Origin of the sequence: Proteus hauseri (assembly GCF_004116975.1) — a bacterium.
Classification (GTDB): Bacteria; Pseudomonadota; Gammaproteobacteria; order Enterobacterales; family Enterobacteriaceae; genus Proteus; species Proteus hauseri.
The window spans coordinates 3,287,272-3,344,942 of sequence record NZ_CP026364.1 but is presented as its reverse complement, the minus strand read 5'-3'; the positions used below and the strand labels follow the sequence as shown (position 1 = coordinate 3,344,942).

The 57,671-nt window shown below is 34.9% G+C and carries 52 protein-coding genes and 2 pseudogenes (2 of these 54 only partly in view); 27 read left to right on the top strand and 27 right to left on the bottom strand.

From position 1 onward, the window contains the following. Positions 1-1,402 carry the 5' portion of an MFS transporter gene (locus PH4a_RS15310; protein WP_129040946.1) on the bottom strand. Its footprint begins 101 nt before the window's first position, so the window shows 1,402 of its 1,503 coding nt (coding positions 1-1,402); the start codon lies at positions 1,400-1,402; the stop codon falls past the left edge of the window. A 151-nt stretch (positions 1,403-1,553) separates the two neighbouring features. On the opposite strand from PH4a_RS15310, the gene PH4a_RS15305 reads away from it, so the two are divergent. After that, positions 1,554-2,150: a TetR/AcrR family transcriptional regulator gene (locus PH4a_RS15305; protein ID WP_129040944.1), complete on the top strand. Its 597-nt coding sequence runs from the start codon at positions 1,554-1,556 to the stop codon at positions 2,148-2,150. Between the two features lie 455 nt (positions 2,151-2,605). On the opposite strand, the gene PH4a_RS15300 is transcribed toward PH4a_RS15305, so the two are convergent. Beyond that, positions 2,606-3,187 carry a TetR/AcrR family transcriptional regulator gene (locus PH4a_RS15300; protein ID WP_129040942.1) on the bottom strand — a complete coding sequence of 194 codons (582 nt, stop codon included), beginning with the start codon at positions 3,185-3,187 and terminating at the stop codon, positions 2,606-2,608. 139 nt (positions 3,188-3,326) lie between these two features. Between PH4a_RS15300 and PH4a_RS15295 the strand changes: the two genes are divergently transcribed. Further along, positions 3,327-4,532, top strand: a complete 1,206-nt coding sequence (locus PH4a_RS15295; protein WP_129040940.1) for an MFS transporter — start codon at positions 3,327-3,329, stop codon at positions 4,530-4,532. Between the two features lie 71 nt (positions 4,533-4,603). Here the strand turns inward: PH4a_RS15295 and PH4a_RS15290 are convergent, their stop codons facing one another. The 10 genes from PH4a_RS15290 to PH4a_RS15245 all read right to left on the bottom strand — a co-directional run bounded on the left by PH4a_RS15290 (position 4,604) and on the right by PH4a_RS15245 (position 17,700). After that, a complete protein-coding gene (locus PH4a_RS15290) occupies positions 4,604-5,719 on the bottom strand; it encodes a hypothetical protein (RefSeq protein WP_129040938.1) in 1,116 nt (371 codons plus the stop codon). Between the two features lie 2 nt (positions 5,720-5,721). Continuing rightward, positions 5,722-6,888, bottom strand: coding sequence for an ABC transporter substrate-binding protein (locus PH4a_RS15285; protein WP_164971550.1), 1,167 nt, complete (start codon positions 6,886-6,888; stop codon positions 5,722-5,724). Positions 6,889-6,897: 9 nt separating this feature from the next. Then, positions 6,898-9,081 (bottom strand): TonB-dependent siderophore receptor, encoded by a 2,184-nt coding sequence (locus PH4a_RS15280; RefSeq protein ID WP_129040934.1) that lies wholly within the window; start codon positions 9,079-9,081, stop codon positions 6,898-6,900. Positions 9,082-9,470: 389 nt separating this feature from the next. Further along, on the bottom strand, positions 9,471-11,069 hold the full coding sequence (locus PH4a_RS15275) for an ABC-F family ATPase (RefSeq protein WP_064719914.1): 1,599 nt from the start codon (positions 11,067-11,069) through the stop codon (positions 9,471-9,473). Positions 11,070-11,297: 228 nt separating this feature from the next. Continuing rightward, the gene (locus PH4a_RS15270; protein WP_129040933.1) at positions 11,298-11,927 is read right to left on the bottom strand and encodes an NAD(P)H-binding protein; all 630 of its coding nucleotides are present in this window, start codon (positions 11,925-11,927) and stop codon (positions 11,298-11,300) included. A gap of 6 nt (positions 11,928-11,933) precedes the next feature. Next, on the bottom strand, positions 11,934-12,422 hold the full coding sequence (gene hutX, locus PH4a_RS15265) for a heme utilization cystosolic carrier protein HutX (protein WP_129040931.1): 489 nt from the start codon (positions 12,420-12,422) through the stop codon (positions 11,934-11,936). 60 nt (positions 12,423-12,482) lie between these two features. Next, on the bottom strand, positions 12,483-13,829 hold the full coding sequence (gene hutW, locus PH4a_RS15260) for a heme anaerobic degradation radical SAM methyltransferase ChuW/HutW (RefSeq protein ID WP_129040929.1): 1,347 nt from the start codon (positions 13,827-13,829) through the stop codon (positions 12,483-12,485). A gap of 15 nt (positions 13,830-13,844) precedes the next feature. Continuing rightward, on the bottom strand, positions 13,845-14,717 hold the full coding sequence (locus PH4a_RS15255) for a heme/hemin ABC transporter substrate-binding protein (protein WP_279634846.1): 873 nt from the start codon (positions 14,715-14,717) through the stop codon (positions 13,845-13,847). Between the two features lie 17 nt (positions 14,718-14,734). Next, a complete protein-coding gene (locus PH4a_RS15250; RefSeq protein ID WP_129040925.1) occupies positions 14,735-16,891 on the bottom strand; it encodes a TonB-dependent receptor plug domain-containing protein in 2,157 nt (718 codons plus the stop codon). Positions 16,892-17,217: 326 nt separating this feature from the next. Continuing rightward, positions 17,218-17,700, bottom strand: a complete 483-nt coding sequence (locus PH4a_RS15245; RefSeq protein ID WP_129040923.1) for a MarR family winged helix-turn-helix transcriptional regulator — start codon at positions 17,698-17,700, stop codon at positions 17,218-17,220. Between the two features lie 98 nt (positions 17,701-17,798). Here PH4a_RS15245 and PH4a_RS15240 point away from each other — a divergent pair, with 98 nt between their 5' ends. Further along, on the top strand, positions 17,799-18,665 hold the full coding sequence (locus PH4a_RS15240; protein ID WP_129040921.1) for an EamA family transporter: 867 nt from the start codon (positions 17,799-17,801) through the stop codon (positions 18,663-18,665). An 86-nt stretch (positions 18,666-18,751) separates the two neighbouring features. Next, positions 18,752-19,210: a YaiI/YqxD family protein gene (locus PH4a_RS15235; RefSeq protein ID WP_129040919.1), complete on the top strand. Its 459-nt coding sequence runs from the start codon at positions 18,752-18,754 to the stop codon at positions 19,208-19,210. 96 nt (positions 19,211-19,306) lie between these two features. On the opposite strand, the gene PH4a_RS15230 is transcribed toward PH4a_RS15235, so the two are convergent. Next, a complete protein-coding gene (locus PH4a_RS15230; RefSeq protein ID WP_129040917.1) occupies positions 19,307-20,545 on the bottom strand; it encodes a TerD family protein in 1,239 nt (412 codons plus the stop codon). A 172-nt stretch (positions 20,546-20,717) separates the two neighbouring features. On the opposite strand from PH4a_RS15230, the gene PH4a_RS15225 reads away from it, so the two are divergent. Both PH4a_RS15225 and PH4a_RS15220 read left to right on the top strand, forming a co-directional pair. Next, complete coding sequence (locus PH4a_RS15225; RefSeq protein WP_129040915.1) at positions 20,718-22,118, top strand: amidohydrolase; 1,401 nt, start codon at positions 20,718-20,720, stop codon at positions 22,116-22,118. A gap of 398 nt (positions 22,119-22,516) precedes the next feature. Further along, positions 22,517-24,139: a DUF4139 domain-containing protein gene (locus PH4a_RS15220; protein WP_129040913.1), complete on the top strand. Its 1,623-nt coding sequence runs from the start codon at positions 22,517-22,519 to the stop codon at positions 24,137-24,139. A 107-nt stretch (positions 24,140-24,246) separates the two neighbouring features. On the opposite strand, the gene yidZ is transcribed toward PH4a_RS15220, so the two are convergent. Next, entirely contained in the window at positions 24,247-25,218 is a 972-nt protein-coding gene (yidZ, locus tag PH4a_RS15215) for an HTH-type transcriptional regulator YidZ (RefSeq protein ID WP_129040911.1), read from the bottom strand. Continuing rightward, complete coding sequence (locus tag PH4a_RS15210) at positions 25,211-26,401, bottom strand: MFS transporter (protein WP_129040909.1); 1,191 nt, start codon at positions 26,399-26,401, stop codon at positions 25,211-25,213. Before PH4a_RS15210 ends, yidZ begins: the two co-directional genes overlap by 8 nt. Positions 26,402-26,726: 325 nt before the next feature. On the opposite strand from PH4a_RS15210, the gene PH4a_RS15205 reads away from it, so the two are divergent. Further along, on the top strand, positions 26,727-27,473 hold the full coding sequence (locus tag PH4a_RS15205; RefSeq protein WP_129040907.1) for a DUF4184 family protein: 747 nt from the start codon (positions 26,727-26,729) through the stop codon (positions 27,471-27,473). Positions 27,474-27,581: 108 nt separating this feature from the next. Here the strand turns inward: PH4a_RS15205 and mnmH are convergent, their stop codons facing one another. Further along, positions 27,582-28,670: a tRNA 2-selenouridine(34) synthase MnmH gene (mnmH, locus tag PH4a_RS15200; RefSeq protein ID WP_129040904.1), complete on the bottom strand. Its 1,089-nt coding sequence runs from the start codon at positions 28,668-28,670 to the stop codon at positions 27,582-27,584. A gap of 324 nt (positions 28,671-28,994) precedes the next feature. Here mnmH and PH4a_RS15195 point away from each other — a divergent pair, with 324 nt between their 5' ends. From PH4a_RS15195 to PH4a_RS15180, 4 genes are read left to right on the top strand one after another with little or no spacing between them, the layout of a single operon-like run. Next, complete coding sequence (locus PH4a_RS15195) at positions 28,995-29,276, top strand: YtcA family lipoprotein (protein ID WP_064719900.1); 282 nt, start codon at positions 28,995-28,997, stop codon at positions 29,274-29,276. Positions 29,277-29,279: 3 nt separating this feature from the next. Next, positions 29,280-30,320, top strand: coding sequence for a multidrug transporter subunit MdtN (gene mdtN, locus PH4a_RS15190; RefSeq protein ID WP_129040902.1), 1,041 nt, complete (start codon positions 29,280-29,282; stop codon positions 30,318-30,320). Next, entirely contained in the window at positions 30,307-32,178 is a 1,872-nt protein-coding gene (locus tag PH4a_RS15185) for an FUSC family protein (protein WP_129040900.1), read from the top strand. The genes mdtN and PH4a_RS15185 overlap by 14 nt, the downstream gene beginning before the upstream one ends. Beyond that, the gene (locus PH4a_RS15180) at positions 32,178-33,644 is read left to right on the top strand and encodes a TolC family protein (protein WP_129040898.1); all 1,467 of its coding nucleotides are present in this window, start codon (positions 32,178-32,180) and stop codon (positions 33,642-33,644) included. Before PH4a_RS15185 ends, PH4a_RS15180 begins: the two co-directional genes overlap by 1 nt. Positions 33,645-33,741: 97 nt before the next feature. Here PH4a_RS15180 and PH4a_RS15175 read toward each other — a convergent pair whose 3' ends face one another. After that, positions 33,742-34,830, bottom strand: coding sequence for a linear amide C-N hydrolase (locus tag PH4a_RS15175; protein WP_244212976.1), 1,089 nt, complete (start codon positions 34,828-34,830; stop codon positions 33,742-33,744). 104 nt (positions 34,831-34,934) lie between these two features. Between PH4a_RS15175 and PH4a_RS15170 the strand changes: the two genes are divergently transcribed. From PH4a_RS15170 to PH4a_RS15155, 4 genes are all read left to right on the top strand, one after another. Continuing rightward, on the top strand, positions 34,935-35,339 hold the full coding sequence (locus PH4a_RS15170) for a DUF6122 family protein (protein WP_129040894.1): 405 nt from the start codon (positions 34,935-34,937) through the stop codon (positions 35,337-35,339). A 315-nt stretch (positions 35,340-35,654) separates the two neighbouring features. Further along, positions 35,655-37,007, top strand: coding sequence for a molecular chaperone (gene yegD / locus PH4a_RS15165; RefSeq protein WP_129040892.1), 1,353 nt, complete (start codon positions 35,655-35,657; stop codon positions 37,005-37,007). A 151-nt stretch (positions 37,008-37,158) separates the two neighbouring features. Beyond that, positions 37,159-38,184, top strand: a complete 1,026-nt coding sequence (locus tag PH4a_RS15160; protein ID WP_129040890.1) for a threonine aldolase family protein — start codon at positions 37,159-37,161, stop codon at positions 38,182-38,184. A gap of 192 nt (positions 38,185-38,376) precedes the next feature. Beyond that, the gene (locus PH4a_RS15155; RefSeq protein ID WP_064719893.1) at positions 38,377-38,640 is read left to right on the top strand and encodes a YjbD family protein; all 264 of its coding nucleotides are present in this window, start codon (positions 38,377-38,379) and stop codon (positions 38,638-38,640) included. 101 nt (positions 38,641-38,741) lie between these two features. On the opposite strand, the pseudogene PH4a_RS15150 reads toward PH4a_RS15155, so the two are convergent. Continuing rightward, a pseudogene (locus tag PH4a_RS15150) lies at positions 38,742-39,061 on the bottom strand (FGGY-family carbohydrate kinase); the annotation flags it as partial. A 7-nt stretch (positions 39,062-39,068) separates the two neighbouring features. Between PH4a_RS15150 and PH4a_RS15145 the strand changes: the two are divergent. The 4 genes and pseudogenes from PH4a_RS15145 to arsC all read left to right on the top strand — a co-directional run. Further along, positions 39,069-39,820 (top strand): annotated as a pseudogene (locus PH4a_RS15145) (AraC family transcriptional regulator); the annotation flags it as partial. 211 nt (positions 39,821-40,031) lie between these two features. Next, entirely contained in the window at positions 40,032-40,367 is a 336-nt protein-coding gene (locus PH4a_RS15140; protein WP_129040888.1) for a metalloregulator ArsR/SmtB family transcription factor, read from the top strand. Between the two features lie 81 nt (positions 40,368-40,448). After that, positions 40,449-41,732 carry an arsenic transporter gene (locus PH4a_RS15135; protein ID WP_129040885.1) on the top strand — a complete coding sequence of 428 codons (1,284 nt, stop codon included), beginning with the start codon at positions 40,449-40,451 and terminating at the stop codon, positions 41,730-41,732. A gap of 18 nt (positions 41,733-41,750) precedes the next feature. After that, positions 41,751-42,176 carry a glutaredoxin-dependent arsenate reductase gene (gene arsC / locus PH4a_RS15130; RefSeq protein WP_129040883.1) on the top strand — a complete coding sequence of 142 codons (426 nt, stop codon included), beginning with the start codon at positions 41,751-41,753 and terminating at the stop codon, positions 42,174-42,176. 98 nt (positions 42,177-42,274) lie between these two features. Here the strand turns inward: arsC and PH4a_RS15125 are convergent, their stop codons facing one another. The 6 genes from PH4a_RS15125 to PH4a_RS15100 form a co-directional block, all read right to left on the bottom strand. Further along, positions 42,275-42,655, bottom strand: coding sequence for a VOC family protein (locus PH4a_RS15125; RefSeq protein WP_129040881.1), 381 nt, complete (start codon positions 42,653-42,655; stop codon positions 42,275-42,277). Between the two features lie 78 nt (positions 42,656-42,733). Continuing rightward, entirely contained in the window at positions 42,734-43,024 is a 291-nt protein-coding gene (locus PH4a_RS15120; protein ID WP_129040879.1) for a VF530 family protein, read from the bottom strand. Between the two features lie 138 nt (positions 43,025-43,162). Then, entirely contained in the window at positions 43,163-44,764 is a 1,602-nt protein-coding gene (locus PH4a_RS15115; RefSeq protein ID WP_129040877.1) for an MFS transporter, read from the bottom strand. Between the two features lie 70 nt (positions 44,765-44,834). After that, positions 44,835-46,703: an amidohydrolase gene (locus PH4a_RS15110; RefSeq protein ID WP_129040875.1), complete on the bottom strand. Its 1,869-nt coding sequence runs from the start codon at positions 46,701-46,703 to the stop codon at positions 44,835-44,837. Positions 46,704-47,091: 388 nt separating this feature from the next. Further along, a complete protein-coding gene (locus PH4a_RS15105; RefSeq protein ID WP_129040873.1) occupies positions 47,092-47,532 on the bottom strand; it encodes a hypothetical protein in 441 nt (146 codons plus the stop codon). Between the two features lie 83 nt (positions 47,533-47,615). Next, a complete protein-coding gene (locus PH4a_RS15100) occupies positions 47,616-48,518 on the bottom strand; it encodes a LysR family transcriptional regulator (protein WP_129040871.1) in 903 nt (300 codons plus the stop codon). 79 nt (positions 48,519-48,597) lie between these two features. Between PH4a_RS15100 and PH4a_RS15095 the strand changes: the two genes are divergently transcribed. From PH4a_RS15095 to PH4a_RS15085, 3 genes are all read left to right on the top strand, one after another. After that, a complete protein-coding gene (locus PH4a_RS15095; RefSeq protein ID WP_129040869.1) occupies positions 48,598-49,464 on the top strand; it encodes an HARLDQ motif MBL-fold protein in 867 nt (288 codons plus the stop codon). 100 nt (positions 49,465-49,564) lie between these two features. Then, positions 49,565-50,353 (top strand): MipA/OmpV family protein, encoded by a 789-nt coding sequence (locus PH4a_RS15090; RefSeq protein WP_064719877.1) that lies wholly within the window; start codon positions 49,565-49,567, stop codon positions 50,351-50,353. A gap of 14 nt (positions 50,354-50,367) precedes the next feature. Continuing rightward, positions 50,368-50,604: a hypothetical protein gene (locus tag PH4a_RS15085; RefSeq protein WP_129040867.1), complete on the top strand. Its 237-nt coding sequence runs from the start codon at positions 50,368-50,370 to the stop codon at positions 50,602-50,604. A gap of 100 nt (positions 50,605-50,704) precedes the next feature. On the opposite strand, the gene PH4a_RS15080 is transcribed toward PH4a_RS15085, so the two are convergent. Beyond that, positions 50,705-51,376, bottom strand: coding sequence for a Crp/Fnr family transcriptional regulator (locus tag PH4a_RS15080; RefSeq protein ID WP_129040865.1), 672 nt, complete (start codon positions 51,374-51,376; stop codon positions 50,705-50,707). A gap of 133 nt (positions 51,377-51,509) precedes the next feature. On the opposite strand from PH4a_RS15080, the gene add reads away from it, so the two are divergent. After that, a complete protein-coding gene (gene add, locus PH4a_RS15075) occupies positions 51,510-52,523 on the top strand; it encodes an adenosine deaminase (protein WP_129040863.1) in 1,014 nt (337 codons plus the stop codon). 71 nt (positions 52,524-52,594) lie between these two features. Here add and PH4a_RS15070 read toward each other — a convergent pair whose 3' ends face one another. Next, a complete protein-coding gene (locus PH4a_RS15070) occupies positions 52,595-53,509 on the bottom strand; it encodes a LysR family transcriptional regulator (protein ID WP_129040860.1) in 915 nt (304 codons plus the stop codon). Positions 53,510-53,612: 103 nt separating this feature from the next. Here PH4a_RS15070 and PH4a_RS15065 point away from each other — a divergent pair, with 103 nt between their 5' ends. From PH4a_RS15065 to PH4a_RS15050, 4 genes are all read left to right on the top strand, one after another. Further along, positions 53,613-54,083 (top strand): DMT family transporter, encoded by a 471-nt coding sequence (locus tag PH4a_RS15065; protein WP_064719872.1) that lies wholly within the window; start codon positions 53,613-53,615, stop codon positions 54,081-54,083. 817 nt (positions 54,084-54,900) lie between these two features. Further along, the gene (locus PH4a_RS15060) at positions 54,901-55,599 is read left to right on the top strand and encodes an ArsR/SmtB family transcription factor (RefSeq protein WP_129040858.1); all 699 of its coding nucleotides are present in this window, start codon (positions 54,901-54,903) and stop codon (positions 55,597-55,599) included. A gap of 383 nt (positions 55,600-55,982) precedes the next feature. Further along, positions 55,983-56,453 carry a hypothetical protein gene (locus PH4a_RS15055; protein WP_129040856.1) on the top strand — a complete coding sequence of 157 codons (471 nt, stop codon included), beginning with the start codon at positions 55,983-55,985 and terminating at the stop codon, positions 56,451-56,453. Between the two features lie 465 nt (positions 56,454-56,918). Beyond that, the gene (locus tag PH4a_RS15050) at positions 56,919-57,212 is read left to right on the top strand and encodes a hypothetical protein (protein WP_129040854.1); all 294 of its coding nucleotides are present in this window, start codon (positions 56,919-56,921) and stop codon (positions 57,210-57,212) included. A gap of 322 nt (positions 57,213-57,534) precedes the next feature. Here PH4a_RS15050 and tehA read toward each other — a convergent pair whose 3' ends face one another. Beyond that, positions 57,535-57,671, bottom strand: the end of a protein-coding gene (tehA, locus tag PH4a_RS15045; protein ID WP_129040852.1) for a dicarboxylate transporter/tellurite-resistance protein TehA. Its footprint extends 862 nt past the window's final position; only the last 137 of its 999 coding nucleotides appear in the window; its start codon lies off the right edge, out of view — the gene reads right to left on this strand; it ends in the stop codon at positions 57,535-57,537.

The window sequence follows — 57,671 nt, the reverse complement described above, 5'->3', positions numbered from 1 at the left end:
CATAAGCAAAGCCAGAATTAAAGGCTTCAGGTAATAGCGTTAATAAAGAAGCATCTAAACCATCACCAATATTTTCAGTGATCAAACCAACAATTTCAATATAACTTACTGATATTCCTAATAGCTGACTTTGAGTAACCATATAATTGATAGCTTGTTGCACCATTAATGTACCTAATAGCGCAATTCCCATTGTCATACCGGTTTGTCTTAATGCATTCATTGTTGCTGATGCCATTCCCGAGCGAGAAGGTTCAACACTCTTCATAACTAAAGCACCAATAGCAGGGGTAGATAGTCCCATTCCAGCGCCAAGAATAAATAAATAACTTCCTGTTATTCCATAATGACTATCTGTATGCAATGTGGCTAATAAACAGGATGAAACAGCAATAAATAAGAAGCCACAAACCATCAATTTTCTAACAGAAAAATAAGCAGAAAAACGGCCAAAAGACATAGAGAACAGTGCCATTGCAATAAACTCAGGCGCCATTCTCCAGCCAGTTTCTAATGCGCTCCATCCTTGTGCTTTTTGCAAAAAGAAAGCAATAAAAAACACATTACTATAAGTGGCAAACCCTAATGTAAAAGAAGAAAAATTATATTGAAAGAAAGCGCGATCTTTAAATAAACCTAATGGCAATAGTGGCCTAGCAACACATTTTTCTATTACCACAAAAAGAACAAGAAAAATAACACCAGAAAACAATGTTGATAACGTTTTTATATGTATCCAACCCACAGAACCCGCTTCAATTAGGCCGTAAGTTAGTAAACCTAATCCTAACATACTGGTTATTTGTCCAAATGGGTCAAGAGCAACATTATCCGGATCTGCACTTTCTTTTAATCCATACCACCCAAGCAATACAGTAATAATACCAATGGGAATATTAATAAGAAATATGCTCGGCCAACCACTAGTATGAACTAAAACACCACCTAAAATGGGGCCAATAATTAATGATAACGCACTAACTGACGACCAAATGCCAATAATACGAATACGCTCAATATCAATAGGAAAAGCATGAGTAATTAATGATAGGGCGCCCGGAATAAGCGCAGCGGCAGCCACGCCTTGAATAATACGTCCTAAAATTAATACAGTATGCTGTTGTGCAAAGGCGCAAATAAGCGAACCTAATGTAAAAATAATAACGCCCCATAGCCATATTCTCTTTCGACCAAATCGGTCGCTTAATGGGCCAGAAGAGAGAATACAAGCAGATAAACAAAGAGCATAAGCATCTACAATCCATTGTAAGGTTGACATATCAGCATGAATATCATTTTGAATTGTAGGTAATGCAACATTCACAATACTGATATCCAGCGTTGCCATAAAAGTCCCTAAACAAATAGCGCTAATTAGCGACAATCGCTTTAAATAATTCATAAATTTACTGCCTAGGTTGCTAAATAATATCTTTATCATAATACTCGACCGACCGTCGGTCAATAGTTATTGATAATGAGTTTCATTTATCACCATTGAGACTAAACTCAATATAGAGTAACCTTTGCAGGCGACTTGAAGGGGATAAGCAATGTCATTAAAAGAGCAACTAACAGATAAACCAAGAACTAAGCCAGCGGAAATTCGCTTAGAAGAATTAATGAATGCAGCAGAAGCTCTTTTTCTTGAAAAAGGATTTGATGCAACAACGGTTAGCGATATCGTAAAAAAAGCAGGTGTTGCTAAAGGGACTTATTATCACTATTTTGCCGCTAAAACCGATGTTCTAGAGGCGTTAAGAGCCCGTTATATGGATTGGTATCTTGATAAAGTCGCTGATGCAATAGCAAAATGTGAACCTCATGATTATCATTCTAAATTAAAACAGTGGTGTGAAAATAGCGTTATTGCTTATGTAGAAAAGCGTGAACTACACGATATGTTATTTCACCAAGCGTTTCATCAAAGCGGCAATATTCATGAAAATAGGGCGATGCAACAATTGCAGGCTATTTTAGTTGATGGAACAAAAAATAAAATATGGCAAGTACTGCAACTCGAATTAACCAGTACACTGATTTATCATGGCATGCACGCGGCGGTTGATAATTTAGAAGCAAGCACTGAATATACACCCGACACATTAGGTGAAATGCTTTATCAGCAATTTACTCAGTTATTAAATTAATTAGTGCATGCCTAAATTATCAGGGTAATTACAATAAGTTTTTATTTAAAATTACCCTGATATAATTAGTGTCTTTGTTGCTGTTTAAAATAAGAAAAACCAATGCCTATCAATGCAAACAGAATACATAGTATTGCGCCAATAAGTGTAATAAATAGGCTATAACCATCAACAAAATAACCACCTAAATAGGCACCTACTGCTATTGCTAGATTAAAAATAGCAATATAAGCAGAAATGGATCACACCGTTAATTTACCATCAATTTGTGCAGTTTATCCTTCAAAGCGTCATTTATCGCCTAAAGTACGATACTTCCTTGATTTTATTGAGGAGCAATGGCAGAGGGACGTGATATGGCGCATTACTCAGTATTAGGGAAATATAAAACAAATAATAACAAGGAGCTGTAAAACACCTTGTTATTTAGCATTGAGGTTTATTTAATATTAAAGTTAAGCACGTAAACTATTTAGCAGTATATCGAGTGTTAATTGTGCTTTTCTTAATTGCTCATCACCGTCATGACTATTTGCTATCCACAGTGCCGCTGCTTCTAAACTACCATAAATAAATAACGCTAAGGTTTCAGGATCAACATCTTTTAGAGTTTTATTATCTATAAGTTGTTTGATCATTGCACTCATCGAGATAATACAACTTTGAGATGGCTCTGATACTTTATCACTTAAAATTGCCCGAGCATCTCGCATAATAATACGCTGAATTTCGGGTTCAAGTGCCATTGCTAAATAAGTATGACAACGCTGTGAAAACGCAAGCCAAAGATCAGTCGTATTATCTGATATTGCTTGTAAACGCGCATCCATCTCAGCATCAATTTGTGCAACAACAGCGGATAATAAACCTTTTTTATCACCAAAGTGATGATATAACGCTCCACGGGTTAAACCCGCTTGAGCAGTTAAATCATCCATAGATGCATCAGTATAACCTTGATAACAAAAAACTTTTCTTGCTGTCTCTAACAATAACAATCTCGTTTCTTCCATTTCAGCGCGAGTACGTCTTGCCATTTTTCCTCCAATAATATCTTACATACGAACTGCTTGTATATTTACATTCATTTCGTATGTATATATGATTTATACATACGCAGTGTATGTATTATCTTAATCTGTTGTCTAAATGGCAAGGATAAAAATGAGGAAGTGTATGATAAAGACTTATAAAAAGCTGTTTAGTCATCAGGGAACAGTTTTATTTACCCTAGCGGGATTAGTTGCACGTTTGCCATTACCAATGATGGGTATTGGTATCATTATGATGATTTCACAAACTCAAGAAAGTTATGCTTTAGCAGGGGCGATTTCTGCCTGTTTTGTTTTCACTTACGCCATATTATCACCACAAATTTCTCGATTAGTGGATAGTTATGGGCAGGGTAATGTTTTACCTATTTTCTCATTAATCAGTGTGTTAGGTACGGGGCTAATGCTATTTATCTCTTGGTTACAGTGGCATATAAGCCTATTTTTTGTTGCTGCAGTATTAATGGGTTTTATGCCCTGTATTTCAGCGATGATAAGAGCAAGATGGACAGCAATTTATAAAAAGAATATTCAATTACAAACCGCTTATTCATTAGAAACAGTATTAGATGAAGTTACCTTTATTATAGGGCCGCCTATCGCGGTCGCCCTAAGTGTGGCATTTTTTCCTCAAGCAGGAATATTGATTGCAACAATTCTGCTTTCTATTGGTGTGTTTTTGTTGTCGATACAAAGAAAGAGCGAGCCCACAGTTGAAAAGAACATGGATATCATATCATCAGAGAAAAACAAATCAGTTATCCATTATCCTTTAGTAAAAATCCTAGCATTAATTATGGTATTTATGGGCATTATTGTCGGCACTATCGATATATTTAGTGTTGCTTTTGCTGATTTACAAGGGAACCCCGCAACAGCAAGTATAGTACTCTCAGCTTATGCTGTAAGCTCTTGTATTTCAGGGCTTGTTTTTGGTGCAGTAAAATTATCAAGCTCTTTACCTCGTTTATTATTCGTCGGCGGTATCGCCACTTTTATTACTACATTACCTTTAGCCATTATTGCTTCTGTATATAGCTTAAGTGGAGTGGTATTTATTTCTGGAATATTCTTTGCACCTATGATAATTGTGACAATGTCACTTATTGAAAAAGCGGTACCTGAAAAACAGTTAACAGAAGGGATGACATGGTTATTAGCGGGGTTAAATATTGGTGTTGCTATAGGTGCAGCATTAACTGGACAAGTTGTTGATTATTTTGGAACTAACTCTGGTTCATGGGTTGCAATCAGTGCCAGTATGCTAGTAATGTTGACCGCATTTATAGGTTATAGAAGAGCCAATTCAGTTAAAAATATATCTACTTGATACGCTGATATATTTACAAATTAGCCCCATTAATGCGAATAATTAATTTATTGGGGCTATTTATTAATAACCTAAAGCTCAATCCAAGCGATACGCCCCCCCACAGATGTACTACGATGATTTGCTGCATGGCTAAGGCAAAGTGTACGCATTCCAGCACATTGCTGTGAATACCAAGCACCGCCTCGCATTAATGCTCTTTTTCCATAATTACGAAGATAAACTTGATCGTTATCTTGCTGACTAATTGCTGGATATAATCCTAATATTTTAAAAATATCAGCAACAATACAATTACTTTGTAATGATATGGCATTGAATTCGCCATCCATTAATCCCGCAGGATAGCTATTATCTTTCGGATCACCGTTATAGTGTTTTATTGACGTTGATAAAATAGGAAGCCCTGCATTACCATCACAATATGCAGAAGGCGAATCATATTTCGCACTATTTTGATTTTTTATTGGTAATGTATTTCCGGTTAATAAATCTAACGAGTACCACTTTTCTTTAATTGTCGAGTTACCACAAAATACCGCATTATTATCTTTAATTATTTGAATTTCACCAGCATCTAATTGCATTCCACTTTGCCATTCCCACAAGTTGCCACATAAATCGCTAATACCAAATTCACTATTATCGTGATACCAATTTTCCCATTGTGGCGCTGTTATTGTTGTCGGATCACCCGTTGTAAAATCAGTATCACCAGCAGGTTTATTATCCACACGCACGGTCTCTTGGTGTGGATGTAAAAAACTGCGTCCATAGTCAGTATTGCCATCTTCTGTCATTTTATGATGACGACACCAAAGCATTAGCGCGGCCCATTCTGCGTGAGTGCTTAAATGAAAACTTTTTCCTGTTTGTTGTGAACGTCGCTGAAACGTAGGTAAATCAAATAAAGTTGCTGGTTTTTGGTCTGGTAAGCTTAATAATTCATCTTGATGAATTGATGCTGGATAACACGCATAAAAGAAAGCATCTTTTATTTCATCATTAACAATAAAAGCAGGATGAACTGTATCACCAAGATTATCTGATACCTCATTTAAATTAAATCGAGGTACGACATACATATAATTTGGCTGTCCTTTAGCGGAATATAAAATAGTACGTTTACCCGATGATTGTGTTTCAACTTTAATACGCAGAGGGTCGGGTGAATAGATATCAAACATAATTATTCCTTTTCTTGAGGCAGTAATGTCACCCAATAGCCTTCTTGCCATTTAACAGGGAGAAATTGGTCATAATAGTCATAAAAAATAGTATCGACATTGAGATGAGAGAATTGTTTAGGGTGCAACCATTTCGCCATTTGTAAAACGGCAATAAAACCAAATGGACTATCATAAAAAGTGTGCCAAATAGCATAAACTTGCCGCGTTTTAACAGCACCGAGTGTTTTATAAGCAAGACGCTGCATTAATCTCTCAAGCTGTAATTTAGCTTGTTGCAAATTAGCGCCAGGACCTAAATTAACCCAATCGCCAGTTGGGTTGTAGCTACTCCAATCAGCACCAGTTAAAAATATTTTGTCAGGTTTTGAATAAATAACCGTTTCTTGGTTTAATAAACCGTAGGTACTTGTTATATATTCAGATCCTAGATTTTTACCACCGGCAACTTGTAACATTTGTCCCATGCTGCCATTGCCATAAGAGAGACAACATTCGGGGGTGAAACCCGCAGCACGTTCAAATAAAATATTTGGTCTAACAAAAGGCGTTTGATGTAAACGCTGTTCTACTTGGGCTAACTGTTGCTGGCGAAATAAGTTCATTGCTTGGCTACGTTGTGTATTCCCTAGTAAATTTCCCATAATCTCTGTACTGATTGGTGTGTTGTTAAGTGGGTCGATACTTAAATCAAACACTATCACCAGAATATTGGCTTTTGTGAGCACATCTAAAACACCATTAACGCTAATTGCTCGATAAGTACCTATTGCCACAATAATGACATCTGGCTTTAACGAAATGAGTTTTTCACTATTAAAATGTCCACTCGACATAGCGCTAAATTCAGGTAGCGACAGTAATTGAGGAAATGCTTGAGTATATTGGCGATACAAACTTAAATCAGCGGTACGAAATGCAGAGGGCATAGCAATAAGACGCTCATCAAAAGCGCCTGTTGTATTAATAGTGGCTACGGCGGCATAAAGCAAAAACAGTCCGCTATCTGCAATATAAATTTTATTTAAATTACTGGGTAATGTGACTTCTCGTTTTAAAATATCAACAATGGTTTTCTGTTTTTGTTTAGCATAAACAGGAAATGGGCTGGCTAATAATAATGAGAATGCACTGGCACCTTTTAGTAATGAACGTCGATAATTATTCATGTTCATATCCTAAAAATAGTAATTTAATACACCAAGCACCACTCGATCAGTACCAACGCTGCAATAAGTAGAGCTAGTACAACTGGCAACATAGGATTTATTGGTTAAATTACTTACCGTTAATCCTAATTCTAATCCTTGTAATTCACTATTAATTGCAGCTAATTGATAACGGAAACTGACATCAGCTAACCATACTGCGGGTACTTTAAACGTATTGGTATTGTCACCATAAGTAGAGCCTAAATAACGCACACCAGCACCTAACAACGCGCCATTAAAATAAGGCTGACGAAAACGGTAATCTATCCATGCAGATCCTGTATGAGCAGGTACTTGAACAGGATGTTTATTTAATGTCGTTGGATCACTGGTTGAAGTAACAATATTGTGCGTATAAGCATAATTCAGCATCATATTAACTTGTGGTGTTAATACTAATTTGCTTTCAAACTCCACACCACGCGAGCGAATTTCACCTGATTGTTGATAATAATCTGGATTTCTAGGGTTATGAGTGGTTACGTTTTCTTGGGTTAATTCATAAACAGCAACACTCACTAAGTGAGCAGCTTGTGGATCTTGATATTTAACACCTACTTCATACTGTCTTGATTTCATTGGAATAAATGCTTTTCCATCAGCATCTGTACCTAGAACCGGATCAAAACTATCAGATGTGCTTATCCAAGGTGAAAAACCATTATTAAATTGATAACTTAGTCCAACACGATGGCTCCAGGCTGTGTTATGGCTGGTTTGTATCGTACCTGAAATTTGATTATGTGTGTCTAAATCAGCGCTATCGTAACGGCCACTGAGTAATAAATTCCATTGTTGCCAACGTAGGTGGTCTTGTAAATAGTAGCCATATCGATCAAATTGTTGTTTTGTAGATGTGCGTGCAACGGGATAAGGCGTGAAATCCGGCTTGTGGTTATCTGCCCAAGGGTCAATACTCACCGTTTGAGAACCCCACCAATCTTTAGTCATATAACCATGTTGATAATCAAATCCAGCCATTAACCTATGGTCAATATCCCACGTAGCGACCTTACCAATTAACTGATTATCTGTTACCCATGTTTCTGATTTGCTTGGTGCTTCTTGATATACCGCAGTCAAGAAACGATCACCAGGTAGAAAGCCGCGGGTATAGTCACGACTAATTTCAGTATCTACCTTCATAAAGCGAGTATTTTGCTTAAATTGCCACTGCGGATTAAGTTGGTATTCAAGTAATGAAGTGACAGATTGTTGTTTTCGATGAGAATTATCATGGCTTTGATTATTATAATTTCGATTAGGATCAACCTTACCATTGGGATTGGGCAGTAATCCTAATGCTTGAGCAGGCAGTGTATTGTAATAGCCCAGACGTGGCTCTTTCTGATATTGACCTAATAGCGTCCAATTAAGTGAATCATTAGGTTTCCATGTTATTGCTGGTGCAATAAGAAAACGCGTTTGCCGAGAAGAGGGCATTTGCGATCCTTGTTCAAGGGCCAAACCTGAAACACGATATAGCCAAGTTTCATCATCATTTAAGGCAGATGTAGTATCAAATTTGACGCTATGATTTTTATTATTTCCAGCTTGTAACTGAATTTGGTGCTGAGTTTCGGCTGAAGGGCGACGTGATATCATATTAATCACACCGCCAGCACCGCCTTGACCATATAGAGCAGAAGAGGGGCCATGCACTGCTTCTAAACTTTGTAGGCTCCAACTATCAATTTGCGGAGCCCAAATGCCGCTATTTCCCAGCATTCTTAGACCATCAAGATAATAATCTGCATCAAAACCACGCATTTTGGAATAATCAATACCACTACCAAAAGCACCAAACTTTTCACTCACAATACCAGAGCTATAACGCAACGCCTGACTAATAGATTCAGAAGGTAAATTATCAAGTTGAGCGCGATTAACGACAGAAACCATTTGTGGTGTTTCTAATAAACTGGCATCACTTTTAGTCGCTGTTGTCTGCTTCTTAGCGATATAACCGGTAGGTAATGACTCATTTTCATTACCGCTATCCGCAGTTACCACAATTTTTTCCGTAGTTTCTGCATAAACAGGAGATAGCGAAGTTAATGTAAATAATGTAGGAATAACAATAGAGTAGTAGTTACGTCCACTTTTAAATTGCTTGTTTTGACAATGATTATTTTCAGGTAATAGCAACATGATAATTCCATCGAAAATGAAAAATTGATAATGACTGACTCAGAGTCGGTAACATACAACAATGACCGACTGCCAGTCAATATAAATAATAATCATTTTCATTTAAGATGATGATGGAGTATACGTTTTTAATACTATAATCAGAAAAATAAGCAATATTTTATATTACACAATTTATTATTAAAAATTATGATGCGATAAATGAAAAATTATTACCTGATACTCCTTGACGATAAGAATAAATAAAGAAATAAAAAATAATCCAAAAATAGAAATATCAGAAAGTTACAACTAAATACAAATGTAAAATTAATTTATGCAAATAAAAAAGGCTTAGTAAATTTTACCAAGCCTTTTTTTATATTCTCTATTTGAAATAAATAGGGTGATTAAGCCTCAACACCTTTTTTCGCTAAGAACTCATCATAAGTTCCTTGGAAATTAGTCACTTTTTCTGGTGTGATCTCAATAATACGATTTGCAAGTGAACTGACAAATTCACGGTCATGAGAAACGAAAACTAATGTGCCTTGATACAGCTCTAATGCCATATTTAATGACTCAATTGATTCCATATCTAAGTGGTTAGTAGGCTCATCCATAATTAAGATATTTGGTTTTTGCATCATTAACTTACCAAATAACATTCTACCTTTTTCACCGCCGGATAATACTTGGACTGATTTTTTAAGATCATCTTGAGAAAATAGTAAACGACCTAACACACTACGAACAGATTGTTCGTCGTCTTCTGGCTTCATCCATAAACTCATCCAATCAAATACAGTCATATCAACTTCAAAATCAGTAGCATGATCCTGAGCGTAATAACCAATATTTGAATTTTCAGACCATTTTAAACGACCAGTATCTGGCGTTAATTCACCAACTAAGGTTTTAATTAATGTTGATTTACCAACACCGTTATTACCTAAAATAGCAACTTTTTCGCCCACTTCCAGCATCATATTGACGTTTTTAAACAGCGGGGCGTTGTCATCATAGCCTTTAGAGATGTTTTCCACTTCAAGCGCATTACGGAATAACTTTTTCTCTTGGTCAAAACGAATAAATGGGTTTTGACGACTAGACGCTTTAACTTCAGCTAATTGGATTTTTTCAATTTGTTTAGCACGAGAGGTCGCCTGACGCGATTTCGATGCATTAGCACTAAAACGGCTAACAAAAGATTGTAACTCGTTAATTTGTGCTTTTTTCTTGGCGTTATCAGCTAATAAACGCTCACGCGCTTGAGTCGCTGCAAACATATATTCATCATAATTACCTGGATGAACTGCTAATGCACCGTAATCAAGATCAGCCATATGCGTACACACCATATTTAGAAAGTGACGGTCATGGGAAATAATGATCATGGTACTGTTACGTTCATTCAATGTTTGCTCAAGCCAACGAATGGTATCAATATCCAAGTTGTTCGTTGGTTCGTCGAGTAACAGAATATCTGGATCAGCAAACAAGGCTTGAGCCAAAAGTACACGCAATTTCCAACCCGGTGCGACTTCACTCATCGGGCCGTTATGTTGTTCTAGCGGGATGCCAACATTTAACAGTAACTCACCAGCACGAGATTCAACTGTATATCCGTCCATTTCGCCGAATTTAACTTCAAGATCAGCGACACGTAAACCATCTTCTTCACTCATTTCAGGTAAGTTATAGATGCGCTCGCGCTCTTGTTTAACTTCCCACAGTTCAGTGTGTCCCATAATCACAGTATCAAGCACTGTAAATTCTTCATAAGCAAATTGGTCTTGTTTTAATTTACCAAGGCGCTCATTAGGATCGAGAAATACGTTGCCGCTACTTGGGACTAAATCGCCACCAAGAATTTTCATAAAAGTTGATTTGCCGCTGCCGTTAGCACCGATTAAACCATAGCGGTTTCCGCCACCAAATTTGACAGAAATGTTTTCAAACAGTGGCTTAGAGCCAAACTGCATAGTGATATTATTGCTGATTAACAAGACGAATACTCATTATTAGTGAATGACAAAAGGTAATGGGGCGGCATTATGCCACAAGTTGCCCCCATTAAGACAGCAAAGTGATAAATGACTTACTAAGAAATTATTTGCGGGATAAAAATATATCATAAAATGAATAACTAAAATAAATCACAATAAGAAAAAGAGATAACTCAAATAAGCTATCTCTTTTCTATATTATTAGTGTGATATTAGTATTCTACAATATTATTTTTTAACCGGAACTAAGCCTGGTTCAACGACAGAATAGACTTGATCATCTAATAATTCAGCATCTAATAGTTTGGCAACTAGTCGAGCGACATCACGACGATTCACCAAGCCATGTATTTCTTCATATTGATAAAGCTGCGCTTTTCCTGTTTCTTCCCCATTGAGTAATCCACCAGGGCGCACTATCGCATAATCGAAACGGCTCGTTTGCAACCACACTTCAGCAAGCGACTTTTCTCTTACCGCTTGGCCAAATGCTGCTTTGGCGCGATCTGATAATGCAGTCCAGCTATCTCCACATCCTAATGAAGACACCATTAACATTCGGCTAAATCCCATTAACTCTGCAGTATCAATGACTGTTCTATGGGCTAAGTAATCATTTTCGCCACCCATAGTTGAAATAATATCCGCATCATTACCTGCAAGTCTTAGTACTTGTTGAACCGCATTAATATCTGTGGCATCACCAATAACGGTTTTGATGCCTTTTTCAGTTAACCGTTTTGCAGCTGCTGCATGACGAACTAAAGCGACAATAGGGCGTTGCTGTTCAATTCCGATATCAGCAATATGTGAGCCAACACCTTGACCACCAGCACCAAAAATAACCCATGTTTTCACGTTATTTTATTCCTCGTTTAATTGTTTTGCTAACTGGCGAAAAGCGGATAATTGCTCAGGTAAAAGTTGTCTATGTTCATCACGCCCTAAAAAAATCTTAAACATAGCAGCCCCGGTTTGATTAAAAAACAGAATCGAAGCGGTATCCATCCCCATAAATTTACGTTCAACCATTGCAATATATTGACAATTTTCGGCTTTAATATGCCCAGTCATGCCTTTTTTGCCACGCAAATTAAAATAGCCATGACGATGAAAACCACTTGGTAATTCACCACTAAACTCGAGTATAACGTCTTGTGTATGTACTAACGTTGTTACATTTCCCCACCGCATAACATTATCCCATACTGTATCGAATTGTGTGCCATTCATCACTGAGCGTAAGGGTAAATGTCTCACAACCTCTAATAAGCTGGTATTAAATTGTGTGGCAATAGTTTCTAGGGTTCCATCAGGTTCAGTAATTAAAAATTGTTGTAATTCTGTATTCATGGTTATTATTCCCATTTTTTATTTAGTCGGTTTATATAATAATTAAAGCGTTACCACACACTATCGAGGGGTGTTTAATTGCAAAATAAGTTGTTGTAATGAAGTCAATAAATTACTTGCCCAAAACCGACCTTCGTTGGTGAGTTTCATACAAAGAAAATCGTCTTCAACAAGACCCGCTTGATACCATTGACTTAATAAAGGAGAGAGCAGCGTAGCCTGTGGACTAAGTCTTGCTAAATCAACGCGACCAGATTCAATACCTGCTTGTAATTCATGACGCCAACGAAAACCGCTATCTGTGGTTTTGCTCATCATCATCAATGGTTTTTGGTTATCTGAAATTTTCTGGTAATAACTATCTAATGAGCGATCTATCATCCATGAATAACCGTTAACGGAGCCCCCCGCACCAGAGCCAAATGCAAGACAATCTGCGCCTTGTTTAATTAATAAATTATATAGATTGCGCTCGCGGGTTGTTCTTGCCCAATGGCTATTACTTATTTGGCGCCAACCAACGTTTTCCATAAAATCGCAACCTTGCAGATAAAGATCTCGGCGTTGTGTTGGCGATGGTACAGTGATGCGTTGATTTTCTACTGCTTTACCCAATGGCGTATTAGGTAATAAATTGAGCGCATAAAGATCAACACCATCTAAACCAATATCGTTAGCTATTTCTAAATCTTCGGCCCAATTTGTTGCATCTTGATTTGGTAAACCAAATAACAAATCACATACAACAGCAGCTTTATCTCGTTGGCATAATCCTTTCATAAACTTAATAGCTTCAGTACCTGTTGAAGTACGAGCCATACGTTTACGAATTTTACTATTAAAAGTTTGAATACCAATAGAAAATCGATTAGCACCTGCATCTAAGCAAGCATCGATACGATTATCGTCAAAGTTTAATACGCGACCTTCTATTGTAATTTCACAATCAGGCGCTAAAGGAAGCGATTGACGCAAATGAGTGATAACGCGAAAAAGATCTTTGGCAGATAAAGCAGAAGGGGTACCACCACCAAAGTAAACAGCATGTATCGGTGCTGATTGATAAAGTAAGCTGTCTGCTTCAGCTGATATCTCACGTAATAATGCGTCAGTATAGCGCGCACAAGCCTCTTCATAATAATTATTCTGATAAAAACCACAAAAAGTACAATGAGTTGCACAAAAAGGAATATGAATATAAAGCAGTCTTTTACACGCTGGCGTTTTGCTATTTAATAATGCTTGCCAAGTTGTTTGCTGATCTTCTTTCGCGATGGGTGCAGATCCTCTCCACGGCATTGTTGCATGGCGATCACGAAAAGGTGAATCGCCATCAAGCGCAAAGTGAGGCGTAAAATCAATCTCAGAAGATGAAATTATTGATTGTGTAACTACATTTGCTTTCATTAAATCATTCCTGCCTTACTTTGCATTATTTGCATTATTATCTGAGGCTGTTGGATAAAACTGCTGATGCAATAATTCAACCGCATCCACAATACGTGGACCCATTCCTAAAATAAGTGATTGATCAATTTCGATAATACGTTGGTTTTTCCATGCTTGAGTCATCGAAACACCCGGCACAGAAGCTAATCCATTTGCGGCACGTAAATTCCCAGTGTGATTTTCTTGGCTTTGTGTCGTGATAACAATGATTTCAGGATCAGCAGCAATGATTGCCTCGGCACTATAAATGCGATAGTTCTCATGCATTGCAATATTATTACCACCAGCTAACGTCAAAATAGCATCGGCAACACTGGTTTTACCGGCAACTTGTGGAATACCGCCACCGGGTGAGAGAAAAAACATCACTTTAACGGGGCGTTTCACTTGTTTATTCCTTTCAGCGACTACAGCTAAACGCGCTTGTAAAGAGGCGATTAACGCCTCTGCTTCAGTCTGCTTATCAAGAGAATGGGCTAAAGTCCGAATATTTTCGAGCATTAGCTCAAATGTGGCGGGTGTACGAGGTAGTGAAATAACATTAACCTTATGCTGTGCTAATTGGCGTAATACCATTTTTGGTTCAGCATCTTCCCATGTAACAAAGGTAGTAGGGCGCAATGACAAAATACCCTCGGTACTAAGTTGTTTCCAGTAACCAATATGAGGTAGAGATTTAGTGTGCTCTGGGTAAGAGGTTGTTTCATCAACACCAACAACTTTATCACCTGCATTCATAGCGTAAATTAGTTCGGTAATAGAACCACCCGCAATAACCCAACGCTCATTTTTTTCATTGTCTTTTGCCATTAAATTAAATGGTAAAAAACACAAGATACAGGTCATTAATATTTTTTTCATGATCAAAATACCCACGTCAGACCAACTGCAGCATTTATACCTGCTTCAGGAATAGATTCATGAGCCGTTTGATAACGTTTATTTAGAATATTATTTAAATCAAAGTTAATACGGTATTGATCCTTTTCACCGAACTCACTGCTTAAAGCGAGGTTAACTGTCGCCCAACCAGCATATTGTTGTTTATTATCGCCATTACTTTCATCTTTAGCATGTGTTGCTGCTCTTAAATATAAATCTGACATTAAATTCATATTTTCAAACATTAATAAATGCTTAGCACCCACTCGCGTGGTTACCGCAGGCTCACCCGTATTCCATGTTTTTAGATTAGGATTAATATATTGGCGACGCATAATATTAGCGGAAATATAAGGAGTAACAGACCATCCTTGATATTGCGCCATTATTTCCATGCCGTAGGTTTTTGCTCGATTAATATTGTCGTAATAAAAGTAATCAGCTCGGCCAGTTTTACTATTACCTTCGCAAATACTTTCACCAGCACAAGCAATAGAGGTGATATAATTTTTAGCCTCTGAATAATAAAGTGCACTATCGATATACCAATTATTACCTTTATAACGAGCACCCAATTCCACGTTATTAGAGTGTTCTGCATCAAGGTCACGATTACCATAAGTTACCGCTCCGCCAGCTGTAGTATTCATAAATTGCTGAACAAGTGTTGGAAAAACATAACCTTGAGCAAATGCGAGTCGTAATTCAGTATCTTGAAAACCGGAGTAACGCAGGCTCGATGACACAATAAATGCATTATCTCTTACAGTATCAGCAGCTAATATCTTATTGCTTGTTCCTGTTTTACTGTGATGTACCGTTTCATCGCCATCTTGTAACTCTGATTTCAGCCAATATTGTCTAGCTCCCAGTGTCCATGACCAGTTATCCGCCATTTTCCAATCGTTTTGAGCAAAAAGAGAACCATTAGTTTGTTTGCTACGATTATGTAATAACGACTGTTTGTCATAATTAACTGCCGGAGGAAATCCCGTCATGCTATTTGATGATGTATGACCCACGGATGTTTGTTTGACTTTATCTTGCTGATATTGCGCGCCAAGGATCAGTTCATTATTCGCAGGCAAAGTAAAATTAGCCTGAATAGTAACACCATAAGTATTTTGCGTATCTTCAGACTGAGTGCGATTTTTTACTGTTAAATTGCCAATCATTGGGCTACCCGTTGGAGTAACAACGCCGACGCGATTTTCAAATTGACGCTCAATTTTTTGTGTATAAGCATCAATATGAAGTTTTTTGAAATAATCGGCCTCGACATTATAATCATAGAATAAACCGATTTTTTCACGCTCAAGTTTTGGTATTTTTACGCTAAACTCTTGATATTGTCCTTCATCAGCATAATAAGATTGTGTGCTTAACTCATAGCGATCAAGCGACAAAACAAACTTGTGTTTATCTAATCGATAGCCTAACCATGCACCTTGGCCATTATTTCTAAAATGTGTATTAGGTAAACGACCATCTGGTGTATCACGATCACCGTGATCAGCATAACTTCCATTTAAGCGATATTCAAAATCACCCACAGAACCAGAAAGTAATGCTGACTCACGCCATCCCATTGTTGCCGAATCATAAACAACTTTAACATTACCGCCGAAAGGCTTATCACCCCCTTTCTGCGTAATTAAATTTACCACACCACCAATAGCTTGCGATCCATAAAGTACAGAATAGGGGCCTTTAACAACTTCGATGCGCTCTAATGCAGATTCATCAATCAAAATACCTGCACCATAATTTTGTCCACCTCGCTGATAAGTCACTTCTTGCCCATCAACTAATAACAAAACACGAGAGGAAGACTCGCCCCGAATACGAATTTGCTTACGTCCAGCAAGGCTATTATCTGTAACATCAATTCCGGGGATATCACGTAACTGATCGGCAATAGAAGATGAAGTGGAATTAATTAAACTTTCTTTATCAATAACTTGAATAGTTGCAGGGCTACTCCATAAAGAAGCCTCATTACGCGTAGTTGTAACAACCATCGTTTCTTCTTTATTAGAAGCGTTAGAAGTAGAAGAGGCGGAGTTAGCCATTACATATGGAGATAGAGCAAGAGTGAGTGTAGATAACACGAAGCAAGATTTAATTTGAGTACACATTATTGCGAATCCTAATGAGATCAATAATTATTATCATTCGCTTTATAATTTAACTTTTATCATTCATCAACCAGTAAATAGCAAATAGAATACATCTTTGATGTAGATCAAGATAAAAATGTGATCTTATACAGAATAGATGATTAAACAGACAGAAATGGCACAAAAAGGAGGGTTTTTAGTCAAAAATAGAATATTGATAAATAAGAACAATTAAGCACTTGTTATTCTTACTTTTCACTTAAATAGTCATATTCAATAAATTTAAATAAAGAAAAGAACCGATAAGAAGGCGAGGACAGTTAATAATAAGCTGATATTATCGACTATTCTAAAGAGGTCAGAAAAACTTTAAGTAATTGATTCAATGTTTGTTGCTCTTGAGTAGATAACCCTTCGACTAAACGTTTTTGGTTTTTTACATGGGCCTCAATAACTCGATTAATTAATTCAAGTCCTTCAGGCGTTAAGGAAACTAAAAAACTACGTCCATCTTCAGGATTTACTTTACGAATTACCCATCCTGCTTTTTCTAGCTGGTCAATACGATTTGTCATCGTGCCAGATGTCACCATTAAAGTAGATAACATTTCACCAGGGGATAAGGTATAAGGTTCTCCTGCTCGACGTAATGTAGCCAGCACATCAAAACTAGAGGTATTTAGACCAAATTGGCTAAATACTTTCTCCATTTCACGAGAAAGATGCAGGGTGATATTCCCTAACCGACCAATTAATCCCATCGGACTAATATCAAGATCAGGTCTTTCACGCTGCCATTGTTGTGTAATTTTATCGATTCTATCCATGCATTCATCATGGCAATAATTTATCTTGACGTCAAGCTACTATCAACTTATCTTGACCTCAAGATAAATCACCGTAATTAAATTACCAGAGCAAATATATGAATCGATATACCATTCTTTTTCTTACTGCTTTAGCCCCCATTGTGTGGGGCAGTACTTATATTGTTACCACTGAAATGTTGCCCGCTAATGTACCAATGACTCTAGCTGCATTACGTGCATTACCTGCCGGAATTTTATTATTAATTATAATGAGACAACTTCCTCAAGGTATTTGGTGGTTACGAGTTGCCATTTTAGGTATTTTAAATTTCTCCCTATTTTGGTGGTTACTGTTTATTTCTGCTTATCGCTTACCCGGTGGTGTTGCGGCAACTGTTGGTGCAGTACAACCGCTCATTGTATTATTTTTATCACGCTGGTTATTACAAAACCGTTTATCGTGGCTTTCGGTATCGGCTGCATTAAGTGGAATTTTTGGCGTTGCAATATTATTACTCACACCAAATGCAGCACTTGATCCTCTCGGAATTATTGCAGGTTTATGTGGCGCATTATCAATGGCGGCGGGTACTGTATTAAGCCGACGTTGGCAGCCATCTGTCAGCCCCCTTACTTTCACAGCATGGCAGTTAACAGCAGGGGGATTAATTTTACTGCCTTTTGCATTATGGTTTGAGCCCACATTACCCCCATTAACAGCTATTAATCTGCTTGGATTAGCTTATTTAACCCTTATTGGTGGCGCTATTACTTATATTCTTTGGTTTAGAGGCTTAGCCTTATTAGGCCCAAGTTCGGTGGCTTCATTAGGATTTTTAAGCCCATTAAGTGCTGTTATTTTAGGTTGGGCACTATTAGATCAACAATTAAGTACGTTACAACTCTTTGGTATGACGGTGATATTGGCTAGCATTTGGGTTAGCCAACAATCAGAAAAACGTGCTTTAGCAAAGCTAAAATAACTTATTCTTCATTAAGGTATTAATATGTTATTTTAAAAAGCATCAAAACATAGTGTTAAATAAAGAATAATCAAGAGAGAGTTATTATGCCTATATGGGTAGATGCTGATGCTTGTCCTAAAGTAATAAAAGAAGTGTTATATCGTGCAGCAGATAGAGAAAAAATGATTGTCACTTTTGTGGCTAACCAGCGATTAACCATACCAGCATCGCCTTTTTTACGTACATTACAAGTTCCTGCCGGATTTGATGTTGCTGATAATGAAATTGTACGTAGAGCTGAAAGTGGCGATTTAATTATTACTGCAGATATTCCATTAGCCGCTGAAGTAATAGAAAAGGGAGCTGTCGCACTTAACCCTCGAGGTGAACGCTATACTGAAGCGACCATACGTGAGCGTTTAAATATCCGAGATTTTATGGACACAATGCGAGCCAGTGGTATTCAAACCGGCGGCCCAGCAAGTTTAAATCAACGTGATCGCCAGCTATTTGCGAATGAATTAGATAAATGGCTTTTACAGCAAAGAAACAAAGCTAAGTAAATTTACTGTATATATTATCTGCAATAAAAACGGGCCTATTTATCATTGCCCGTTTTCTTTAGGATAAACTGTAAATTATAGCTATTTTATAACATGTTACACATAACGTTTGCTACCTGAGCTACTTGGTTTTTTCCCTTTAAACACATGAGGGCCGTCCATCGTTAATTTAAGCTCATTATCTATACGAGTTAACCAAGGTGTCGCTTCACTGCCTGCTCGAGAGGTAACACCCGATGGTTTTAATGTAATGCTATCTTGATCAATTTCAATAATACCAATCACATAGGTATAAATCATATTATTGAAAAAGCCTTTTTTATATTCACAAGAACATTCAACAATTTGATTGCCATATTCCATTCTCATGGTAGGTTTCAATGACGCCACAGAAACACAACCGTTGCTAACAGCAGAATAAACACTGCATACTAATGCCACTTTACCGCCCATCAATTGTGATATTTCCGGATTAATTTCAACGGTTTCACAACCAGGTTGATCTCGACTAACACTAACAACATCACCTGTATGAAAGACAAAGGGATCGACATTAAAAGCACCGATTTTATCTGGCGCTTGAATGATAGACATTTGCCCATTTGGACGCAAAATACCCACACGTAGGTCTAAATCATCATTATCCTTACCATCTCCATTATCTATCCATGTTGCGCTCACTAAAATACGCTTAGGTGCATCACTACCTTTTAGTAAGGACACTTTATGGCTACTATCAGGTTTAGTCAGTTTCACCACACTTTTTTGAATATTTACAGGATTTACTGGTGGTGTAACAACTGGGACGGGCTCTTCAACGTCAATACCATAAAGATTACATAATCCAATAAGTCCCGAAGCAAATCCTTGCCATACTGCACGCACTTTATTTTGCCCATTTCTAATATAAAGCTCTAAAACAACAATTCCTGTTTCTTGTGAAAACTGACTTGGCGCTAACTCAATTATTTCATTATTTATCAATACTTGAGCTTTTAATTGTTGAACAGCAGAAAAACCACCGGCATTGCCATCCTGAGTTAGGGTTATCGCTATTTTAGTAACATGCGCGGGTAAGCAAGAGAAATCAAAATCAATACTATGAATAACAGTTGAGCCTTGTGTTACAGGAGAAATAAAAGAAGCTGCTCCCGAAATATGATGAGGGGCATTAAAGAACACCATATCTTCATCATTTACAACTTTACCTGATTCTGTCACTAAAAATGCAGTCAGATTAATATCAAGATTATCGCCTACCGCATGTGAAACTTTAACTTGTCCTTTGTTTATACTAAGAGACGTATTCTCACCCGGTTGTAATGTTTTACTCATGTAACCACTCCTTGATTGTGAAGACTAACTGCAAGAAATTAATGTGATATATATAATAATAACTTTAATTAATTATTTATTCGGTGATCTCTTTCACTTTCATTTGATATCAAAAATAGATGAATTTATTTATACTCTTTGAAAAATTCATCCATCAAGACAAGAGGTAATCATGTCGTTTTCTAAATCTATGCTTGCGTTGGCTGTTATGGCCGTCTCTTTTTCTAGTTATGCTGCTAAACAGGCTGATTTGATGATAGTCGATGGTACCGTTCTAACTATGAATAAACAAAATGAAATCATAGAACAAGGCACTGTCGTCGTAAAAGAAAATAAAATTGTCGCGGTGGGTGGCCCTGAACTGGCTAAAGAATATCAAGCAAATAAAGTATTAGATGTTGATGGTGATATTGTTATGCCGGGCCTTATTAATACTCATACTCATGGTTCGATGACCGTATTTCGTTCATTAGCAGATGATGTACCAGATAGACTTCATCGTTATATATTTCCACTAGAAAATAAGATGGTTTCTCGTGAAATGGTTCGTGTAGGTGCTAATTTAGCCAATATTGAAATGGTGAAAGGCGGTGTAACCACTTATGTTGATATGTATTATTTTGAAGATGAAGTTGCAAAAACGGTAGATAAAATGGGGAATCGAGCAGTATTAGGCGAATCCGTCATTAATTTCCCTGTTGCTGATGCACAAACGCCAGAAGAAGGTATTCAGTACGCGGTAAACTTTATTAAAGAATATAAAAATCATCCGCGAATTACGCCTGCTTTTGCTCCTCATGCTCCTTATACTAATACTACTGAGAACTTACAGAAAATTGCTAAGTTATCTATTGAACTCGACGTTCCTGTTATGATCCATTTAGCAGAAACAGACCGCGAACAAGAAGAAATTGCTAAACGTACTGGTGGTAAAAGCCCTGTACAATATATGGCTGATATTGGCGCATTAAATAATAAAGTGATTGCCGCTCATGCCATTATGGTTGATGAAAAAGATATCGATTTACTAAAAAAATATGATGTTGGTGTAGCACATAATATCAGCGCAAACACCAAATCAGCAAAAGGCGTAGCACCAGTAGTTACAATGTTAGAAAAGGGCGTTCGTGTTGGTTTAGGTACAGATGGTCCAATGTCGAGTAATACATTAACCACCATGAACGAACTGAATTTAGTTGGCAAAATTCATAAATTAGAAAATAAAGATCGTGCTGCAATGCCACCATTAACCGTTGTTGAACTTGCAACAATGGGGTCGGCAAAAGTACTGCATATGGAAGATAAATTAGGCTCATTAGAGCCTGGTAAATTAGCTGATATTATTGTTGTCGATACTAAATCACCAAATATGGTACCAATGTATAGTCCTTATGCAGCACTAGTCTACGGTGCTAATGGCAGTAATGTTCGCCATACAATTGTTGATGGTACAGTATTAATGCAAGATCGTAATTTACTCACTGTTGACGAAAATGCCATTATTAAAGAAGCTCAAGCATTTTCTGATAAAGTACGTAAAACTGTTATTGAAAGCGGTGAAATCGTTAAATAAAATCGCATTAGATTTAAATCTAAAAACTAAACGGATGTATTGGTAAATACTTTACATCCGTTTTTTATCACAAAAAATTTCTTTGTAAAAATAAAAACGTCACACTTAAGTAATACACCGTATTAAATAGTAAATATTTTAGCTGTTACCCGATAAATACTTTAATTATTTAATCCACTTCAATTAATACAGAACTCACTATTTTATTTCAGATAAACACTTAAACCTAATTTGTATTATTATCAATAAATTACACAAAGAAAAAAATACTATTTATATTTAAGTTTATTCTGTTATCTAGTTAACGAAAGATGAAATATTATTTAGCAAGACATTTAATGGCATTTTTAAACTGACAATAACTAACACTCTCATCAACTATGGATGGAATATCAGCGATGATTAAGACAAATAAATTAACTCAGTCACTTTTCTTACTTTCTTTTGTAGCGGCATCTAATGCTATCGCCAATGAACAAAGTATTGTTTATCAAGATGTAAAACTTAACCAAGCTACCGTATTTTTACGTGGTGCTGAAATTGAAAATAGCGTAACACTGAATCTAGTAGCAGGGCAAAGTGAAGTGGTGTTGTCCAATATAGCCAACAATATCGATCAGCGTAGTCTTGCAATTAATCTTGATAATAACGATATTATTATCAATTCCGTAAACGTTAAAAAAATTCCTATTGCACCCGTTTACCCCGCATTTATTACTGCATTAATGGAACAACAAAAAGAAATTAACAAGAAAATTGAAGAGCTTAATATCGATATCAATGTTGGTGATGAACAGCTGGCATTATTAAAGGACAAAAATTTTTTTGGTGAACAAAATACACTCTCATTAGAGCAATCCGCTCAAAAGCTTGATTTTATTCGCCAAAAAATGGCGACGACTTTAAATCAACAACGACTTAATCGTGATGAAATCGCCAAGTTGACCGAAAAATATGAAGAACTAAATAGACAAATTGAAATTAATGCACCTATTGTTGCTCAAGAAAAAACACAAATTGTTATTTCTTTAGGAGCGACAAAAAATGTAACCAGTAAATTGCGTATTTCCTATATTACACCTGATGCTGGTTGGTCACCAACTTATGATATTCGTAGCCAAGGTTTAGATAAACCAATTACTCTAACTTATAAAGCTGATCTAATTCAAAATACAGGGATCAATTGGGATAAAGTTAAATTAGTTCTTACCTCAACCAACCCATCGGGTAATATTGCATCACCAACACTAACACCTTGGTACTTATCACTTTATAACGATAACGCAAAATTTAGAAATAAAAGCATGGCAGCACCGGCACCAATGATGGCGGAAATGAGTTCTGATGCTATTGCAGTTGAAGGAAAAATGAATAAAGGCGTCGCTCAATATGTAATGACAAATAATAATGGTATTAATGTCAACCATGCTATCGAATTACCTTATACGATTAAAAATAGCACTCAGCCAAATTCATTAGTTATTAATCAAAAAGATATCACGGCAAATTACCAATATTTAGCGACACCTAAACTAGCTGAAGAAGTTTATTTACAAGCCAGAGTTAAAGAATGGGAAACATTAAATTTACTTAGTGGTAGTGCCAATGTCTATTATATGAATAATTTTGTTGGTAACACTTATATTAATACTGAAGAGTTAAAAGAACAGCTAGAGATCCCATTAGGTATTGATAAAAACATTCAAATTAGTCGTATAAATAGCGAAAAAACCAGAAAAGAACCTATTTTTATTGGTACAAGTATTGAGCTAAAAGAAAGTTACCAGATCAAGATAAGAAATATGTACAATAATCCAATAAAATTAATAGTATATGATCAACTACCACTAAGCCAAGAAAATAGTATTAATGTAACTGATGCGGTATATAAAGAGGGTGTTCTTAACAAAGAGACTGGCGAAATAAAATGGAATCTCGAGTTACAGCCTAAAAAAGAGAAAACATTACTATTAAATTACACGCTTTCTTATCCTAAAAATAAATATATTAATGGCCTATAACCTATTTTTGCTTTATCACTTAGAACATTAATGATTATTTAAAAGGTGCAGAAATGCACCTTTTAAATTCAAGTTTTTTCAAAACATCATCAGTAAACATAGCTGATTTAATCTGACTGTTTTACAATTTTATTAACACTATTCTTAATAGTTTCTCTTAACCATAAAATTTTTGCATTATGTGAATGTCGCTTATGCCACAATTGTATAAAAGGTAAATCCAGTTGCTTAGATATAGCGGTAGGTAGAGGAATTGGAAGAGTAATTAAGTCAGGTAATACTTTTCGGATATAATGTAAACAATATCCTGGAGCGCAGGTAATTAATGAATGTCCTGATTGCGCCACCATAAATAAAGATTGTTCAAAAGAAGTGTAAGTCACAACAATATTTCGTAAACGTCCATGTTCACTTAGCACATCATCCAGTGCCCAATGACTTCTTTTATCATATTCAGTACTAACATGTGGGTAACGCAAAAAAGTATCTAAATCCCATGATCCTTTTAATAATGGATGATTTTTATGTACATAAACTAATGGGGTATCAGAAAATAACACTTCATAATCAATTACATCAGGTAATAAATCGAGTAATTCCTTTGAACGTGGATAATACTCTCGACCGACCAAACCAATATCAACATCGCCATCAATAATGCCAGCAAGTGAATTATATTCCCAATTTCTAATTTGAAGTGTTGATTCGGGGTAATAGCTTAATATTTGCTGAGGAAACTGCGGCAGCATAACTTGATGTAAAGGCGATTCCATAACTAAATGGAATCTAACACCGTGGGGAATATCAATATTACTTTTACCCGTAATATGGTGGCTAATATTAATAAAATCAGATAAAGATCCTTCAATACTTAATGTCAGTGGGGTTGGTATTAATCCCTGAGGACTACGCAAAAATAACGGGTCATCAAACCAAGCTCTTAATTTAGCTAATGCTTTACTCACCGCAGATGGTGAAATGGATAACCATTTAGCAGTAAGCGTAACACTTCTTTCTTGTAAAAGAATTTGTAGGATCACCAATAAATTTAAATCCATTTTGTGCAAGGGTTTATGCATTAGAAACAACCTCTTGAGATTGATTTAACGAGCTAAAGAAGCGCAACAAAGTAAATCCAATAACACTACTTGCTAGTAAAATAATAATTAGCATTGTAACTGCAGGAATTCCTATCCATCCCATAATCCAAATATATAAAGAAGCAAAACTTAACTGAGCAATAGCTAACACTGAACTTGCTAATCCAGCACGTTGGCTAAAAGGAGAAAGCGCTTGGCTCATTATAATACCAAATAACAGAGCAAACCCAGCACCACACAAAGCAAAAGCGATAAAGAACCAGTAATTCTCTTGCACTAATCCTAATAATAAAAAGAGAGCGGCACAGAAAAAAATCATTAATCCGGTATACAGAATTGTGGAATAACTAAATTTAGATAATATCTTTGGCATTAAAAATGACGTTGTCATACTCACAAGAGAAAGTAACGTCATCACCGTAGAATATTGGCCTGTTGTGTAGTTCATTTGCTGCATAATAACAATAGGTGAGATATTAACATAAGTCAGGATCACACCCATTCCTAAACAAGAAATAAGTAGGCGACTCAGAAATAAAGGATTTAATAAAGATTCATTTACTGAACTCATTTTCACTAAATCAGGAGTAAATTTTTTATTTGGATCTATTTTCTGTTTCGTTTCTTTTATACCAAAAAGACAAAATACAAAGTTAATCAGGGCATAGCCCGCCATAAAAAAGAACATTGTTGGCCATTCAAAACGCAGTAAAATTAAATAACCTAAAACAGGTGCTAAAACAGGAACAATGCACGTTATCCCATTTAGCATTGAGAGTATTTTTGCTCTTTGTTGTTCTATTAATGTGTCTCTCAATATGGAGAAAGTGACAACGTAACAAAACCCAGCGCCAATACCTTGAAAAAAACGAGCTATTAAAAAGCTATTTTCTGTTATCGAAAACCCAGACTGTAATGATGCCAGCATAAATACTACTGTTCCCAAAAGGGCAATAGGTTTGCGACCGAAGTGATCGGAGCACCAGCCAGCAATTAACATTGTTGACGCCATACCTATAAGATAAATAGAAAAAGCCATATGCAAAGTTGCTTCTGTTGCTTGTAAATCCCGAGCAATAGCCGTTAATCCAGTTAAATGCAGATCAACACCTAATGGATAAATTAGTACGATACAGAAGCTAAAAATAATATATTTCATCATAAAAAATAGCTCATTATTAAAGATTAAGCGCTATTTTAAAGGGATATATAGATGAAACCTAATGACAAAAAAAGAAATACAATTTTCCATTTTGGAAAAAAGAGATAACTAAATAGTAAAAAACTATTGCTCTTTTTTAGGAATAAAACTCAAAATAGGGTTATATTTTTCTAAGCCAAAAGCTAAAACTGTGTGTTGATAACATCAGCAATAATACGCTATTGATGACTATTATCTCACCGCAGAGAACTCAGATAAAACCTAGCTAATTTGCTGATAAAGTGACACCAAACTAACCCCTTAAATTTTAATTAGAGATACTCCTATGCCTTGGACGTTTTCACACCCAGCTATTGTTTTTCCATTGAAACAATCTCGAATAGGAAAAAATCTCAATTTACCTGCTTTAATTGTAGGAAGTACTTCACCTGATTTACTTTATTCTTTTGGCTTATATCAAGCATCAGCAACAGCTCACCATCTTTTAGGTTGGTTTTATACTGCATTACCATTGTGTTTGCTGATTTTTATCTTAAATTATTTATTACGATATCCATTAAAATGTGTATCACCGATCCCATTAAATAATCCCATGCAATTTACTCTAGGAGATCTAGGGATCTTTCTATTATCTCTATATATTGGCGCATTGACTCATATTGTATGGGATTCATTTACACATGAAACAGGTACCGCTGTAAGGCTTTTATCGGTATTGCAAACACATATTTGGCAGGGAATGACGAATGGGCAAGAACTGGCTATTTATAAAATACTCCAGCATCTTGGTTCTGTATTAGGCTTGCTCTATTTATGTTGGAAATATATCCAATATCAGCGAAAACAAGATCTACAAAGCAAAAAAGAAAATCGGATTAAGCTTTATCGTTTAATGGGTATAGGGGGAATTTCAGGATTATGCGCATTACCTTTAGCATTAAAATTTTCAGATAAAGGATATGGGATAAATATTAATCGTTTTATATTTCTTGAGCTTTCTCTCTCTGTGCCTTTTTTCTTTGGCATGATAATAATTGTAGGGATTTTGTTATGTCGTCATAACAAAGATTAAAATAAGAACTGCACCTTAAATAGGTGCAGCACATTGCGCTTGTGGACATTAATTTTATCGATTAGTAACAGATACCTTAGTTATTAATAATGGAAAATAATAAAGAAATTACTTATTTTCTAACCACTGCATCACTTCTTCATACGTTCCACGATAAATAATTTTGTCTTCTTTTTTACTTAATTGATAACGATACATAGGATCATAATATTCATTAAGTAATGGTATTAACCAAGCAAAGTGGACTTCAGTATTACCACTTGCTCTCTGTTCTATCAAGGCATTATCTAATAATTGCGTTAGTTCTGCCGCACGTTGAGAACCTAATCGACGACGAATAGCAAATAAACCATGATGTAAATATTCGCTATAAGCTTCCCAACCTTTAGCTTCGCCATAAGCAGCCAAGAAATCATGCGTCATTCGATCAAAATACTCTTCTTTTAATCGTTCAATGCGTCGTTCAAAGGGATCTTCAACAATAACTAATGACGCATTTGCCATCTGAACACGTAAACTTTCAGGCAATCCATTAGCACCAATAGCACGGCCTTCATCTTCTAACACCCAACGGTTATTTTGCTGAGATTTTTTAAGCATTTCAACGGCAAGATGGTTTTCAAACGTTGCCTGGGGAAACTGCTCTTGTAAAGTTCGGCCAAAGGATGACCCTCGGTGGTGTGCAAATCCTTCTAAATCAATACCTTCAGATAAGGCTCTAACTAATGTTGTCTTACCATTACCAGTACAACCACCAATGAGCACAATAGGGCGTTGTACTAATTCATTAGTTATCTCAATAGCGGCTTGCCTTAACGTTTTATATCCACCTTCTATCAATGGAAAATCAATACCTATGTCTTTTAGCCATTTTTGAACTATATGAGAACGCATTCCTCCACGCGCACAACAAATATACCCATTAGGAAAACGCTCACATGCTGCTTTCCATGCCGCTAATCGATTAGCTCGAATATCACCATTAACTAATTGATGACCTAATTCTACTGCCTTTTGTGAACCATGTTGTTTATAACAAGTCCCTACGGCAGCTCGTTCTTCATCGTTCATTAACGGTAGATTAATCGCTGCTGGCATTGAGCCTTGATTAAATTCGATGGGTGCACGTACATCTATAATGGGTGTTTCGCTAGCAAGAATGTTTCGGATATTTTGAGCTGTAGAGGCTAATTCCATAATAAAAACTGTGGTATCTAATCAGACTAAAGGATTGGTTACTATACTCTTAATAGGTCGCGATGACACGAAATGTTCACGTTAATGAGAACATTAGGTATGTTGTTTTAATACTCATATGTCTATTTTTCAGTGATATTACTCTATCGAAATTAAATCCTAATCTAAAAGAAATATAAGGAACAGTTTATGTAAAAATATTTATTCCTCTAATTTTATGCTATTTTTTTAAGATTGCTCAACTAATTACACACAGTAAATAAAAAGCGCTATAGTATTTAAAGCGAATAATAAATTTTATCATAAAGTGATGGGTGCATTATCTTGAACTTAATTAGAAAACATTATCGTGTTATCAGCTTAAGCATGATAACGCTACTATTAACGGGTTGTTCTCAAAGCCATTCTCCTTTTATTGCTATGTTAGGAGCTTATTTCCCCTATTGGATGTTATGCACCTTTATTGGCTTATTAGGGGCTTTTGGTATACGAGTACTTCTTATCTATTGTGGAATTGATGATAAATTACCGCTACCTTTGTTATTTTATTTTGCGATATTGTTATCAATTTCTTTAACTATCTCTTTACTTTATTTTGCTCATTAAATTATGAATAAAAAAATCAAAAAGAACCTGGCACGCATTATCACCGTTATTATTTTTGTGATTACGCTACTTTTATTGTGGAAAAGCCTCCAATTATCCGCACTAAATCCGCTAAGTGAAGATGCTATCATTGATGCAAATAAAATTAATATATCATCCACTGTTCCTGGGCGTATTAGCTCAATTTATGTAAAAGAAAATAGCCATATTAATAAAGGTGATCTTCTTTTTACCATTGAGCCAACGATGTATGCACTAAGGGTCGAACAAGCGAAAGAACAATTGCTTATCGCAGAGGCTGCACTCAGCAATAAACAGCGGGTTATTATAGCTGAAACCTCAAATTCAGAAGTAGCTGAGGCTCAAATAAAACGTGCACAAGTAAATTTATCACTTGCAACACAATCACTTAATCGATTAGAGCCTTTATTAGCAAAAGGTTTTGTTACTGCACAACAAGTTGATGATGCCAGAACATTAAAACACGATGCACAAGTCAGTTTAAAGCAAGCACAGAAACAAAATACGGCCTCAGAAGCATTAATAAATAACACTGATTCAGAAGAGGCTCTCGTAAAATCATTAAAAATTTCATTAGAAATGGCTGAATGGGAGTTGAGTAATACAGAGGTCAGAGCACCAAGTAATGGTTATATTGCTGGATTGACTTTATCACCAGGTGAGTTTGTTATTTCAGGACAATCTATATTTACATTAATTGATACTGATACTTGGTTTGCGAGCGCTTATTTTAAAGAAACAGATTTAAATAACATTCAGGTTGGCAGCTGTGTTGTTATTTACTCCATGATTGATAATAAACGTCCAATTAAAGGGAGAGTAGAGGGAATTAGCCGTGGCGTTATGTCTACCGACCTTATTAATGTCCCACGAGATTTACCTTATGTTCCTAAGTCTTTAAATTGGGTGCGTGTTGAACAGCGTTTTCCAGTTAAGGTAGTTATTACTGAACCGCAAGAAGACCTTATGCGTGTTGGTGCAACAGCAACTGTAAATATTATATCTAAAGATGATGATTGCTAAATCTTCACTAATAGCTAAGCAAATAAAAAAAGATTTGCTTCCATTTGATTATCGCTTTGCGACTACTTGGCGTATAGCATTACTTTGCGCCTTAATGGCCGTCATCGCGATGATTTATGAAATTCCGGAGTCTGCAATCAGCTGTTATTTAATTATATATTTAATAAAAGCTGATGCCGTACAAAATATCTTACTCTCTCTTGGTGTCATTATTTTATGTTCTATTGTCGTCTGTGTTGTGTTTTTTCTTTTTAACCTCACAATTCAAAATATAATTTTACGTTTTTTCTTTATGGCTTTATTCTCAGCCATATTTATGTATTTAGCATCTGCCAGTAGTCTTGGTGATATAGGTAATCTAGTTGCTCTTGTTATCGCATTTTTAATGACTTTAATAGAAGACGTTCCATTTGGTGATGCAGCTACAAGAGGGTTGTTATATGCATTATTAATGGCTGTATCACCAATGTTATTAGTCATTTTATTTAATTTTTTCTTAGGCATTAGTCCTAATACATTACTCTTAAATAAAATTTCCACTCGATTTTTAACCGCTAGTGATTTCTTTTTGGGTAAGAAAGCAAACCAATTTGAAAAAAGTGAAATACTGAGTACACAAACAGAATGTAAACGTTACTTAATGTTTATTAAAATATTTCATTTAAAAGGAAAAGAAGATATTAAATGGCTTGAAAATATGATTGATAATTCGTATCAAATATTAATCATGTCATTAAGCCTAGCGGATAACACGCCAGCATCAATTCGTATTCTTTTATCTAAAAGAAGTACATATATTGCTAATTGTTTTACTCATCATCAATTAGAAAAAATAGAGCAAACAACTAATATATCTGCCTTAACATCCAAAAATAGCCTCTATTTACTAAATAAATTTGATGAGATACTTGTTGAAAAAAGAACGATAAAACCGGAAAAGAAAGAAAATAATTTTTTTGTGAAAGATGCGTTTACAAATCCTAATCATAAATACTTTGCTATTAAAACAACGTTAGCGGCTATTTTATGCTATATATTTTATGATTATTTTAAGTGGCAGGGTATTCATACTGCGATGATCACTTGTTATGTTGTCGCGTTAACCACTGTAGGGGAAACAGTTCACAAACTGACATTACGGATTATTGGTTGTTTAATCGGTGCGGTAATTGGTATGGTTTCGCTACTGTATATTATCCCTAATCTATCTGATATTTTTCAGCTAATGATATTAATCTTTTTCTGTATATTACCCGCAGCTTGGATTGCAGCAGGCAATGAGCGGATCTCTTATGCTGGCGTTCAAATTGGTTTAGCATTTTTGCTTACCGTATTACATGGATTTAAACCAAGTTTTGATATGGATGTTGTTTCAGATAGAATATTGGGTATCTTACTAGGCAATATTGTGATGTATATTATTTTCACTCGAGTATGGCCAACAAGTATTGTTAATACAATATATAAACAGCTTACTACTGTTTTAGATAATTATACTGATTTGAAATTTTCATCTAATAAAAATGAAATGTTAAATTTAGTTTCATCTATCAATGAAACAATCTCAAAATTAAAAGACAATATTAATTTATTTCTTTTTGAAAAAGAAAATAATGAAAAAAATAAAGAATTAATTCTGTTTTTTGAAGAAGCATTAAGTAAGATTTCTTATATAAGTCGCCATGATTATTCGCAAAGGTTTTTCTTTAATGATAAAAACGACATCGAAGATTTAGATGTAAATTTAAAGAGAGAGTCAAAAGATAATTTTAAAGCATCTATTTTAAATGAAGAGATGAAGATGTTATCTACTGATGAAAGAGAACTTGTATTTAAAAATTTAATAAGAGAAAAGTAATGATGATAAAATCAGTGATTAATAATAAAAAGCAGATACTGTCCTCTTTATTAAGCCTATTACTTGTTGGCTGTATTGATACAAGTGATTCATTTAAATACTATTCTCAACAATCGATGCCGTATGATAATGCAAAATATATGTCCTCTTCTGCTGAACAATTCTTAGACAAAAATACATCATTAAAAGCGAATTACGGGTTAGCTGACCTTATTGATCTTGGGCAACAAAATAATCCTGAAACACGTATCGCATGGGAGTTAGCCAAAAAATCGGCAACAGATATCGGTATGGTGGAGAGTACCTATTTACCTGTTATCACTGCAAGCGCATTAGGAGGATATCAAAGAGGAAAAATAAACCTACCTGAAAATCCTATTATTGATGATGTAAAAACAACAAACAGTGCTTTTATTCCTGCGCTTACCTTTAGATGGCTGATTTTCGATTTTGGTAAACGTTCAGCATTAGTAGATGCAGCAAAGCATGCTTCTTTAGCAACAAATCTTAATTTTAATCTAATGCATCAAAAAATTATTCACGATGTTTCCGTTGCTTATTTTAACTATGGTGCAGCAAAGAAAAAAATAGATATTACATCTCAATCACTACAAAGAAGTAAGGATATTTTGAATGCGATTGAGCAAAAACGAGCTAGGGGATTAGCAACTGTACTGGATGTAGCATTAGCCAAACAACAAGTTGCACAAGTTGAATTACAAAATGTCTTAGCAAAGGGACATGAAAAAGATCAATATCAGATATTGTTATCAACTGTTGGTATATCGCCATTTCAAAAGTTCAATATAGACTATAGTGACGAATATGTGTTACCTGATGATATTTCACCATTAACTCACGATATGATTAAAAAAGCGCTATCACAACGTCCCGATATTTTAGCGCATTATGAATTAACACAAGCCGCGGTTAAAACAGCTCGCTCAGTAGAATCTGATTATTTTCCTAAAATTTACCTAGCAGGGGGTATTGCAGGGGGAACCGGTAGTTTGGATGTACAAGGTTTACCGGATATTAATCAACATACGTCATCATCGAATATTCTTATTGGTGTTAGCATCCCATTATATGAAGGGGGAATGCGACAATCACGTATGAAAAATGCACAATCAGATATTGTATTAGCACAAGAGAATCTACGTAAAAGCCAAGATATCGCGATAAGAGAAATTACCATTAGTGAAAATACATTAAAATCTGCGCTGGAAGCGAATAAAGCGTCTAAAAACTTAATGGATACAACACAATTAAGTTACACCGCAAGTGTTGATTTCTATAATAATGGATTAGGGACAGTGACAGAGATTAATACTGCAGAAATTGCTTTATTAAATGCTCAAATAGCGAATATAGATTCTTATACTAGTTCATTAATTGCTGCGGTTGATTTAGCATTTTCATTAGGTGAAATTGATAATAGTTTACCTAATACAACATCTCATTAATTCTTTGTGTAACACTGCGTGCAATTTGCTACGTTATCGTATTAGAGGCATTTTTAACAAAATAGTTTTTTACCTCTAATACGATGATAAAAAAATGTTATTTCTTCACATTAATCTTTTCAAAAACAGGTTTACTTGAATTGTTAAATTGCGCAAGAGAGTATTCAGCATAGTTGATATCGTTATAGCCTCTTACCTGCATCACACCATTAGTTAAATCCGATAGACTGGTCCAAACGGTATATTCCGTTTGAAGCTCTTTGCTAGTACTTTGGCTCTCTCCCATAACATCTGCTGTTATATTTTTGGTTCTATCAAAACGATTCATAATATGTGCGAGTGTATTCATCGCTTCTTGTGTGGAATCTGCTTTAGGTGCATATGTTGAGAAATAAACAGCACGAACAAAACGTCCTACAGAAGTATCTGATGAAGGTAAACTCGATACTGCAATACCACTATCAGGTTGTATAACTTTTATATTTCCTAAAACTGCTGATGATCTGTCAATATTGGTTAATTGACTAAAATTATTCAGATTGGTTAAATGCCAAGGAAAATCAGGCCCATTTGTCATTGCGCGAGTTGGATTTTGATATACATGTAATTGACCATTTAAAGCCTCAACAACAATACTACCGCCATTTTTATCATGAAACGCATAATGGAAAGGAGATTTTAAATTACCAAAATTTGTTAATACAGGAGCCCAAAAATAGCCGGACTCAACCGCTTTTTGCACTTCTTCAACAGTCGAGAAATTAGCTAATGCCCATTCACCAATAGAGATAACAGGAATAGATTTATCGTAATTTTTAGGTTCAATAGGGGATAATTCTGCTTCTGTTATCATATTGGCGCTAAATGATAGTCCTGCACTATTAAGACCTTGTAGTAAATTATGGTCACCACCATCAAAATAGATATCTGTAGTAATCGCTAATATGTCATATTTAGCACTATAACTTAGACCTTTCTCACCATTAGGGGCTAATTTTGTGAATTGTGTATTTTGTGGATAATAAGAAACCCATGACGGTAGCTCAGATGACAATTCTAATGTTCTGCCTTGATAAACATTATTTTTTTTATCTGTTATAGCTAAACTAGAGCAGGCTTCGCTTGTTAAAGAAACAGCAAGTAACGAGGGGAGTAAACAACTTAATATTTTATTAAACTTCATTATCATATTCCTTAATTTAACAATCTCCTTATAATTTAGTTTAAAAATCTGAGACTACAAGTTACTGAGTAATAATTAATAAATAATTTTTAAATTTCGAGGTTTTTGTGATATTTGAAATAATTAGAACGGTTTTACACTACAGCCTACATTTTTTAGTGCCCATATTGTTTGGTTATTTATTTTGGCGCAAAAACTGGAAGGTAGCTTCGATATTAATGATATCAACAATGGTAATCGATGCTGACCACCTGTTAGCAACCCCTATTTTTGATCCTAATCGCTGTAGTGTTGGGTTTCATCCTTTGCATACAATCTGGGCTGCGATAGTTTATTTTGCGTTACTATTTATTCCTTCATGGAAATTTAAAGCGATTGCAATAGGGTGTTTATTTCATTTGTTTACTGATTCGTTGGATTGCTATTTGGGAGGGTTAACACAAAATACACTAACAACACTGAGTTGTGACAAACCAATCCATAAGTATTTACCATCCGATTTTTTTATTTAACTCGATGATTTTTGCAGGGAATAGCCCCTGCAATTATTTTTGGTTTTATTTGTTTTTCGTAAACCTGATCCATACAGTCGTAATAATTAGCAATATACCCACAATTTATTCATTTTATGTCCTCACTTATTGAGTCAATAGCATAATTTTATACGCTTTTCCTTTAGGGTCGAAAGTAAATAGAGCATAAATGTGCTTACCGTATTTTTATTGCTTTCTTAAAATATTTTAAGCAAAAAATCTTGGTAATTGTTTGAAGCATGGGGTAGAGTTTTCAGTCTTTTTTTTCATACTAAGTCTAGCTGGGGAGGCTGAATGTTTATTGGCTTTGATTACGGAACGTCAAATTGTTCTGTTGCGATAATGAAAGAGGGAAAGCCAACCCTTTTGCCTTTAGAAGGTGATGATTTTTATATTCCATCAACACTTTGTGCGCCTACCCGTGAATCTGTTTCTGAGCACTTATTTCGCCATTTAAATATCAAACCTTCAAGTGAGATAGGTGAGCAATTACTGCGAAAATCAATCGCTTTTAATCGAGATGAAGATATTGAGTTAGTTCCTGAAGATGTTTTGTTCGGACAGTCTGCACTTAGTTTATATCTTCGTGATCCTCGTGATGTTTATTACGTTAAATCGCCTAAGTCCTTTTTAGGTGCTTCAGGCCTGCATGATATTCAAATTAGTTTTTTCGAAGATTTAGTTTGCGCTATGATGGCAAATATTAAACACCAAGCTGAAAAAAGTACGCAAGAAACGATTACTGATACCGTTATTGGTAAACCTATTAACTTTAATGGGCTAGGTGGAGAGGCTTCAAATAAACAAGCTGAAAATATTCTTATTCGTGCAGCTAAACGTGCTGGTTTTAAGAATGTTATGTTTGAATTTGAACCTGTCGCTGCGGGATTGGAATACGAAGCCTCATTAGAAAAAGACCAAACTGTATTGGTTGTAGATATTGGTGGTGGTACAACAGATTGTTCGTTAATTCAAATGGGGCCGAGTTATCGAGGCAAAACAGATCGTTCAAATACATTACTTGCTCATAGTGGGCAGCGTGTTGGCGGTAATGACCTTGATATTTATCTCGCATTTAAACAATTAATGCCTCATTTTGGCATGACCGGTTCAATGTTATCTGGCATTCAATTGCCACTGATGCATTTTTGGGATCCTATTGCGATAAATAACGTTGAAGCACAAAAAAACTTCTATTCTCGTCAGAATTTGGCTGTATTAAACCAATTAAAACGCGATGCTCAAGAGCCAGAAAAAATAACTCGTTTAATTGAAGTTTATAATGAAACCTTGGGTTATAGCCTAGTTCGGCGCGCTGAAGAAGCTAAAATTGCGTTATCAGATTCTCCTGACTATATAGCAAATATTAAATTACTCAGTGAAACGCTTGAAGTTAATATTGAGCATCAGCAAATGATCGATGCGATAGAATCACCAAAAAGCAAAATGATTGAGTTAGTCAATAATGCTGTTCAGCAAGGGGGGATAAAACCTGATGTCATTTTTATGACCGGAGGTTCAGCGCGTTCACCTGTATTATGCCAAGCAATACAGCAGCAATTACCTAATATCCCGATAGTTAAAGGAAATGATTTTGGTTCTGTAACTGCGGGCCTTGCTCGTTGGGGTGATATTTGCTTTAAATGAGTAACTTTAAATAAGCAGTTTAAAATAATTGGTTTTATCAATATATTAAGGCGTCTATTGTATTCAATACTATATTGAGTGTGTATAGGCGCTTTTTATTTTAGATATAAAACGACACAACATATAAAAATTTTATACAACAGGAGTACACATGTACCGCTTTCAAAATGACTATAACGAAATTGCACATCCTGCGGTCATGAAGGTGATCACCGATATGGTGGGACAACGCTATGATGGCTATGGTATGGATAAACTATGTCATCAAGCTGCTGAATTAATAAAACAACGCATACAAAAAGCTGATGCTGATATTCATTTTTTTAATGGCGGTACTATTACCAATTTAACAGCGATATCGCATTTCTTACGCCCTCATCAGGCGGTTATATCAGTAAGCACGGGGCATATTGCTACCCATGAAACTGGGGCAATCGAGGCTACAGGGCATAAAGTCATTACCACTTTTTCTGCCGATGGTAAATTAACCCCCGACCTTCTTAAACCAATCATTGCTGAACATAATGATGAGCATTGGGTGCAGCCCAAGCTGGTTTATATTACCAATGCAACAGAAATCGGTACTGTGTATCGCAAGGCCGAAATTCAAGCTTTACGCCAATTTTGTGATGAATATAATTTATGGCTATATCTTGATGGAGCTCGTTTAGCTGGTGGATTGATGTCATCAGAAAGTGATCTCACCATTGAGGATATCGCCGCACTTACCGATGCGTTTTATATTGGTGGAACAAAAATTGGTGCCATGTCTGCTGAAGCATTAGTTATCAATAATCCAGCATTAAAATCGGACTTTCGGTTTAGCTTGAAACAAAAAGGGGGATTACAAGCAAAAGGTTGGTTATTAGGTGCTCAATTTTATGCGTTATTTAATGATGACCTCTATTTTAAGCTAGGCAAACATATTAATGAGATGGCAACTCAGCTAGCTGGTTTTTTCATTGAGCAAGGGTTTGACTTCTTAGCACCACCTGAATCTAACCAAGTGTTTGTTATTTTACCAAATGCTATTGCTGATAAACTTACTCAGCAATTTGTTTTTCATCGCGTTTTATTAGAAGATCCTAATTTAAGTTGTTTACGTCTTTGTACTTCATGGGCAACAACACAAGAAGATATTGATAGCTTTAAAACGACATTTCTTCAATTAATTTAGTCGGTTAAATCTATTTATCTTTAATGAATTATGCATTACGTTATTCATCTCGTAGTGCATAAGATTATTGTTAAATAATGAGTTAGTAAAAATACTAACTTCAGTACCTTAAATTAAAAAATTTAATTATTGTTAGCTATTTCAATGATGTTATATTATCTACTCATAACTCAACATAAGTAGGGTAATTTAATGAAAAAACTGACAATGCAAGAAATGACTGATGCCCAACAGATGAGAGTGAAAACCAGGATAGGACAAGAAAGAAAGAAATTAGGTCGTGAATTAACTAACTCAGAAATGAATAAAGTCAAAGACGCCATTATTACCGAAATCTCCCTCGAAGTTGAAAAAGCCACCAAGAAAGTACGCGCCCAAAAGAAAAAAGATAAACTTGTTCCAAGTGATGAAACCTATAGCTGGTCTTCTAACAACCATAGCCGTGGATACCGCTAACCTATTTATTTGCCCTGAAACTTTTCGGGGCTAGGTTTTATTTTTAGTTTATTTTTGTGTTGTTGATTGTTTGAATTATTAATAAAGCAATTAAACTCTACTAGCACTGATTGGCATAAATCAGCGCGTTGATGCTCATGAGTTAATCCCCAAAAACACCTTTTTCATTAGGATTATTATAAGGTGTCCGTTCACCAGAAAGGTAAAGTAAAAATAATAGCGACGTGCTCGCTAGGGGGTGCTCTATTTCTTCAAACATCGCACCCACATTATCAATACCTGTTAATTGACAAACCCAATCAAGACAAGATGCTGCACTTAACATTACTGACATTAAATGCCACGTATTAGGTAGCGCATGGCAAAAACTATGCACAGCATTATCAGTGTTATGTGGAAATTTTTCACTAACAACAAAATAACCCACTGAAAGAGAATATGCTTTTCGCCAATTGGTCACATTAGAAAAATACCCTGGTATTGTTTATAACGGAATAGATATTACGCAAGAGAACTGGCAACACGCACAAAATGTTTATCTAATTGAATACAAACTCTGCCACCACAAACAGGTATTATTACAGTAACGGACGCAAGAGCCCGTCATTTACTACAAGTTTGCGACAATTTAAATATTAATGTGCCAAAAGAGATCAGCATTATTGGTATTGATGATGAAGATATGACGCGCTATTTATCACGAATTGCACTTTCATTGGTTGTACAAGGCTCAAGACAAATGGGATATTTAGCGGCAAAGCTTTTACACCAGTCTTTAGAAGCGCAACAAATAGATAAACGACAAAGAATATTAGTTCCCCCAGTTAAAATTGTAGAACGTCGTTCAATAAATTTTCACTCTTTTAACGATCCCACGGCTATTCAAGCCATCCTCTATATCTATTACAATGCCTGCAAAAGCATAAAAACAGAACAGGTATTAGAAACTGTGAATATGTCACGTTCTAATTTAGAGCAACGTTTTAAAAAAGAGGTGAGTAAAACGATTCATACGGTTATTGATGAAGAAAAACTCAAGCGGGCTTAAAATTTATTAACGACAACCACGCTAGCAATACAAGAGATCTCTGTAATGTGTGATTATCCTTCTTTGCAATATTTTTACTCTATTTTTAAAAAAGAATTTGGTATCACATCAAAGGAATATAGAGATAAATAAAAAATACAGTGTTCAGAAAAACAGTTTATAACTCTCCTAACGTCTAGCTAAAAGCCAATCAAAAAATTGCTCTGCTTTTTTATTGGCTGTGATCTAAAATCGAAATTGAGTAAAATCACAGATAATATATTTAACGTTATATATGTTTTGACGCATGTGTTTTTCAAGTGTACCTTATATAGTAAGGTAATAAAGGAGCAAAGGACTAAAAATGGAACCACTACAACTGTATAAACTATTAAGTGATCAAACAAGACTAAATATTGTTTTACTATTAAAAGCTTCTGGCGAGCTTTGTGTTTGTGATATTTATACTGCGTTAAATTTATCTCAACCTAAAACATCTCGTCATCTTGCTATGTTACGTGGTTCAGGATTATTACTCGATTCTAAACAGGGTAAATGGGTTCATTATCGACTTTCTCCAACATTGTTGCCTTGGGTAAAAAATATTATTGAACTAACTTATGCGATAGAAAAAAGCAGAGTATCTCTTTTACTAAAAGCGATAGAAAACAAAGATTCGATGTACAGTTGCTCCAATTAAATTTTTAACTAAACATATATGATTTTACATATATAACAAATGAGTCAAGTATCTAAATACACCTTTTAATCGAGATTTATTATGCTTATTGCAGCATCTATTTTTATTCTCACTATTACTTTTGTTATTTGGCAACCTAAAGGATTAGGAATTGGCTGGAGCGCTACACTAGGAGCGATACTAGCGCTTAGTTGTGGGGTAATTAGTTTTCAAGATATTCCCATTGTGTGGAATATTGTTTGGAATGCAACTGCTACCTTTGTTGCCGTTATTATTATTAGTTTACTTCTTGATGAAAGTGGGTTTTTTAAATGGGCCGCGCTACATGTTGCCAAATGGGGTAAAGGAAAAGGGCGATTACTATTTAGTTATATAATCTTACTAGGCGCGGTGGTTGCAGCTTTATTTGCTAATGATGGTGCTGCATTAATTTTAACGCCTATCGTTATTGCGATGTTATTAGCGCTTGGTTTTAGTAAAGGCACCACACTGGCTTTTGTTATGGCTGCTGGGTTTATTGCTGATACCGCTAGTTTGCCGCTTATTGTTTCTAATTTGGTGAATATTGTTTCTGCTGATTTTTTCCATATTGGCTTCAGCGAATACGCCTCAATTATGATACCTGTTGATATTGCGGCTATTATGGCTACGTTAATTATGTTGCATTGGTTTTTCAGTAAAGATATTCCTAAAAGTTATGATGTGTTAAAACTCGCTACGCCAATTTCAGCCATTAAAGATAACACCACCTTTAAAGCCGGTTGGTTTGTATTATTGCTTTTATTGGTGGGTTTCTTTGTTTTAGAACCGCTAGGTGTTCCCATTAGTGCGATAGCTGCTTTGGGCGCATTAGTACTGTATATTATTGCCGCCAAAGGGAAGGTCATCAACACCACCAAAGTATTAAAAGGTGCACCGTGGCAAATTGTTATTTTTTCTTTAGGTATGTATTTAGTGGTTTATGGCTTAAGAAATGCAGGTCTAACGCATTACCTGTCAGAAATTCTTAATATCCTAGCTGATAATGGACTTTGGATTGCCACATTAGGAACAGGTTTCATCACTGCATTTTTATCTTCAATGATGAACAATATGCCAACTGTGTTAATTGGTGCTTTATCGATAGAAGAGAGTAATGCGACGGGGTTGATCCAACAAGCTATGATTTATGCCAATGTGATTGGCGCTGATTTAGGTCCTAAAATTACACCAATTGGCAGTTTAGCGACGTTATTATGGCTACATGTTTTATCACAAAAGAATATGACTATTACATGGGGCTACTATTTTAAAACTGGCATTATTATGACTATTCCTGTTTTAACCGTCACATTAATCGCATTAGCACTGCGTTTGTCTTTTTAAATTAATGGTAATAACGATATGACAAACATAACTATTTATCATAATCCAAACTGTGGCACATCGCGTAATACTTTAGAGATGATACGAAATAGTGGTATAGAACCCACAATTGTTTATTACTTAGAAACACCGCCTACAAAATCAGAATTGATAAAATTAATTACAGAGATGAAAGTCACAGTGCGCTTTCTTTTACGTAAAAATGTTGAACCTTATGAACAATTAAAACTAGAAGACCCGACATTAACCGATGAACAATTAATTAGTGCAATGTTAAAGCATCCTATTTTAATTAATCGTCCTATTGTGGTAACTCCGTTAGGTACCAAATTATGTCGTCCTTCTGAAACAGTAATAGATATTCTGCCCAATAAACAGCAAGGAAGTTTTACTAAAGAAGAGGGTGAAAAGGTTATTGATAATATGGGTAATAGGCTGAAATAAGTCAAATAGGGGGAAATATCCCCCTAAGTATTAGGTCGGTTATTTAAATCATGTAGTTGGTTATTGGCTTTTTATAGCATTAATAATGTCAATAATATCTAATCAACATTTGTCGTATCTGTTGCACAGACTCGTAATCGATGACCATCTGGATCAAGTGCCACAAAAGTATAGCCAAAGTCTAATTGCTTAGGTGGCATCTCTATTTCTACCTTTAGCCCACACCACTGTTGATAAATTTTATTTACTTTATCGTAGGTTATATCAGACATACAAATTTCAAAACCACCAAATTGAGCTTGGGGCTTAGGGTCGATGCCGGTTTTAGATTGAATACCTAAAATAAAATCTGAAGATAACGCAAAAACAGAAAATTCACGATAACGTTCTAATGGTGCCGATTTTAAAATTTTCGCGTAAAAATCTGTACTTTTATCAACATCTTTAGCATAAATAATAATACTGTTTGGCTTAAACATACTCACTCCTTAAGATTTGCATTTATTCTTATCTTAATGCATTAGAGTGACAGAAATTGTCAGCATCAATATTAACACTTATTTCCCTCGGCTATTTGCCCAAGGATCACTATCGGGGTGATCGATAACCTCAATAACCTCATCAATATCGTCTTCTAGTGAATCAAGATATAACGCTTCAACTTCTGCGCGTGCCCACGGCGTTCTGCGAAGAAATTTTAAACTTGATTTCACACTTGGATCATTTTTAAAACAGTTGATATTAATCAGCTTACTTAATTTAGCCCAACCGTGTTTAGCCACTAAGGCATTAACCTGCATTTCAAGCGTCACGCCATGTAATGGATCTTTAGAAACATGTCCTGTCATTATTTTTTCCATCATGAAATAGAAGTAAAAGAAGCGATGCAGGTTACAAGAAAGCAGCGGCCGAGGCAATAAAATGCATATAGCCCACCTAATCAAAGTACAGATTACCTTAATAAGGAGGGCTAATATCAATAACACTTATTTATCTAGAGAAGGATCTATTGAGTGAGAAAATGCAGAAAAATAATGAGTTACTTTTTTCTTACTAATAATCTTATCTAGTTGTTGCTGTAACTGCTTGTCATCTAGAGTCGCTCTATCGTGTTGGCGGCGATGCTCTACCCACGAAGACACCATAAACGTTTCAATAAATCCCTCATGGATCTCTGAAGAGGTAAATAATCCCCAAGAATAGCCACCATCTCTTAAGCGAATAATTTTTAATTGGTTCATTAACGCTAAAAATTGCGTACGATGTTCTATTTCCACATGATAACGAATTGAAACTAACACGGGGTCTTTATCGCCAGTTGTTTCAATTAATTCATCCGCAAGAGAAAAATGATCAGAGTGTTGTAAATTGAGGTTGTCATGTTCAAGCTTAACTCTTAATACACATAACCAAACTAAAATGATACCGACAGTGGCAGAAAATAACGCAATAGTGACGGATGTGTGTGATGCAATTTGCCCCCAAACTAAAGATCCTAATGCCATAGAGCCAGAAAATACGGTTAAATAGAGTGCTAACCCTCTTGCTCTAACCCAATTAGGTAGTGCGGTTTGGGCGGATACCATTAATGTTGATAAAGTAACTATCCAACTGAATCCGGCTAAAAGACTAGAAAAAATTGCTAAGTATTTTGACGTCGCGCTGGCAAAAATAAATAACACCAGAGCCGTACCTATTGTGCCAAAGGCAATAAGTGCATTTGTGCTGAATTTCTCACGCAGTGTCGATAAACTAAATGCGCCACAAACTGCACCAATACCAATGCTGGTGGTTAATAAACCATATAATGTAGCATCACCTTGAAGCGAAACCCGAGCAACCAAAGGCAACATTGCCCAGTACGCACTAGCAAAAACAAAAAAGCTTGCTGCACGAATGATCGTTTTAATCAAAGCCGGACTATAACGGGCATAACGCAGACCAGAGATCATTGCAGCAATAACCGATTCTGCTGGCAGTTTATCATCCGTTTTTTTCTCGCCATTCCACCACCAAACAGCGAAAATAATGGCAATAAAGCTTAATGCATTGAGTAAAAAAGGCAGATATAAACCTACTTGAGAGATTAATATGCCCGCCAATGCAGGTCCTATCGCTCGACTGATGTTAATTCCCATACTGTTTAAGGCAATACCCGCTTTTAATTCATTTGGCGCAACAATGCTTGGCACTATAGCTTGCCATGCAGGTCCTAAAAAAGCCGCACCAGAGCCAAGCACAAAAGTAATGAGTAATAACCAGCCAATACTAATTACATTGAAATAAACTAACACGGCTAATAATGCGGCAGCCATAAGCATTAAAATATTAACGATAATAAGTAGTTTTCTTTTATCAAAAATATCAGCGATAGCACCCGCGGGAAGTGCGAGCAAGAACACAGGTAGAGTGGTCATTGCTTGAATGGCAGCGATCATTACAGGATCAGGACTTAAATTAGTCATTAGCCAGCCAGCACCAACATCGTTCATCCAAGTACCAATATTAGAAAATAGTGTCGCCATCCATAACATAAAAAATACACGATTGCGTAAGGGCGACCATGCTGAAGTTCGCTGCGTTGCCATAGTGATACTTCTCTCTGTTTAGCTGACCAGCAATATTATTGCTGGCCATAATAAGTAAGGGATAAAAACATTAGAATGCAAAGCAAGAGCAACCTACAGCGCCCCAAAAAGCATTATCATCTGAAATAGGAATACCCGATTTACGTGCAATATCGTGCTGGTGTCCATGAACATGACAAGCACCACAGCATTGATGCAATTGATTTAATACTGCACTTTGAGTTTCTTGCTGTAGATATGAGTAGTGACCTGGCACTTTGGTAACCGGCGACCAATCAGGTAACACAGGAATAGAAGGTGGTGCTAACGGTGCAAATGTGTCGTTTGCATAAACAATTTTGCCATTAACAACAGTCAGCAGTGATTCAATTGCTTTAATTTCTGCTTCTGGTACCGCAAAATAATTAGCAGAAAGGGCGACAAAATCAGCAAGTTGGCCTTGTTTAATTTGTCCTTTTTTGCCTTGCTCATTAGAGAACCACGAGCTTCCCATCGTCCAGAGCATTAATGCAGTATCTCTATCTAAACGATTATTAGCATCATACATTTGCATACCACCCACAGTACGACCTGAAACTAACCAATAAAGCGCTGTCCACGGGTTATAACTTGCAACACGAGTGGCATCTGTACCTAAACCAACGGGTACATTAGCATTGAGCATTTTGGCTATAGGTGGGGTATGTTTAACCGCTTCAGCTCCATAGCGCTGAGAAAAATATTCCCCCTGAAACGCCATGCGATGCTGAATCGCTAATCCACCGCCTAACGCTTTTACCCGTTCAATATTCTTCTCACTGATAGTTTCTGCATGATCAAAAAACCAATGTAATCCATCAAAAGGAATATCTTTATTCACTTTTTCAAATACATCTAACATGCGACTAATGGATTCGTTGTAAGTGGCATGTAAACGAAATGGCCAACGGTGTTCAACTAAATGGCGGATCACCTTTTCTAGTTCAGCGTCCATATTTTCAGGTAGGTCGGGTCTTGGCTGTAAAAAGTCTTCAAAATCAGCCGCTGAGAAAACTAACATTTCACCCGCACCATTATGGCGATAAAAATCGCTGCCTTCCCCTGGAGATACCATCGATGTCCATTGCTGAAAGTCTTCAAACTCTTGTTTTGGTCGTTGAGTAAATAAATTATAAGCGATACGAATAGTAAGCTGTTCATGTCTTGCTAATTCAGCAATGACTTCATAATCTTCAGGATAGTTTTGAAATCCACCGCCAGCGTCTATTGCACTAGTAACACCAAGGCGATTGAGTTCTCGCATAAATTGACGAGTGGAGTTTACTTGGTAATCAAGAGGTAACGTTGGGCCTTTAGCTAAGGCAGAATAAAGTAACATTGCGTTAGGTTTAGCAATTAATAATCCCGTTGGGTGACCATTCGTGTCACGTTGAATTTCACCACCTGGGGGATTAGGGGTATCTTTGGTATAACCAATAGCCCGTAATGCGGCTTTATTGAGTAACGCACTATCATATAAGTGGAGCACAAATACAGGGGTATCAGGAGAAACCGCATTAATCTCATCTAAGGTTGGCATCCGTCTTTCAGCAAATTGGAATTCACTCCAACCACCAACAACACGTACCCATTGAGGTGAGGGGGTCACTTGTGCTTGTGCTTTTAGCATCTCAAGGGCAATAGAGAGAGAAGGTACGCCTTCCCAGCGCAATTCAAGATTGTAATTTAATCCACCACGAATAAGGTGAAGGTGTGAGTCATTTAATCCCGGAATAATAACGTGATTTTTAAGGTCGATTATTTTTGTTTCATCATTTTTAAACTGCATGGCTTCATCATTTGAGCCAACAAAAAGAAATTTACCTTTTGCGATAGCAACAGCTTCAACGATAGGATCCTCTCTATCAAGCGTGTGAATATCACCATTGATAAATATTTCTGACGCGAAAGATTTATTCATGATTTTTGATTTCCTATTGTAGAGGAATTACCCCTTTCTTAAATGAAAAGGAGATAAATCACTAGAATATAAACAATATAGATAATGATTTTTAAGCGTAACTAATTAATAATTAAACCAATAATTTTACTGATATTTATTTCAATAGATTAATTAAAATTGTAGCGTAACTTTGTATCATTACCATTTAAAACATTTGTTTTAAGAACTCAAAAAAAATGAACAACTTAAATCGGCCATTTGAATGACCAATCTAACATGTTGATTTAATATTACTTTTATAAATTCAGATAACTAATTATGAATAATAAATACCGCTAGATGTACATATGAAAAATAAAGATATCACGATACTTAAATATATCTTTTATTTTAAATAAAAAATAATTTATCCCGCATGACTAGTCATATAATAAATTTTCCATTTATTATCACCAATATGTCTTAATGTAATTCTAAGATCTGAGGCTCCTTTAAATTCTAAATTGACATCTTTCATTTCTATTTCAGAACCATTAAACCAACGACGTAGCCGATTACCGTTTGTTTGATTTGGAAAATTATAAGCAAAGGTATAATTAGAGCCTCTTATTTCTCTGAATACTTTTTCTTTAAACGCTTCTAATGTTTTTCCTGTATACATATTCTTTTGTGTTAGTTCAAATGCTTGCTCAAACTGTTTGTTGTTAATGTTATTAAGAAAATCAGTTGCAATTTGGCGTTGATAGGAAAAAGAATAGGGTAACTTAAGCCAATAAAATGACCCAAAAGCTAAAATAATTAATAGAAGTAATAAAGATAAGAGCGTCTGTTTATGTGTTTTTTTCATGATGTTGAGAATTAGGTTTCATAATAATATAGTTAAATTATTTTAGACTAAAACACAGAAATTTTAATCTGTATTAATAATAGTCAGATATAAAAAGATTTAAGCTTTAATTTTAAAGATGAAATTGTTTTTTTCTTCCAAGGTGATAACGACTTTCTATGCATCAAAAATAATTTACCAATAGCTAATTCATCGTTAAGCTGTAATTCATAAACTCTTGTCTTTTCTGGTAAAACATCTAGCCACGGTTTTGGCACTATAGCAATATAAGGCGCCGCAGTAATTGCAGGGATCACCTGCGAATAATCATGACATTTAAATCCAATACTTCGATTTAAACCTCTTCTACGTAATTGCCTATCTATTTCATTGTCATCTTGCCCCCAGGGTAAACAATAAACATGCTGATAAGCAACTAGCTGCTCAAGACTTATTTGATTAACGCCTTTAAAGTTTGCACGTAATGGTTCACCATAAATGACGACCAATCTTGCACATCCTACATCATCAAAACGCAATGAAGACACTGGGTTTTGATAATCACCAACAGCCAAAACTAAATCGACACTTCCATCAAGTACTTCCTCTCTCCATGAACGTCGTTGAAAGGGTATGCACTCTAGCGAAAAATTCAGTTGTGAAGATAAACTCGCTAACGTTGAAGTAATCACGCTCGTTAATGCTGGTGGAATAACTATCTTGAATTCTTTTACTTCCTCATTGGCATCTTTAAATAAATCATCATTTAACGAAATAAATAACGGTACCAACCGCGTTTTTAATGCTAAAGCAAAAGGTGTTGGCACTTGGCAATTATTCTCTCTTTTAAAAAGCGGATCATTTAAAGCGACACGAAGCCGGCTTAATGCGTGACTTACCGCAGAAGAAGATATACCAAGTTTTAGTGCTGCATCTCGGGTTGATCCCGTTTGAAGAAGGGCATACAAAACTTTAAGGAGATTAAAATCAAATTGAGCAATATTCATTTTAGTTGCTTACTAATGAGCAGAATTCATTTTCTTTATACTAAAATCAGCTTTCAATTACAAATGATTAACGGAAAAGATGAAAAAACTAACACTATTAGCATTGGGAATGATGTTTGCGCCTATCGCTGTGGAAGCTTTAAATCCAGCGCAACCATTATCAAAGGCACCACCCATGAATATATTTCAAGAATGGGCAAAACCTATTGATCCGTTTGAAATCGCGCCACAAGTTTGGTATGTCGGTACAAAAAATCTGACATCTATTTTATTAACAACAGATCATGGCCATATTCTAATTGATGCAGGGCTTAATGAAAGCGCATTGCAAATAAAGAAAAATATCGAAACCATTGGTTTTGATGTGAAAGATATAAAATATATTTTAAATAGCCACGCCAGATTAGATCAAGCGGGAGGAATTGCATTACTAAAAGAGCTTAGTGGTGCAAAAGTTGTATCAAATAAAATAAATGCTCAACAATTAAAATTAGGCGGCGCTGAAGATTTTGCATTAGGTGATGCACTATTATTTCCACCAGTTGATACTGATATAGAATTATTAGATAACGAGTCGTTTGTAGTGGGTAATATTGTTATTACCGCGTTATTCACGCCAGGTCATTTACCAGGAAGTACATCATGGAAAATAACATTAAAGAATGATGATGTATTGATTTATGCGGATAGCTTAGCTACACCTGATTATTTTTTAAAAAACAATCTAAATTACCCTGAAATAGTTGAGGATTTAAAATATAGTCAAAATGTTTTAGCTAATCAAAAGGTTGATATATTTATTGCTAGCAAAGGTGATAGGTTTAACCTTGTGAATAAATTGAACAAACTAAACAATGGAGATAAATTTGCCTTTTATGACAGCGAAGGATTAAAAGAATATATTGAAAAATCAAAATTATCTTTAATAAAACAGTTGGAAGAATAGCGCTAAATATTATTTATTAATATTACCTAATTACTTTTTATTTTTATTTTTATTTTTATTAACCACTATTTATATTTCATTATTTCTGCATAGGAACATTATGTCATTTAAACATATTGCAGCTACGCTGCCTCTTATTATTTCATCGCCATTAATGGCTGGTGATATTCAATTTGGATTGGGTCTAGGAATGGCCTCGGCTTATGAGGGTTCTAATAAATATATTGTCACTCCTGATGTTATAGCACAATATACAGCAACGACAGAGAGTTATGGTGTTTTTAGCATAGGAACCCAAGGTGCTAAGTGGCAATATAATCTCTTTGACAACCTCAATTTCGGAATAATTGGCAGTTATATGCAAGGAAGAAAAGAGGAAATAGGTTTTGCAGGTAATAAAAATAAAGATTTAAAAGGCATGGGAGACTTAAAAGGCGCAGCAGCAGCTGGGATTGAGTTAAATTATGTAATAAATAAAAACATTGTTTATATTAACTCTCTCACTGCACTCGGAAATAGAGAATATGGTGATATTAATGTTGATAATGCAACACGAATTGAGTTTGGTATAAATTCACATTTTGACTTAAATAATGATTGGTCAATTGATTCAAATATCTCAACGCGTTATGTAAATAAAAATTATAACCAAGCTTATTTTGGTGTTAGTCATCAGCAATCTTTAGATACTGAATTTACAGAGTTTATTCCTAAGGCAGGTTTTAAAGATGTGGGCGCTTTATTTGCTATTAACTATAAAATAAATAACGATTTTTATTTAAACTTCAAAAATGGAGGTTACTATTTATTAGGTGATGCCGCCAATAGCAGTATTACGCAACAAAAATATGGCCTAATAACTATTATCGGCTTGTCTTATTCATTTTAATTTAAGTGTATACAATGAAATTTTTTAAGATATTTACTGTTATTTTAGCCGTATTAATATTATCCGGCTGTGTTGCTGGTCCTGGTTGGTATAAAGAGGGGGTGCCTTATGATGACTCTCAAAATACATTAGCAAAATGTAAGTTTGATATTGGAATTGCAAAAGTAAATTCTAACGAAAAAACCGAGCTTATTGCTGAATGTATGAAGTCTCAAGGTTATAGATATAAAAACTATTCACATAGCTATTAAACCCTCGCTATATTATAAAAAACAAACTGTTTATTCATAGCCGCATAATTTATCAATATTAGAAAATAGGTTTATTGCTATTTAATACATTAAACCTATTTTATTCTTTTATTTCAGCAAGTTTTTCACTATCCAATATCGTTATTGATTTGTTCTTTAGCGTAATAATATTTATGGAAACTAAATAGGTTAATGCTCGATTTAATTGCCTAGTTGAAACACCTAACATAGCAGAAAGGGCATCTCTTTTTTCTAAGTGAAAAGATAATCCATTTTGCTGTGTTTTAAAGAGTAGATATCGACGTAGTTTAAATTCAACGCAATAGTGTGACTGAGAATGCAATATTGATGAATGATAAAGTTTTTTACTCAGCTGGCGACAAATAAACGTTAGAAACTCAGTGTTATGTAATGCTTTTTGTTGCACGATATTAAGTGGTAAGGTTAATAAATAGCAGGGTGTTATTGCTTGTACTGCACCGAAGTTTACTTGCTGATTATCTAAAAATAACTCTAAATCACCAATAACAGAAAATGCCTCTTCAAATGAAAATATAATGCGGTTGCCGTTTATTTCATATCGCTCAACTTGTAATTTTCCTTCAACCAGACAATATAAATGAGTCATCTGACTATTTTGAGTGAGTAAATATTCTCCTGCATTAATTTTCATTAATCTTAATGAAAATAAGAGATCATCAGAAAAACACAAATCTAGCTCGTGCTTTCTTATAAAATTATTTCGTGTTTTTTTCTCACTGATTATTTCCATGCCGTTGCTCTATGCCCAATTATCTTAGATTAAATATTACCGATAATACCATTTTGATAATAGGGCATATGTCCTTTTTCTAGTCTGTTTACCTTGGTAGAGTAATCTAAATTTCATCTTAGAGAAGAATATAATGAAACACTTACTTAATGATGTTGAAGCCTTTAATCCCACTATATTGCCTAAAGTTGAACTACATGTACATTTAGATACTTCTTTGAGCTATTTTTATGTTAAACAGATTTATCCTGATATGGATTTGGCTGAATTTAATCGCACCTTTGTCGCTACTGAACAATGTTTTGATTTAGGTGATTTTTTAAGTAAGATCACACCACAAATTGATATTTTACAAACTAAAACAGCAATAACATTAGCTGTTAATGATCTTTTCCATCAAATTAAAGCTGATAACGTTATTTATGCTGAATTAAGATTTGCACCTTTATTACACACAAAAAACGGCTTAACAGCAAAAGAGGTCGTTGAAATTGTTATTAATGCAATGAACGCATCTGCTCAAAAACAAGGAATTCAAGCAAGATTGATTCTTTGTACGCTTCGCCATTTTAATAAAGCACAAAGTATGCAAACAGCTAAATTAGTGGTCGATTATCAATATAAAGGTGTTGTTGCTCTTGATTTAGCCGCAGACGAAGCACGCTTTTCATTAGTAAATCATATTGCCGCTTTTGATTATGTAAAAAAAGCAGGTAGCAACCTTATTGCTCATGCAGGAGAAGCGAAAGGCGCTGAAAGCGTAAATGAAACATTAGATAAACTGCAAGTAACACGTATTGGTCATGGTGTAAGAAGTATTGAAGATATGACCGTTATTGAAAAACTTAAAAATAATAATATTTTATTAGAGGTTTGTCCTAGCTGTAATATTATCTGCAATGTATACAATACGATAGAACAACATTCTGTCGATAAATTAAAAAAGCAGGGTGTTAAATTAAATATTAATACTGATGCTAGAACTGTAGCAAATACAACATTAAATAAAGAGTATCAGCTACTACATGATGTTTTTGGTTGGAATAAAGAGGACTTCCAACAATGTAATATAGACGCAATTGAAGCAAGTTTTATTTCTAAAGAGTTAAAAATTAGCTTAATCAGCAAGATCCGTAATGAAAAGTAGCTGAAGTGAAATAGATATTAAAAACGATACAGCTTGATAAATTAGCCCATATCGTTATTGATATAATAAGATTATTGCTGCTCTTTAGTTTCATCTTTTAAAAGGTTAATAATAGTTTCTCTTAACCAGTTTAATGCGCTGTCATTATCACTGCGCTGATGCCATATCATTTGAAATTCTAAGGCTGGAATATCAAAAGGAGGTTTAAAAATAGAAAAATTTTCAATCATATCTTTAGGGATCGCTTTTTGCGCTATTGTAAGAATAAGATTAGTCTTCTCTAATAATTGAGGGGCTATCTGCCAATAAGGTACTGTAATAGCGATACGGCGCTGTTGATTAATTAATTGAAGGTGATGATCAATTTCATTGGCATCGAAAGGTTTCATACTAACTAATATATGAGGGTATGAAAGCCAATCAGTTAAGCTAATCGTTAATTTAGGATAAACCGATTTATCCATAACACTGACTAACTTATCCGTAAATATCGACTGAGAGCGCAGTGTATAATCTAATGAGTTAAATACTCCAAATGCGAGGTCTAAACTTCCTTCATGTAATTTACTTTGCATTTCTTCTCGACTGCAATGCCATATTTTAATATCCACATCTGGTGCATATGTACATAAATAATGAATTAATTTTATGGAAATAAGAGCCGCACCATAATCTGACATCGCAATATTAAATCGTCGCTGGCAATGAATAGGCTTAAAATCTTGCTGCTCAATAATGCCATCTAGCTGTATTAATGCTTGAGCTAATGGCTGATATAATGATTCGGCCTTGCTTGTTAATTGATATTGACCATTATGACGAATAAGAAGGGGGTCTTGAAACAATTCTCTAAGATGATTTAAGGAGTGGCTAACCGCTGGCTGACTTTTATGTAGTAGCTCCGCAGCTCTGCTAACATGACGTTCTCTTAACAAAAAGAACAAAGTAACCATTTGATTTAAATCTAATTTTCTTAAGTTATTCACGCTACGAATACCACCTTATAAAATTGTTCATTTCCCAATGTTGAGACCGCTCACTAATATGATGCTAAATCATTATTGATAAAACATTAATCGTGAGGTTTTTATGTCAACTCTTTCATTATCAGGGATTTTACTCGCAATATTTGCACTACTTGCAGGTGCAGTTGTTCCAATTCAAGCCGCAAGCAATGCTATCTTAGCACGCCAATTAGGCCATCCATTATGGGCAAGTGCAATATCATTATTAGTCAGCATTATGGTTTTAATTCCGTTACTATTTATTTTTAAAGTACCAAGACCTAATTTTAGTGTAGAGATTTTTAGTCAACCAATATGGATCTGGTTTGGTGGTATTGCTGGTATGCTTTACCTTACTTCTGCATTAATTTTAGTCCCTAAAATCGGCAGTACGACCTTTTTTGTTATGGTTATTGCGGGGCAATTGATTATTTCAGCGCTTATAGAGCAATTCGGTTGGTTTGGTATGAACCAAAGCTCAATTCCATTAAGCAAGATTTTTGGTATTGGGTTAGTTATTTTAGGTGTTTTATGCGTCCAATTTTCAAGAAAATAATATTTAAAAAAAATATATTGGTAAATATATAACTCAAGAATATTCACATAATATTATTATCAATTATTGCTTTGCAATCAGTTGGCTAATATTGATGGACTAGAACCCCTTAGTATTTCTATTATTTAATTTATACAGATGCAATTAAAAAATATATTTTAGCTGCATCTATTTTTTTGTTCCTTACAATACGACCAACCGGTAGGTAGCGATATAAAAAAGAGGGTAAAATGGGAATTTGAAAAATTAACTCGTGCCTCAATGCTTGAATTTTCACTGTATGGCTATAATGGCTCATCGGGTTAGTTATTATCTTAGGAGTTATAGTTCATACAGCAATAGGAATAACGCTACTTATTGCAACGAATATTGACAATATATCACTGATAACATTTGGTACATTATTGGCAATAGGCGTAGGAGCATTAGGATTAATATTTGGTAATTTAACAGCATTAACAATGGCAAGTGTTAAATCTCAATCGGGTATTGCATCTTTCACTTATGGGAATGCTGCAATATTTAAATTCGACCACTTCAGGCTATTTTATTAATTTAATTCCTAGCATTACCTATCAATTACCTTTTGTATTCTTCTTATGTAGGTTACCTTCTATGTCATCTTTAGGTATAGCATTATTTAAGATTAAAAAAGTAGTTATAAGATAATCATTAAAAAACAGTACAAATAAATATTTATAATATCAATTTTATAGCAGCTTTGGCTTTTGACTACAAATTTAGCAGCCTAATATCATAATTACTGATAAAGTGTTTATTATAGGGTTATAAGGTGTAGAGTCATGGAGAATTATAAATGACAAAGTTAAATTTAGAAATAACACATGAATCTACATTAGAATCAGAAATAGCCACTATTGGAGCGGCTATTTCTGATGGTTCTAGAGTTAAAATACTATGTGCTTTAATGGATGGAAGGGCATGGACAGCGACTGAACTGAGTGTTGCAGCAGAAGTATCTGCATCAACCACAAGTAGTCATTTAACTAAATTAGTGAACAGTCAATTAATTACCGTAATTTCACAAGGAAAGTATCGTTATTTTCGACTTGCTAATGAAAGAGTTGCCAGTGTTATTGAAAGCATTATGGGATTATCTGTGAGTAATATCTCAAAAGCCAAAATCACAACACCATTAAATATTAGAAAATCGAGAACCTGTTATAACCATTTAGCCGGTGAAATTGCTGTTAGTATTTATGATTCACTTTGCCAAAAAAAATGGATCACAGAAAATGGATTAGAAATTACAACGTTGGGTTTAGAAGAGTTTAAAAAGATGGGCATCAATTTTGAATTCAATAACTCAAGAAAAATTTGCTGTCCATGTTTAGATTGGAGTGAACGCCGTTTTCATTTAGGTGGACAAGTTGGAGTGCTTTTTTTTATGCACGCTGAAAAACAAAGTTGGCTTATAAGGCATCCTGGTCATAGAGAGATTACGATTAGCGCAAAAGGGCATAAGATATTTGCCAAGTATTTCGATATCGTGTAGTTAACTGGATTAACAACATCTTTATTAGTCATCCATATACGCAATTTAACATAATATACATTATACGAATATTGATATCTAGATACGGATAATCAATGAAATCTCTGTTTTTGGCTGGTTGATTATGTTGGTTTATTTCAATTATTATCTTCTAAGATAAATACTATTATATAAGTTTACTCTCCATATTCAGTATCGATGCTACTAATCTTGTCTCTTGCTCTACAATTTAACTATTTGTTTTGCTTTTAAGTTCTCATTTTTTATCTTCTGTTAGTTATCTACTTCTAGTAAAAATTTTTTATGATAGTATAGAAAAATTAATCAATTTGGTGAGCGGTTTTGGCCACTCTATTTTAGTAAAATACTATCGGAGAATATTTATGGAGTCAGCAAATAATAACATTAGCAATTCAGTCTACAAGTTTTCATGGGTAGCATATATTCGACCAATCATTGTGCTGTTGATAATATTATTAATTGGCTTTGGGTTCTCGCAGTCAAACATAACCATATTATCAATAGCTGGCTACATTATTATTATTGCTGGAATAATTAATTTCATATGTAACATTCTATTTTTAAAAACATTTTACTTCTGGATTGATGATACAGGCGTCTGGGTGTTCAGAGGTATATTTCCTTGGACAAAAGGAAAATCAGGGACAACTTGGAGAGACGTATCAGATGCGATTTATTTCACTGGATTTATAAGCTGGTCAACTAAATCTTATAAAATAAGAGTCGGACATCGATTCACCAAAACTAGTGAACTCATCATTCCTCATTTAAAAAATGGAGATCTCGCTGTTATAGCGATAAATGAAACTGTTCAGTCTAAATTTAGAGATTAGTGTAATCTTTCTAATCTATGCCAGCTTCGCTATTCAGGTAAACCTAAGTTTTACCGAAATGGAGAAGCTTTTTATTATACGTTTTTTCTTTGTGTTATTGATACATAATTTTAATCCATTTTGAAATAATATAGACTATAACTATTCTAAAATAACTATTCTAAAATAACTATTCTAAAATAACTTATTAAAATAAAAAGTTATTTATACTTTCAAAAAGTATCATAAATGGTTAGGATATTTTTCATAACCATAGTGAACTATCCCTTAAGATAATAGTAATTAAAGATATATCTTTATGTATAAAAATAATTAAAAATAGCTAGATTACATGTTTTTTATTTGATTAAAATAAAAAGAATAATATAATTTAACAATCTTCCTATTATTAAATAAGCAATTTCAATTAAAGAAAAATAAATAGTGTTATCATTTTAAATTATTATATGGCAAGGAAAAGTAGAAATGAAAAATAATATGATCTCGTTTACTGCAGCATTATGTTGGCTAAGTTTTTGGCTCGGTTCTATCCTTGTGGGAGCATCTTGGCTATTTGCAAAATTACAAGATAAAGTGTTTTTAAATGGCTGGGATAAAGGAATATTGGAAATAACATCACCGGATAGTACTGTCGCCCTCATGCTATCTATAGGTGTAATGATGGTGGCTTTAGGACTGATATATGTACCTTTATATTACTCAGCGGTATTCGTCGGAAATACAATCGCTATTCTAAGTAGAAAGCCGATTCGAATTTAGTTTTTCTGCTCTTTTTTTAATTTACAGATAATTATTCTGCTAACAGCTCTTTATTTAAGGTATAAATAAAGAGCTAAGTATTATTTGAAAATATTAATTTATATCTTGTACTTTAAAAATACGAACATAAATATTAGATTATTTATTCAACATAATTAATTTATTCAATATTAGATGTATTTGAAAGATGTCTCCCCTTTCCTTTTTAAAAATATGGATATTATGGGTGTTGTGTCTTGTTATTGCCTTTCTTAGGATGAACATCGTGAAAGCCTAAAGTTCGATAATTATGTTTAGGCTTTTTTAATTAATTGAGATTTTATCACTCTATTTCTACAGTTGTTTTCTGAACGAAAAACAGCTGTTTTATACCTTTAAAAACCCATATCAATGATCCCAAAATAAGCAATATGATCATTAGATTTGCAAAGAAAAATAATGAAATTGATAGCATTTTCA

Excerpts from the sequence above, each read along its gene's own strand:
- PH4a_RS15305 (WP_129040944.1), top strand. The coding sequence starts at position 1,554 with ATGTCATTAAAAGAGCAACTAACAGATAAACCAAGAACTAAGCCAGCG.
- PH4a_RS15300 (WP_129040942.1), bottom strand. The coding sequence starts at position 3,187 with ATGGCAAGACGTACTCGCGCTGAAATGGAAGAAACGAGATTGTTATTG.
- PH4a_RS15295 (WP_129040940.1), top strand. The coding sequence starts at position 3,327 with ATGATAAAGACTTATAAAAAGCTGTTTAGTCATCAGGGAACAGTTTTA.
- PH4a_RS15290 (WP_129040938.1), bottom strand. The coding sequence starts at position 5,719 with ATGTTTGATATCTATTCACCCGACCCTCTGCGTATTAAAGTTGAAACA.
- PH4a_RS15285 (WP_164971550.1), bottom strand. The coding sequence starts at position 6,888 with ATGAATAATTATCGACGTTCATTACTAAAAGGTGCCAGTGCATTCTCA.
- PH4a_RS15280 (WP_129040934.1), bottom strand. The coding sequence starts at position 9,081 with ATGTTGCTATTACCTGAAAATAATCATTGTCAAAACAAGCAATTTAAA.
- hutX (WP_129040931.1), bottom strand. The coding sequence starts at position 12,422 with ATGAATACAGAATTACAACAATTTTTAATTACTGAACCTGATGGAACC.
- hutW (WP_129040929.1), bottom strand. The coding sequence starts at position 13,829 with ATGAAAGCAAATGTAGTTACACAATCAATAATTTCATCTTCTGAGATT.
- PH4a_RS15255 (WP_279634846.1), bottom strand. The coding sequence starts at position 14,717 with ATGACCTGTATCTTGTGTTTTTTACCATTTAATTTAATGGCAAAAGAC.
- PH4a_RS15250 (WP_129040925.1), bottom strand. The coding sequence starts at position 16,891 with ATGTGTACTCAAATTAAATCTTGCTTCGTGTTATCTACACTCACTCTT.
- PH4a_RS15245 (WP_129040923.1), bottom strand. The coding sequence starts at position 17,700 with ATGGATAGAATCGATAAAATTACACAACAATGGCAGCGTGAAAGACCT.
- PH4a_RS15240 (WP_129040921.1), top strand. The coding sequence starts at position 17,799 with ATGAATCGATATACCATTCTTTTTCTTACTGCTTTAGCCCCCATTGTG.
- PH4a_RS15235 (WP_129040919.1), top strand. The coding sequence starts at position 18,752 with ATGCCTATATGGGTAGATGCTGATGCTTGTCCTAAAGTAATAAAAGAA.
- PH4a_RS15230 (WP_129040917.1), bottom strand. The coding sequence starts at position 20,545 with ATGAGTAAAACATTACAACCGGGTGAGAATACGTCTCTTAGTATAAAC.
- PH4a_RS15225 (WP_129040915.1), top strand. The coding sequence starts at position 20,718 with ATGTCGTTTTCTAAATCTATGCTTGCGTTGGCTGTTATGGCCGTCTCT.
- PH4a_RS15220 (WP_129040913.1), top strand. The coding sequence starts at position 22,517 with ATGATTAAGACAAATAAATTAACTCAGTCACTTTTCTTACTTTCTTTT.
- yidZ (WP_129040911.1), bottom strand. The coding sequence starts at position 25,218 with ATGCATAAACCCTTGCACAAAATGGATTTAAATTTATTGGTGATCCTA.
- PH4a_RS15210 (WP_129040909.1), bottom strand. The coding sequence starts at position 26,401 with ATGATGAAATATATTATTTTTAGCTTCTGTATCGTACTAATTTATCCA.
- PH4a_RS15205 (WP_129040907.1), top strand. The coding sequence starts at position 26,727 with ATGCCTTGGACGTTTTCACACCCAGCTATTGTTTTTCCATTGAAACAA.
- mnmH (WP_129040904.1), bottom strand. The coding sequence starts at position 28,670 with ATGGAATTAGCCTCTACAGCTCAAAATATCCGAAACATTCTTGCTAGC.
- mdtN (WP_129040902.1), top strand. The coding sequence starts at position 29,280 with ATGAATAAAAAAATCAAAAAGAACCTGGCACGCATTATCACCGTTATT.
- PH4a_RS15185 (WP_129040900.1), top strand. The coding sequence starts at position 30,307 with ATGATGATTGCTAAATCTTCACTAATAGCTAAGCAAATAAAAAAAGAT.
- PH4a_RS15180 (WP_129040898.1), top strand. The coding sequence starts at position 32,178 with ATGATGATAAAATCAGTGATTAATAATAAAAAGCAGATACTGTCCTCT.
- yegD (WP_129040892.1), top strand. The coding sequence starts at position 35,655 with ATGTTTATTGGCTTTGATTACGGAACGTCAAATTGTTCTGTTGCGATA.
- PH4a_RS15160 (WP_129040890.1), top strand. The coding sequence starts at position 37,159 with ATGTACCGCTTTCAAAATGACTATAACGAAATTGCACATCCTGCGGTC.
- PH4a_RS15155 (WP_064719893.1), top strand. The coding sequence starts at position 38,377 with ATGAAAAAACTGACAATGCAAGAAATGACTGATGCCCAACAGATGAGA.
- PH4a_RS15140 (WP_129040888.1), top strand. The coding sequence starts at position 40,032 with ATGGAACCACTACAACTGTATAAACTATTAAGTGATCAAACAAGACTA.
- PH4a_RS15135 (WP_129040885.1), top strand. The coding sequence starts at position 40,449 with ATGCTTATTGCAGCATCTATTTTTATTCTCACTATTACTTTTGTTATT.
- arsC (WP_129040883.1), top strand. The coding sequence starts at position 41,751 with ATGACAAACATAACTATTTATCATAATCCAAACTGTGGCACATCGCGT.
- PH4a_RS15125 (WP_129040881.1), bottom strand. The coding sequence starts at position 42,655 with ATGTTTAAGCCAAACAGTATTATTATTTATGCTAAAGATGTTGATAAA.
- PH4a_RS15120 (WP_129040879.1), bottom strand. The coding sequence starts at position 43,024 with ATGACAGGACATGTTTCTAAAGATCCATTACATGGCGTGACGCTTGAA.
- PH4a_RS15115 (WP_129040877.1), bottom strand. The coding sequence starts at position 44,764 with ATGGCAACGCAGCGAACTTCAGCATGGTCGCCCTTACGCAATCGTGTA.
- PH4a_RS15110 (WP_129040875.1), bottom strand. The coding sequence starts at position 46,703 with ATGAATAAATCTTTCGCGTCAGAAATATTTATCAATGGTGATATTCAC.
- PH4a_RS15105 (WP_129040873.1), bottom strand. The coding sequence starts at position 47,532 with ATGAAAAAAACACATAAACAGACGCTCTTATCTTTATTACTTCTATTA.
- PH4a_RS15100 (WP_129040871.1), bottom strand. The coding sequence starts at position 48,518 with ATGAATATTGCTCAATTTGATTTTAATCTCCTTAAAGTTTTGTATGCC.
- PH4a_RS15095 (WP_129040869.1), top strand. The coding sequence starts at position 48,598 with ATGAAAAAACTAACACTATTAGCATTGGGAATGATGTTTGCGCCTATC.
- PH4a_RS15090 (WP_064719877.1), top strand. The coding sequence starts at position 49,565 with ATGTCATTTAAACATATTGCAGCTACGCTGCCTCTTATTATTTCATCG.
- PH4a_RS15085 (WP_129040867.1), top strand. The coding sequence starts at position 50,368 with ATGAAATTTTTTAAGATATTTACTGTTATTTTAGCCGTATTAATATTA.
- PH4a_RS15080 (WP_129040865.1), bottom strand. The coding sequence starts at position 51,376 with ATGGAAATAATCAGTGAGAAAAAAACACGAAATAATTTTATAAGAAAG.
- add (WP_129040863.1), top strand. The coding sequence starts at position 51,510 with ATGAAACACTTACTTAATGATGTTGAAGCCTTTAATCCCACTATATTG.
- PH4a_RS15065 (WP_064719872.1), top strand. The coding sequence starts at position 53,613 with ATGTCAACTCTTTCATTATCAGGGATTTTACTCGCAATATTTGCACTA.
- PH4a_RS15060 (WP_129040858.1), top strand. The coding sequence starts at position 54,901 with ATGACAAAGTTAAATTTAGAAATAACACATGAATCTACATTAGAATCA.
- PH4a_RS15055 (WP_129040856.1), top strand. The coding sequence starts at position 55,983 with ATGGAGTCAGCAAATAATAACATTAGCAATTCAGTCTACAAGTTTTCA.
- PH4a_RS15050 (WP_129040854.1), top strand. The coding sequence starts at position 56,919 with ATGAAAAATAATATGATCTCGTTTACTGCAGCATTATGTTGGCTAAGT.